The sequence below is a fragment of the Tessaracoccus rhinocerotis genome (assembly GCF_007197885.1).
Classification (GTDB): Bacteria; Actinomycetota; Actinomycetes; order Propionibacteriales; family Propionibacteriaceae; genus Arachnia; species Arachnia rhinocerotis.
In genome coordinates, this window is record NZ_VKKG01000002.1 from 170,832 (window position 1) to 228,502 (window position 57,671).

The following is a 57,671-nucleotide window of genomic DNA, read 5'->3' on the forward strand; positions in this document are numbered from 1 at the left end:
CTTCGGAGGCTTCAGCTTCCGGCACGCCCCGCCGGAGCCCGACTCCTGGTTCAGCTACGAGATGGCCGTGGACACCGGGGCCGAGCACAACCAGTTGTGCGTGCGCCTCTACGGCGACGGACAGGACGTCGGGCGCAATTGGGACGTGCTGTTGGACGGTGAGCAGTTCAAGCGTGAGCGGGTCACCGACCATGACGGTTTCTACGTCCAGTGCGACGAGATCCCCGCCGACGTGGTGGCCGCGGCCGTGCCGAAGCTTGACGCCGGGGGCAACCTGGTTCTCGACGACGAAGGCGAACCCGTGCGCGTGGTGGAGGTGCGCTTCCAGGGCACCGGATCCAGCTGGGTGGGTGGCATCTTCGGCATCTGGACCCGCCCGTCGGCCAGCTACGGCACCGACTCGGCCCTGACCTCGCTGACGGCCGACCCCGGAACCATCTCAGGGAGCGGCACCGAACTGACACTGACGGTCCCCGCCGGCACCACCACCGTCCTGCTCGAGCTGGCGCCGGCCGTCCCGAGCGGCCTCGTGAAGGTCGACGGCATCCTGGTCGACGACACGCTGCCCCGGGAGGTGGCGGTCGCCGACGGCACCGTCGTCACCGTGGAGTCCGTGGCCCAGGACCACACCACCGCCACCACCTACACGATCACGGTGGTCGAGGAGGACGAGCCGACGACCGACCCCTCCGAGGAGCCGACCCCCACGCCGACCGCCACCACGACGTCGTCCCCGTCGCCCACCGCCACCGCGACGGTGACCGCGCCGGCCCAGCCGGGGGACGTCTACTCCACTCCCGGGTTCCACAACGTGAACGGGCGCTGGTGGTACACGCAGTGCGAGCCGTACTCGCAGACCATCCGCTGCCTGACGGAGATCTGGGCCACCAACCACGGCCAGTCCGCGTGGACCTTCAACAACCTGACCTACCTGCCCCACATGAGCCGAGCGCAGTGGGGGAGGAACCCGCTGGCCAACCCCGGCGAGTTCACCAGTGACTCGCGCCGCTGGCGCACCGAGTGCGACACGCCCGCCACCGGCCGCAACGGCTGCCGCTCCTTCGTGTGGGGCGAGGGCGTCGGGTGGGTCTTCAACAACATCGTCCGTTTCAAGATCTGAAGTGACCAAGGAGAACCCGATGACGAAACCGATCAACCGAAAGCTGGTGGCGCTGGCCTCCGCGGTCGCGCTGGTGCCTGGCCTGCTCACCGTCGGCAGCCAGGCCCACGCGGAGCCAACCGACCCGTTGACCTCCTACCTGTTCGTGAACTTCACGGGGTTGGAGAGCAGCCCGGACATGGAGCAGATCTACTTCTCCACCAGCCAGGACGGCCACTTCTGGCAGGACCTCAACGACCGCGAACCGATCCTGACCTCAGAGGTGGGGGAGACCGGCGTGCGTGACCCCTACATCGTGCGAAAGCGCGACGACAGCGGGTTCTTCCTGATCGCGACGGACCTGAGCATCTACCACCGGGGTGGCTGGGGCAACACCGACGCCACCGCTGACGGCAGCCACAGCATCGTCGTGTGGGAGTCCGCGGACCTGGTGGACTGGGGCGAGCCGCGCCTGGTCGACATCGCCCCCGAGGGCGCCGGTATGGTCTGGGCGCCCGAGGCGATCTGGGACGAGGAAGCTGAGGCCTGGATGGTCTACTGGACCTCGAAGACCCCTGGCGGAACCGGCGACCACCTGAAGATCTACTACGCCCACACCACGGACTTCCAGACCTTCACCGAGGCCCAGCTCTACATCGACCGCGGGGCCGGCAGCACCATCATCGACACCGACATCATCAAGGTCGAGGACACCTACTTCCGCGCCTCCGGCGACGGGCAGCTCACGATCGAGAAGAGTGAGAACGGCCTGCACGGGGACTGGGAGCGGATCTCCGACCTGCAGGGCCTCGGCTTCGGCCTCACGGGCGGAGACGTCGAGGGCCCCCAGTTCTTCAAGTACAACGACGACGACGCACCGCTCGACGACCAGGGCAACCCGGTCGACCAGTGGGCGCTGCTGGTGGACCAGTACGGTTCGGGTGCCGGCTACTACCCGCTGGTGACCACCGACATCGGCGACACCCGGCCCATCACCGATCCCGACTCCAGCTGGTCGCGCATCCCCAGCACGGACTACGACTTCGGCATGAAGAAGCGCCACGGCTCCATCATCGCCATCACGGACGCCGAGTACGACGCCCTGATGGCGGCCTACGGGCCGCCGGAGCCGCCGGCCCCGCAGCAGGAACCCATCCTGCACTACGACCTGACCGCCTTCGAGGGTGAGCAGAGCGTCGTCGACGCCTCGGGCAACGGCAACGACGGCGAGTTCCACGGCACCTTCACCACCGAGGACGACGCCCTCACGTTCAGCGGCGATGACTGGATCAGCCTCCCCGACGCTCTGATGACGGACCTGGACGAGATCACCGTCGCCGCCCGCATCAAGACCCGCACCACCGGGAACCACTTCATCTGGGGACTCGGCTCGACCCGCACCTCGGACGGCATCGGCTGGGGCTACCTGTTCCAGAACTCCAACTACCGCAGCACCATCACCCCCACGAACTGGACGGAGGAGACCTCCGCCACCACGTCGGCGCTGCCGCAGGACACGTGGACCGACATCGCCCTGACAATCGAGCGGCAGGCCAACGGCACCTACGCCCTGACCACCTGGGCCGACGGCGTCGCCAGGGCCAGTGTGCGCACCGCGACGCTGCCGCGCGACATCGACACCCCTGCGGAGGGGGCGGTGGCAGCGAACTACATCGGCAAGTCCCTGTACAACGCGGACCAGCTGTTCAAGGGCGCGATCTCGGACTTCCGGATCTACAACCGTGCGCTGTCGGCCAGTGAGCTGGCGGCCCCCGGTTCCATCCTCGCCGTGGAGCTGGACTCCCTGAAGGTGCCTGCCATCATCGACGGCGCCGCCGGCACCGTCGTGCTCCCCGTGGAGCCGGGAACCGACCTCACCGGCCTGGACCCGACCTGGGTCACCGCAGCCGGCGACGTCGTCAGCCCGACCGGGGCGCAGGACTACACCGAGCCCGTGACGTTGACCATCACCGGCGAGGGCGGCACCGTCCGGGAGTGGACCGTGACCGCGGTGGAGATGGGCTCCCCGGTCCTGCCGGGCCTGTACGCCGACCCGAACGTCGCCGAGTTCGACGGCACCTACTACATCTACGCCACCAGCGACGGCTACCCCGGTTGGGGAGGGCAGGAGTTCTACGTCTGGAAGTCGGACAACCTGAGGGATTGGACGCGCTCCGAGCAGCCGTTCCTCACCCTCGACGGCGATCAGGGCGACGTGCCGTGGGCCACGGGGAACGCCTGGGCCCCGACCATCATCGAGCGGGACGGGAAGTACTACTTCTACTTCTCCGGCCACAACCCCTCGGTGGACCGCAAGACCATCGGCGTCGCCGTCGCGGACCACCCCGAGGGCCCGTTCACCGCGCAGCCCGAGGCGATGATCCTGAACAACGAGACCGTGACCTCCGGCCAGGCCATCGACCCCGCCGCCTTCCACGATCCGGAGACCGGCAAGTACTACCTCTACTGGGGCAACGGCCGCCCGGTCATGGCCGAACTGGCCGACGACATGGTCTCGCTCGAGCCGGGCACCATCCAGCAGATGAGCGGACTGCCGGACTACCGGGAGGGCACGTTCGTGGTGTACCGCGACGGCACCTACCACCTGACCTACTCGATCGACGACACCGGCTCGCCCGACTACCGCGTCGGCTACGCCACCGCACCTACCGCGGAGGGCCCGTGGACGAGCCACGGCGTCATCCTGGAGAAGGACCCCTCGATGGGAATCCTCGGCACCGGCCACAACTCGATCATCCAGGTGCCCGGGACCGACGAGTGGTACATCGTCTACCACCGCTTCGCCATCCCCGGCGGCAACGGCAACAACCGGGAGACCACCATCGACCACCTACGCTTCGGCGAGGACGGGCTGATCGAGAAGGTGGTTCCCACCCTGACCAGCATCGAGGCGCTGGAGCCCAGCACGGAGCCGAGCCCGGATCCCAGCCAAGATCCCAGCCAGGAGCCGCCGACTGCCGAACCCGCGCCGACGGTGACGGTCACCGTCACGTCGGACCCGAAGGTCACCTGGCCCCACGTCCCTGCGGGCCAGGACCTGTACTCCACGCCCGGCTTCCACGAGGTGAACGGCCGCCGCTGGCACACCACCTGTGAGCCCTACTCCCAGACCATCCGGTGCCGCACCGAGATCTGGTCCGGCGGCGGCTGGGTGTTCAACAACCTGACCTACCTGCCCACCATGAAGCGGGCGCAGTGGTCCGCCAACCCGCTGGGCGTGGCAGGGGAGTGGACGGCCACTGACGGTCGGCGGTGGCGCACCGAGTGCGACACCGCAGCCACCGGCCGCAACGGCTGCCGCTCGTTCACCTGGAGCCAGGGTGCGGGCTGGGTCTTCAACAACATCGTCCGATTCAAGATCTGAGGCAGGTAACAATGACCGGGAACCGCACGAGATCGGTGGTCGCCCTCGCCGGGGTGGCGGCACTCCTGGCATCGGGAACGGTGCTGGGGGCCGCCCCCGCGGGGGCGGAGGAGCCCACTGACGGGCTGCTCGCCTCCTACTCCTTCACCGCACGTCCGGGTGACGGTGCCACCGTGCCCAACGGCGCGGACGGCTCCTTCGGGCCGGCGGTGGTCCAGAACGCCGCCGACGAGCAGTGGGCGGACAGCGCCCTCACGTTCGTGGGCGGTGCGAAGACCAGCGCCGGCAACTGGGTGCGGCTTCCCGACGACCTGCTGGTGGGGGAGAACTCCGCCACCATCCAGATGGAGATGAAGGTGGATGCGAGCATGCTGGCCAACTGGCACTTCCTCTACAACATCGGGGCGGACAACAACACCCAGCAGTACCTGTTCGCCTCCGCCCGCCAGAATGTTCGCTCCGCCATCACCACCGGTTCCAACGGTGGCGAACGCAACGCTGCGGCGTCCCACCCGCTCGACGCCGACCGCTGGTACTCCCTGGCCACCGTCATCGACGGTGACGCCGGCACCATCTCGACCTGGCTCGACGGCGTCCTCGTCGGCCAGGGCGACACCGCCGGCCTCACGCCGGCGAGCATCGCGGACCAGTCGATGAACACCATCGGGCGCGCGCCCTGGCCGGACGGCCTGTTCAAGGGCGCCGTCGCCACGTTCCGCGTCTACGACCGGGCCCTCGGCGCCGACGAGCTGATGACCATCTCCGACGACGACGCTGCCCTCCACCCCGACTCGTTCACGGCTGCGGCCGCCGGCGTCCTCGAGGACCTCACGGCCATCACCGCCGACACGACACGGCTGGTGCTGCCCAGCCCGCAGGGCGAGGTCACTTGGAGCTCCGACCTGCCGCAGGTCCAGATCGCCGACGATGGCGTGACCGCCACCATCACCCAGCCGGCGGCAGGCGAGGCCGATCTCACCGGCACCCTCACCGCCACCGCCTCCGTGCGGGGCCAGCAGGCCACCCGGGAGATCCCGATCACCATCAGGGCACAGGCCGAGGCCGCCGACGACTACGGCTACCTGTTCGTGCACTTCGTCGAGGACGCTGACGGCTACGCCGAGCGCATCTACCTCGACGTGTCCAACGGCAACAACCCCATGTCCTGGACGCGCCTCAACGGCGGCGAGCCCATCCTCACCAACGACCTCGGCACCACCGGGGTGCGGGACCCGGTGCTGGTGCGCAACCCGCAGACCGGCACCTACTACGTCGTCGGCACGGACCTGCGCGTCTGGATCGAACCCGGCAGCGACTGCCCCGCGGGCGTGCCCGAGGGATACTGCCCCTGGTACCAGTACACCCACCACAGCCTGAACCTCGTCGTCTGGGAGTCGGCGGACCTCGTGACCTGGAGCGAGCCCCGACTCGTGGAGGTGGCCCCGCCCACCGCCGGGCGCGCGTGGGCGCCGGAGGCCACGTGGGACGAGGACCTCGGGGCGTTCGTGCTCTACTGGTCCTCCAACATCTTCGACGAGGCCGACCCACAGCACGCGGGGGAGTCATCGAGCGAGACCCTGCACGGCTTCACCACGGACTTCACCCAGGCGGACTGGGACCAGCGCAACCCGGACGGTGCCCGGCAGCTCTACGTCGGCGAACCCGGCACGGACACGATCGACATGACGGTCAAGCAGTTCCGCAACGCGGCCGGCGAGCTGGTCACCTACCGCGCCTTCAAGGAGAACGGCGGCCGCGGCATCGTGTTCCAGAGCACCACCGAGCCGCAGTGGTGGGACGTCGCCAACACCGGTTCGTGGACCACGCACCAGACGCAGATCGGCCAGGCCGAGTACGGCCAGGTGGAGGGGCCACTGCTGTTCCAGGAGAATGGCCGGGATCGCTGGTTCCTGTTCGTCGACCAGTACGGCGGCTCCGCGCAGGGCTACCGCCCTTTCACCACCACCGACATCGGGGTGGCGGACTGGACGGCGCTGCCACAGTCGCAGCTGCAGGGCATGCTGCCCGAGACCAAGCACGGCGGCGTGCTCAACCTCACCAAGGCCGAGTACGACGCGGTCCGCGCGGCCGACGTCGTCGCCGTCGACGAGGTCGCCGTCACCACCGCACCGGGCGTCCAGCCCGAACTGCCCGCCACTGTGGGGCTCCACACGTCCGACGGCGCCTCCCGCGAGGAGGCCGTCACCTGGGACGCCATCGATGCCGAAGACCTCGAGTCCCCCGGGGTGGTGGAGGTCGGCGGCGAGATCGCGGGTTCCACCCTCTCCGACAACACGGCGGAACCGGTGCGGGCAAGCGCCGTCGTCACGGTCGAGGGCACCGCCCTCGAGCAGGCCACGGCCGGCCTCTTCCTGCCCCGCTTCCTGTCCGCCGGCACGGAGCTGCCCACCAGCTTCGACGGCGCGGACGTGACCTGGCAGGGCCAACCCACACCGCCTGCCGCGGGGATCTCCGAGCCCGTCGAACTGACCGCGACCATCACACTGGACGGCCAGAGCGCCACCAAGTCGTTCACCGTGCGGGTGCTGGCCGAAGGCTCACCGCTGGCCAGCGGCTACACCCGCACGCCTGCGGGACCGGTCACCTCGGCGCTGCACCTGGCCCTCCGGGACGGGGACGCCACCGAGGTGCTCAACCTCGGTGAGGCGATCCTGTTCGCCCAGGCGGACTTCGACGTCGCAGACACCCTCCGGGGCGAGACCCGAACCCTGCTCCAGCCGCACCTGTTCCGGCTCGCCGACGCCGGCTTCGGCGTCCTGGCCGTGCCCGGTGACGCAGACGGCAACCGTCTCCCGGGGCGGGACCTGCTGTTCTTCGAGTCCCCGGACCTGATCACCTGGACGGAGCGGACGATCGCGGTGCCCACCTCGGGAAGCGTGAACGATCCCGCCGCCGCCCTGGATGCGGCGACGGGCGCCTACCGGGTCTGGTGGACCGACGCCGCAGGTGCGGACTTCCGCGCCGAGACGGCGGACCTCGTCTCACTCGGCCGGCCCGTGCCCGCAGACAGGGAGGCCGAACTCGGATCCGAGGAGACCCAGCTCGGCATCACTGCAGCCCTCCCGGGCAACTCGCTGCCCGTCACACAGGCGGAGGCCGACGTCCTGCGCGACAGGTTCACCCAGGTGGTGAACACCACCGTCGACGAGGGGCCGACGCTGGGCCTCGAACTGGGGGCCGACGTGCCCGACGCGACAGCACTGGGCGACGTCGTGGCGCACTACTCCGACGGGTCGAGCGCTACCAAGCGCGTGCAGTGGGACGCCGACGACCTCGCCGCCGTCGACACCTCCGTCGACGGGACCTACACGGTCGCGGGCACCCTCGAGGTCACCGACTTCGAGTTCCCGCTCGTGCCGGGCGCCTCGGCCGACCCGACGGTGTTCGTGCACGAGGGGTCCTACTACTGGATCGCCACCAACGAGTCCGGCGGCCAGCGCGGCCTGGACATCCGCAAGTCCGACACCATCGAGGGCCTGCGCGACGCGACTCCCGTCCGGATCGTCGAGGACGGCGGCAACCTGGCCTGGGCGCCCGAGGTGCACGAGGTCGGCGGCCAGCTGTACCTGTTCTACGCCCGCGGCCGCACCAGCACCTGGAACACTGTCCAGGCCGTCGTGAAGCCGCTCAGGCAGGGTGGCGAGCCCGCGAACGCGGCCGACTGGGAGGACCACCGACTGGTCACCCTCCCCAACGGCCAGCCGTTGGTGGACCCGGCCACCGGTGCCATCACGCTGGACATGACCTACATCCACGACGGTGACAACCACTACGTGATGTGGTCGGAGTCCACTCGCACCGCCCCCGCCGCGGGTGCCTACCTGAGCATCGCGAGCATCGACCCCTCCGACCCGTCGGTGCTGACCAGCGATCCAGTCCAGATCCGCCGACCCCTGTACGGCTGGGACCGGCAGACCACGCCCGTGGTGGAGGGGCCCTTCGCCCTCCACAAGGACGGCAGGATCATCGTCACCATCTCCGGCTCCGGGGTCGACAACACCTACGTCGTCGGCTCCCTCACCGCCGAAGCGGGGACGGACCTCCTGGACCCCGAATCGTGGACCGGCAGCAACGCACCGCTGCTGACCTCGGCGTCGGTGGCGGGCCAGTTCGGTCCCGGCCACAACTCCTACTTCACGTCCCTCGAGGGGGACCTGATGACAGCCATCCACGCCAAGCCGGACGGCGGGGCGCGGCAGTCGGGAGTCCGGCTGGTGCAGTGGCGTGCCGACGGCGTCACCCCGGTCCTCGACCTGGTGGCCGAGCGCGAGGTGCTGCCCGGCAACCGCTGGGTGAGCGCCACCATCGTGGTGGGTGATGGAGGGGAGCCCGTCGTCGACGTGGCAGACCTCGCCATCCCGGCCACCATCACCGGCGACCTGCCCACCACGGCCGGGTCCGAGGACGTCACGTGGACGGCCGCCCCGGAGGGCTGGATCGGCTCCGACGGTCGAGTCACGCTGCCCGAGGACGAGCCCGTCGAGGTGCACGTCACGGCCACGGTCGGGGATGCCAAGGTGAGTGCCGACGCGCGGATCCTGCCTGACGGGGGACAGTTGCTGAGCTACCCGCTCGCGGGCGGCAACGTGTTCCTCGGCGAGTCCCTCCTCGCCTCCCCGGACAGCCGCCGCTCCGACGCCCTGCACGTCGCGCTCGACGACGGTGCCTCCGGCTGGCTGCCGCTCAACAACGGCAAGGCCATCGGCTACGCCACCTGGGACGGGGACCAGAAGTCCCAGGCCGGGGCGGACTGGCAGCTGGGATCGCCGACGTTCTTCCGACACCACGACGGGAGCCTCGGGGTGGTGGCCTCGGCCAACAACAACCGCCACGTGGTCTACGTCTTCGACCTCGACCAGGACCTCCTGGTCACGGACGAGCGCAGGGTCCCCGTCACGACGGACACCTCCGCCCGCGTCGGGCACCCGAGGATCGTCGCGGACGCCGCCACCGGTGACTACAAGGTCTACTGGAGCGACGCCGGCGGCGAGGGCGATGCGCACGTCACCGTGCTCGACGACCTCAGCGGCGACGCGAGGCCGGTGGTCTCGCCGTCGAGCGCTGTGCGTCCCGCGTGGGACGGTGCCGTGCCCGAGGGCGCGCTGGCCGACGAGGCGTCGGTCACCACCATCACCCCCGACGAGCGCGCCGCCTTCTCCGCCGCCTACGGGTCCCTGGTCAACACCGGGGTGCGGGCGCCGGAGCTGGAGTTCGCGGGCTGGGACGACGTGGAACTGCCGGGCACGGTGACCCTCGACTACAGCGACGGCTCCACCAAGGACCTCGCCGTCGAGTGGTCGCGGGCCGACCTCGATGCCGCCCGCACCGCAGGCGCGGGGACCCACGAGATCAGCGGAACCGTCGTCCAGGACGACTACGCCTACCCCTTCATCGAGGAGCGTGCCGATCCGCACATCTTCCACAACCCGGACGACGGCCACTACTACGCGACCGGCTCCTACTACGCCGACGGTGGAGGGGCGCTGCTGGACGAGCGCACCAGCTACGGCGCGGTCGGACTGCGACGCGCCACCACCATCGAGGGCCTGGCCGAGGCCCCCGAGCACCTGCTGCGCACCTCAGAGGTGGGGGATCGCTGGGGCGGCTTCTTCTGGGCGCCCGAGGTGCACCGGATCAATGGCACCTGGTACATGGTGGTCGGTGCCCACGACTACGGCACAGCGGGTCGCCCCGCCGGCGCCGCCCACACCTGGACCAGCGCCACGATCCTGATCCCGTTCCTTGGCACCACCCAGGACATCGTGGACGGGAAGATGCTGGATCCGCAGTACTGGGGCGACGACGACGCCATCCGCCCGCTGGCGGGGGCGCCGTCGTTCGACGTCAACTATTTCCTCGACGAGTCCTCCGGGCAGGGCTACTGGATCATGCCCCGCTCGGCCGGGCTGGAGGTCGTGGAGGCGGTCACCGCGGAGGGCGAGTTCCCCGCCCTCGACGGCACGCCGTCGCGGATCAAGGATCTGCAGTGGCCCTTCGAGTACGGCGTCTGGGACGGCAGCATCACCCAGTCCAACCCGGAGGGCAACGACCAGGGCATCATCGAGGGGCCGTACACGTTCACCCACGGTGACTTCCACTACCTGATCTACTCGGGCGCCACGGTGGACAAGTACTACAACCTCGCTGTGATGCGCGCCGAGGTGGGCAGCGACATCCGGGACCGGGACAGCTGGACCGGGCAACCGTTCTCGGCGTTCAACGCCCACGACACCCACGAAGGCGAGATCGGCGGTGCCCCGCACGTCGGTGGTGGCCACAACTCCGTGGTGACCGACGAGCACGGGAACCTCGTGCTGGTCTACCACGCCAGGCCCCACCCCGACCCGCACGCCGGGCAGCCCGGTGCCGGGGGCCTGTTCGACCCGGACCGCCACACCTCGGTGAAGGCGATCAACGTGCGGGCAAACGGCCATCTCGCGCTGGACGTCACTGCGGCCCAGGAACTGGCCGACGAGTTCCGCACCGTGACCGCCGTCGTGACGGTGCGTGGCGGGACGGAGCCTTCCGAGGAGCCGTCGGAGGAACCGACCGCCGGACCCACCCCGCCCGCGCCGGCACCGACGGCAACGGTGACGGTGGATCCGCCCCGGGGCGACGTCTACACCATCCCCGGGTTCCACAGCGTGAACGGTCGTTGGTGGCACACCACCTGCGAGCCGTACTCGCAGACCATCCGGTGCCGCACCGAGATCTGGTCCAGCGCGAACGGCGTCTCGGGGTGGGTCTTCAACAACCTCACCTACCTGCCGTTCATGACCCGTGCGCAGTGGGCCTCGAACCCGCTCGGCGTGACGGGGGAGTGGACGGCGACCGACGGTCGGCGTTGGCGCACCGAGTGCGACACCGTCACGACCGGCCGCAACGGCTGCCGCTCCTACACGTGGACGGTCGGCAGCGGCTGGGTGTTCAACAACCTGGTGCGCTTCAGGAACTGAACCAACCGCAGTTGGTCTCGACACGCGGGCTCGTTCCTCGCGCCGCTACTCAACCAGCGGTCGGAGGCGCCTCGTTGGTCGAGTCAGTTCTGGGAGGCGATCTGGGCCTCCACCTCGGCGGCGTCGGGGTAGGAGGCCTGGGCGCCCTCGTGCTGGACCACGAGGGCGCCCACGACGTTGGCGTAGTCAGCGGCCTCGAACAGGTCCTCGCCCGCGACGAGGCGGGTGACGAGGGCGGCGACGAACGCGTCACCGGCGCCCGTGGTGTCCACCACCGGGACGGGGAAGCCGGTGACGTGGCGGAAACCGCCCCCGTTCACGCCGACGGCGGCGCCGTCGCCCCCGAGGGTCAGGACCACTGAGCGCGACCCCAGCTCCAGCAGTCCCCGGACCAGCGTCTCCGGCGTGTGGGACGGCGCCTCGGAAGTGGTGCCGAGCAGGAACTCGGCCTCGGACTCGTTGACCACCAGAGGGTCCGCCCGACCCACGAGGTCCGCGGGCAGTTCCTGCGCCGGTGCGGCGTTGAGCACGAATCGGGCGCCGTGCTGCTGCGCCAGTTCGCTCGCGTGCACCACCGTCGCCAGCGGGATCTCCAGCTGGCACACGACGGCCCCCACCGCCGGCTGCCCCGGCTGCCAGGCGGCGTCGACGTCGGCCGGGCTGACGTGCTGGTTGCTGGAGGGTGACACGATGATCGAGTTCTCGCCGTCGGGGGTGAGCAGGATCAGTGCAACGGAGGAGGGGGAGTCACCGGTGCGCAGGAGGGAGACGTCCGCGCCCGCGTCGAGGAGACCCTGCCGCAGTCTCTGGCCGTACTCGTCGTCGCCGACGCGCCCGACGAACCGCACGTCGGCCCCCAACCGTGCCGCGGCGGCCGCCTGGTTGGCACCCTTGCCGCCGGGAGAGGTCCAGATCGGGGAGCCCAGGATGGTCTCGCCGCCGACGGGGATGTGGTCCAGCCGGGTGTAGAGGTCCATGTTCGCCGAGCCCACCACCAGGACGCCCCCGCGGGCCGCGGCCTCGCTGGTGGCGCCTGTGTTGATGGTGGCCTGCTGGGTCTCGCTCACGGTTCCTCCTGGGACAAGGTGGTCTGTTGCGCTCACGATATCCGCCCGTGACCCCGCCGGGAATCTGGACTCGTCGGTAGCGCGCGCCTGACGGAGTAGGTTGTGGCACGACCCTGGAAGACGGAGGACACCGCATGACTGACCGACCCCTCGCCATCGTGACCGGCGCCACCGGTGCAATGGGACGCTGCACCGTGGAGAACCTCGTCGCGACGCACGACGTCGTCGCCCTGGGGCGGAACGAGGAGGTGCTGGCCGAACTCGCCGAGCTCGACGGTGTCACCACCCACGCGGTGGCGCTGTCGGACCACGCCGGACTGGCAGCGGTCGTCGAACCGCTGGAGCGCATCGACGTCCTCGTCCACGTGGCAGCGATCTCCGTCCGCTTCACAGTGGAGACGGCAACGGCCGACGACTGGCGCGAGCACTTCGAGACCAACGTGATCGCTCCCGCCGAACTGACGCGCCTGGCCCTGCCGAGGCTCCGCGAGTCGCAGGGCACCGTGATCTTCATCGGGTCGGGTGCCAGCCGCGTCCCGGCACCCGGACACGCCGTCTACACCGCCTCGAAGCACGCGCTGCTCGGGCTGGCCAACACGCTGCGCATCGACGAGGCCAACACCGGGGTGCGGGTCAGCACGATCGCGCCCGGGCCGACCAACAGCGGCATGATGCGCTCCATGCAGGCGCAGGCGGGTGACGACTACAACGAGGACCACTACCTGATGCCTGAGTCCATCGCGCAGGCCGTGCGCTACGTCGTGGACGCGCCGGCAGACGCCCAGATCACCGACGTCTCGGTGCGGCCCCGTATTGAGGTGCACCTGCGCAAGGACGGCGAGGCCAGCAAGCCCCGCCGCTCTGCCTGATTGCTCAGGGGAGGCTGATCGCGCGGTCCGCCGAGCCGAACTGGCGACGGTAGTAGGTCAGTCCGCCGTGCTCGGCGGACTCCGCGGTGGCGACCGTCGCCAGCAGTACGGTGTGGTCGCCGCCGGGTTCGAGCACGACGTGCTCGCAGCGCAGCCACGCCGCCGCGCCGGAGAGCCTCGGCAGGCCGTGGTCCTGCGTCCAGTCGACACCCTCGAACCGGTCCGGCAGCGCCGGGGTGGCGAACCGGATGGCGGTCTCGGCCTGGTCCTCGGCGAGGACGTTCACCAGCAGCCTGCCCGTCTGCCGGATCCGACCCACCAGCGAGCCGCGGTTGTCCAGCGCCAGCAGCACCATCGGCGGATGGACCGAGAGCGACGCGAACGCGGAGACGGTGGTGCCGTGGGGCACGCCGTCCTGCATGGTGGTGACGATGGTGACGGGGGCCGAGACGCGGCTCATCGCCTCCCGGAACGCGGCAGCCAGTTCATCCATGGCACCCAAGCTATCGGCCGGGACAAGGTTCACTGCCGTGGCTGCCCCTCGGGATCCTCCTCGCTGGTGTAGATGCCCGGGGCGTCGTAGAACATGTTGGCGCCGTCGGCGGCCTCACGCAGTTCGCGGGGCGCGATCGCGCGGGCCAGGTGGTACAGGGCGACCGTGACGATGGTGCCCAGGGCGATCCCGCCCAGGCTGAAGGTCTCGCCGATCGGGAGTTGCACGTCACCGACGCCGATGATGATGCCGGCCGCTGCGGGGACCAGGTTGAGGGGGTTGCCGAAGTCGACGTTGTTCTCCTTCCAGATCTTGGCGCCGAGCAGGCCGATCATGCCGTAGAGGACGACGGTGATGCCGCCCAGCACGGCCCCGGGGGTGGCCGAGATGATGGCGCCGAACTTGGGGGAGAAACCGAAGGCGATGGCGACGATCGCGGCCACGACGTAGGCCGCGGTCGAGTAGACGCGGGTGGCGGCCATGACGCCGATGTTCTCGGCGTAGGTGGTGGTGGGTCCGGCTCCCACGAAGGTGGCGATCATCGAGCCCGCGCCGTCGGCTGCGATGGCCCGTCCCATCACCGGGTCCAGGTCCTCGCCGGTCATCTCGGCGACGGCCTTGACGTGGCCGGTGTTCTCCGCGATCAGCGCGATCACCACTGGGAGGGCGACGACGATTGCGGCCAGGCTGAAGCTCGGCAGGTGCAGTCCGACGACGTTGGCCTCGCCGTTCCAGACCCAGTTCGCCAGGTCGGTCACCGGGGGCAGGCCGAACCAGTCGGCGGCGGCCACCCCGCTCCAGTCCACGCGCAGGGCCTCGGTGACCGTGCCGTCCTCGGCGACGGTGCTGCGCGGACCGAGCACCAGGTCGAAGACCCAGCCCAGGAGGTAGCCGATGACCAGGGACAGGAAGATCGCGATCCGGCCGAGGAAGCCGCGCAGCCCCACGCTGAGGGCGATCACCACGAGCATCACGATGAAGGCCAGCCACGGGTCCTGGGGCCAGTAGACCCCGGCCACCACGGGGGCGAGGTTGAAGCCGATCAGCATCACCACGGCGCCGGTGACCACGGGCGGCAGGGCGCGATGGATGACGCGGGCCCCGGCGAAGTGGATGATGAGACCCACCATGAACAGCGTCAGCCCCACCACGAACAGCGCACCGGTCAGGTCGGCGGGATTCCCGCCGATGCTGTAGACGGCGGTGGCGACGCCCACGAAGGAGGCGCTGGAGCCCAGGTAGCTGGGCACCTTGTTCTTGACGGCGAACAGGAACACCAGCGTGGCGATGCCGCTCATCATGACCGCCAGCTGCGGGTTCAGACCCATCAGCAGCGGGAACACGAACGTGGCGCCGAACATGGCCACGACGTGCTGCGCGCCGAGTCCGACGGTGCGTCCCCAACCGAGCCGCTCGCCGGGCATCACCACCGCCCCGGGCAGTAGGTCACCGTTGTTGTGCAGCTTCCATCCGAGCATCTCCCGGCCCCTTCCGTACGGCGGAATGTTAGCGGGTCTAGGCTGGTCGCATGGTGCACGACGTTGTGGTGATCGGTGCGAGTGTGGCTGGACTGACGGCGGCCCGACGCCTCGCGACCGACGGATTCGACGTCGTGGTGCTGGATCCGAACCCCGAGGGGGCCTCCGCGGCCATCGGGCACGGGGTGGCCGCGTGTGCGCACAGCAGCACGGTGACCACCATGTCGGCCGCCTACGGCACCGAGGCGGTCAACGAGCACGTGCGCCGCAACCTCGTCGGCATGGAGGAGATCCGCAGGGTGCTGGCCACCGGCGACGTGCCGCACCGGGTGCTGCCGCTGCACGACCACTCACTTGGCGTCGCGCTCGACCGCGAGCTGGTGCCGACGCTCGAACTGCTCGCCTCCGCCGGGGCCGAGGTCCGGCTGCTGGGCCGGGACGAGACCCGACGTCCGGGGGCGGGGATCGTGTCGGAGGCCATCCTCGTCGACCCGGCTCAGTACGCCGGCGCCCTGGCCGCGCAGGCCGCGCACGCCGGCGCCGACATCCGCTACGACATGACCGTCACCCACCTCGTGCGGCGCGACGGCGTGACCGCCGTCGCCGCCCGTCCCAACCTGGCCTGGGCCCGGGAGGTCCACTCCATGCTCGCGGTCGCCGTCGTCGACACCCTCGGCGTGAGCCCATGGGGACGGATGGCCGGCAACGGGGCGGCGCAGTACGTGCCGCGGGTCCGGTTCCGGGTGGCACAGGTCCCCGACGTGGTGACCCTCAGCGCCGGGCCACCGGTCTGGCTGGTCCGCCCGGACGGTGACGAGGCGGTGGCCTACGGCCCGAAGTACCCGGCGTCCGGGCGCGGCGACGGTGTGGCCGAGCTGGAGCGCTTCGTCACGGGCAGACTGGGCGGGACCGACCTGCGCAGCGGCACCATGGCCATCGACCCCAGCGACCACGGCCGCCCCGCAGTGGGTGCCTCGCCGATACCTGGCGGCTTCTACGCACGCGGCAACGGCCGCGGCGAGCTCATGAACGGCACGGCCAGCGGCACCTTCCTCGCGGCGCTGCTGCTGGGCCTGGAGTCCTCGCACCAGAACAACGCGCTGCCGATGTCCTCGCGCCTGCGTGCGTCGGCGCGGGGGCTGCGCCAGCGGCTCCTCGGCCACTGACGCGCCTCCGCGTCACCTCTTGGTCAGCGGCTGAACGAGACCTGGTTGTTGAACACCCAGTCCCAGCGCTCGTCGAACTGCCAGCCGGAGGGGGTGCTGGTCTGGTCCACCACCAGCGTCCAGATGTAGCTGCGGCAGCCACCCCTGCCGGTGTTGGCCGTGTCACACTCGGTGCGCCAGCGGCGGTCGTCGGAGGTGAACGTGCCGGGGACCCCGAGCGGGTTGTTCGCCCAGGCCTGGCGCTTCATCAGGGGCAGGTAGCTCAGGTTGTTGAAGTGCCAGCCCGTCTCCCGGACGAAGGTCTCGCCCACCGGGTGCTCGTCGGCCGTCACCTGGCCGAACACCGACGTCCCCAGCGCGCCGTTGCCGATGGGAAGCGACTCCTCCTGCCAGCCGTTCAGCGGGGCCGGGGCGCCGTAGGTCAGGACAAGGGGGTCCTGCTGTGTGGTTGGTTCGGCCGCTGCCGACTCAGTCAGTGACGGGACCACTGTCCCGGCCATTGTCAGCGCTGCCACAAGACCTGACAGCAGAGCGGTTCGGATTCGCACAGGAGATCACCCATCGTCGTCGACACGGTTCGGCGGCCAACCCTGGCCGGTCCGCCCATCGAACTCATGCGGCTTCGGGACTGTCAACCAGTTGGGCTACTCTGCGCGGTCCCAGTGATCAGATCCAGGTCCCGAACCACATCCGCGCCAGCCACTCCGGTCTGGTCATCAGGTCCGCGGTGAGCACCGGGTAGATGAAGGCGAAGTTGGCCACGACCAGCCCGACGGCGATCCCGACGTACATCGCGCGCGTCCTGCGCTGCGGTCCGTCCGCGGGGCCGAGGAACCTGCCCAGCACCATCGCGAGGGCCGTGGCGGAGAAGGGGATGATCATGATGGCGTAGAAGAAGAACAGGGGACGCTCGGCGTACTGGAACCACGGCAGCCAGACCGAGCCGATGGCGAGCAGCGGCACCGCGAAGCGCCAGTCGCGGCGGCCCAGCCAGAACCACAACGCGGCCACGAGGGCGATCGCAGCCATCCACCACAGCAGCGGCGTGCCCATGGCGGAGATGACGCGCAGGCAGGTGGTGCCGACGGCGTCGCAGCCCTGCTCTCCGGGCTCGATCCCGTTCTCGGCGTAGATGCCGATGGGGCGGGCCATCACCAGCCAGCCTGCGGGGTGGCCCTCGTAGGTGTGGGTGGCCTCCTTCATGCCGTCGCCGGTGTGGAAGTTGTAGGCGGCCACGTGGTACTGCCACAGCGATCCGAGCGCGGTGCCGAAGCGCTGCACCACCGGGTCGTCGGGGTTGTTGGCGCCCCAGTCCCGGTAGTAGCCGCCGGTGGTGCCCAGCCAGCGGTACCAGGAGGCGAGGTAGACCGGGACGGCGACGACGACGAGGTGCACGAACGCGGCGGGGGCGTCGGCGAGGATGGACAGGAAGTACTTTCGCGAGCCACCACCGCCGGCCAGGCGCCTGGCACCGAGGTCCCACACGACGGTGACGATGCCGAACACCGCAACCATGTAGATGGTGTTCCACTTCACGGCGCAGGAGGCGCCGAACATGATGCCGGCCACGATCCGCCAGGGCCGCCACAGCATGACCGGACCGAACTTCCCACCGAGGTCCGGGAGGTCACGTTTGCGCAGCCAGCGGGCGAGTCTGAACCTGAACCAGTCCCGGTCTGCCACCAGTGCGGCCACCCCCGCGACGGCCAACGTCGCCTGGAAGATGTCGAGCAGCGCGATCCGGCTCATCACGAAGGCCAGTCCGTCGAAGGTCACGAGGATGCCGGCGACTGCGCCGACCAGCGTGGAACGCGACAGGCGCCGCGCCATGCGGATGACCAGCAGCACCATGAGGGCCCCGAACACGGCGGCGCCGAAACGCCACCCGAACGCACCCCAGTGCAGGGGTTCGGCGAACCAGCCGATGAACAACTTTCCCAGCGGCGGGTGCACGACGAAGGACGGGTCGTCGAGGATGCCGCTGAAGTCGTTGTCGGCGAACTGCTGGTTGATCTCGTCGTTCGGCTCGGCCCAGTCGCGCTCGTAGCCGCCGTGCTGGATGGCAAGGGCGTCCTTGGCGTAGTAGGTCTCGTCGAACATGATCGTGCGGGGGAAGCCGAGGCCCACGAGCCGGAGCACGAAGGCCAGGGCTGTGATCCCCAGGGTGACGAGCCACGCCACCCGTCGATCCTTCATTCGCCCGTCCTCGAGCGCCTCCACCGTTGTCAGCACGTGAGCATTCTAGGGGTGCCCGGGACGAAGGGGTCCACGTCCGCATCTAGGCTGATCGCATGACCAACCCAACCGGCGGCGCCCTCGTCCTGGCCGCCACCCCCATCGGATCGCACCGCGACGCGAGCCAGAGCCTGAGGGACCTGCTCGCGTCGGCGGACCTCATCGCCGCGGAGGACACGCGCCGGTTCGCCACCCTCATGCGTCGCATCGGCGTGGAGGCCTCCGGGCGGGTCGTGTCCTACTTCGAGGGCAACGAGGCCACCCGCACCGGTGAGCTCGTCGCCGCGGTCGAGGCCGGGCAGCAGGTGGCTCTGGTGACCGACGCCGGGATGCCGTCGGTCAGCGACCCGGGGTTCCGCGCCGTCACGGCCTGCATCGAGCACGGCCTGCGGGTCACGGCCGTGCCCGGCCCCTCGGCCGCGCTGACCGCACTCGCCGTCTCCGGGCTGCCCACCGACCGGTTCTGCTTCGAGGGGTTCCTGCCGCGCAAGGAGGGCCAGCGCCGGAGCCGGCTGGACTCGCTGGCGACGGAGGAGCGCACCATGGTGTTCTTCGAGGCCCCGCACCGGCTGCAGGAGTTCCTCGCCAGCGCCGCCGCCGCGCTGGGCGGGGATCGGGCTGCGGTCGTCTGCCGAGAGCTCACCAAGCCGTACGAGGAGGTGGTGCGGGGGAACCTCGCCGAGCTGGGCCTCTGGGCCGCCGAGGGGGTCCGCGGCGAGGTGACAGTGGTGGTTGCAGGCGCGCCCGAGGTGGTCACGTCCGCCGACGACGCGCTGGGACTGGTGGCCGCCCGCGTGGCCGAAGGTGAGAAACTGTCGGCGGCGGTGCGCTCCGTGGCCGAGGCCACCGGCACCAACCGCAAGGAACTATACGAGGCCGCGTTGGCCGCGCGGCCGCCGAAGCCGGGGAAGGACACCAAGTGAGCGTGCTCGAGGAGCTGGGGCTGCCGCCACTGCCGGAGCCGCTGCCGCGGCCGGTGGTGGACAACCACACCCATGCCGACACCACCACCGAGTACTCCGGCCTGCAGGTCTCCGACTCCATCGCGCTGGCCGCCCGGGTGGGGGTCAACCGGATCGTCCAGGTGGGCTGCGACGTCGTCTCCTCGCGCTACGCCGTCGAGCTCGCCACCCACGAGCCCACCGTCGTCGCTGCCATCGCCCTGCACCCCAACGACGCCGCCCGCACCTTCACGTCCGGCGGCCGTGCAGCACTGGCAGCCGAGTTCGAGTCGATTCGGCAACTGGCGGCCAACAAGTACGTCCGCGCGATCGGCGAGACCGGCCTCGACCACTACCGCACCCGCGAGCCCGAGGGCCGCAGCGCCCAAGAGGAGTCCTTCCGCTGGCACATCGCGCTCGCGAAGGAGCGCGACCTGACCCTGGTGGTCCACGACCGTGACGCCCACGCTGACATCCTGCGAGTCCTCGACGACGTCGGCGCGCCGGGACGCGTGGTGATGCACTGCTTCTCCGGTGACGCCGCCTTCGCGGAGGAGTGCGTCTCCCGCGGGTTCTGGCTGAGCTACCCGGGAGTGGTCACGTTCGGCAGCGCCGGCAGCCTGCGGGAGGCCGCCCGGGCCACGCCGCTGAGCCGGGTGCTCGTGGAGACCGATGCCCCGTTCCTGACGCCCAAGCCCCAGCGCGGCAAGTACAACGCCCCCTACCTGCTCCCACACACCGTCAGGTTCCTGGCCGACCTGCTCGACGTGGAGCTCGATGCCTTCTGCAACACCGTCATGGCCAACACGTTCGCCGCCTTCGGTGGCCCCTGGGGAGAAGACGATGCCTGAGACCGGACTGCTCGACCCGAACTCGGTGCGGCGCATCGCGGCGGCACTCGACCTGCGCCCGACGAAACAGCGCGGCCAGAACTTCGTCATCGACCCCAACACGGTGCGGCGCATCGTCTCCCTGTCGGGGATCGGCGCGGAAGACGTGGTCCTCGAGATCGGCCCCGGACTGGGCTCCCTCACGCTCGGGCTGCTGGAGCAGGCCCGCGCGGTCACCGTCGTGGAGATCGAGGAGCGCCTCGCCGAACGGTTGCCGCAGACCGTGGCGGAGCGGCTCGGCGACGAGGCGGCCGCGCGCCTGCATGTCGTCACCTCGGACGCACTTCTCGTTGAGGAACTCCCCGGGGAGGCGCCCACCGCGGTGGTCGCGAACCTGCCGTACAACGTGTCCGTGCCGGTCATCCTGCACCTGCTGAAGCGCTTCGAGCAGTGGCGCACGGGCCTGGTGATGGTGCAGCTCGAGGTCGCTGACCGGCTCGTTGCGCCCCCCGGTTCCAAGACCTACGGCGTGCCCAGCGCCAAGCTCGCCTGGTATGCGTCGGCGAGCAGGGTGGGGACCGTGCCGCCCAAGGTCTTCTGGCCCGTGCCGAACGTCGAGTCCGGGCTGGTCCGGATCGAGCGACGCGACCCGCCGGAGACCACCGCCACGCGGGAACAGGTGTTCGCCGTCATCGATGCCGCCTTCGCGCAGCGCCGCAAGATGCTGCGGGCCGCTCTCGCTGCCAGGGTAGGCGGCGTCGCGACCGAGGCCATCGAGGCCGCCGGCATCGACCCGCAGGTGAGGGGAGAGGTCCTCGACGTCGAGCAGTTCGCCCGCATCGCGTCCGAGTTGGCGGCCCGTGACGCGTGGGTGCGGTAGGTTCCAAGCGTGACCACGGCTGTTCGGGTCCGCGTGCCCGCGAAGGTGAACCTCGCCCTCCGAGTCGGCGCCACCGACCCCGAGGGCTACCACGAGTTGGGGACCGTCTTCCAGGCGCTGTCCCTCTACGACGAGGTGACCGCCGAGCCCGAGGAACCGGGACGTTTCCGGCTCGCGTTCCGTGGTGAGGGGGCGGCCTTCCTGCCCACCGACGACACCAACCTGGCCATGCGCGCCGCCAAGCTGCTCGCCCGGACCCATGACGTGGCAGATGCCGGCGTCCAACTGCTGGTGCGCAAGCGCATCCCCGTGGCCGGGGGCATGGCCGGCGGATCGGCCGACGCGGCCGCGGTGCTGGTGGCCTGCAACGAGCTCTGGGGGCTGGGCGCCACCACCGCCGAACTCATGGAGCTGGGTTCGCAGCTGGGCGCCGACGTCCCCTTCATGTTGCTGGGCAACACCGCCCACGGGTGGGGCAGGGGGGACCGGCTGACGCCCTTGACCACCGCCGGGACCTATCACTGGACCCTGGCGCTGTCCCACGGTGGGCTGTCGACCCCCACCGTGTTCAAGGAGTTCGACAGGTTGAGCGAACCCCGGCCCACCGACATCCCCGCCGAGCTGATCGCGGCCCTGGCGGCCGGCGACGTAGCCGCCGTCGGTGCCGCCCTGGTCAACGACCTCGCGGAGCCCGCCGTAGCGCTCCTGCCCACCTTGTCCAGCACACTCGAGATCGGTCTCCAGGCCGGGGCGGTCGGGGCCGTGGTGAGCGGCTCCGGGCCGTCCTGCGCGTTCCTTTCCTCAACGCCAGAGTCCGCGGCGCTCGTGGCTGAGGCCCTCACAGTGTTCAGCGGCGTGCGCGCCGTCCGGAGCGCCACCGGGCCAGTGCCCGGTGCCGAGGTGGTGGACTGACGTGTCGGAGCAGGATTCCCGCCGGAGCGGCGTCGACGAGGTGGACGAGGTGGTCGCGGCCTGGCGCCGCGAACGTCCGGACCTCGCCGTGCACCCGATGGAGGTGTGGTCGCGGATTCACCGGCTCTCCGAGGTGCTGGCGCAGCACCGCAAGCGCTCGTTCGCCGGCCAGGGGCTGGAGAACTGGGAGTTCGACGTGCTCGCAGCCCTGCGGAAGGCGGGGAAGCCGTACCGCCTGTCGCCCGGCCAGCTCCTGAAGGAGACCCACGTCACCTCCGGCACGATGACGAACCGCATCGACAGGCTCCGGAGTCGGGGTCTGGTGACCAGGGAGCCGCACCCGAGCGACGGCCGCGGTGCCGTCGTCGCGCTGACTGACCAGGGCAGGGAATTGGTGGACTCCGCCCTCACCGAGCTGTTGGAGCTGGAGTCCTCACTGCTGCAGGGCTGGAACCGGGAGGAGTCCGACGCTCTGGCCTCAGCCCTGCGGAAGCTCCTCGGCGGAGCGGTCGGCTGAGAGCCGTTCGGCCTTGATCTCGGTGACCAGCTTCGGTTCGGGCTTCAGGTGGGCCATGCCGTTCCAGGCGAGGTTGATCAGGTGCCTGGCGACGACCAACCGGTCCGGTTCGCGGTGCTCGAGCCACTGCTGGCCCGTCTGCGCGACGAGTCCCACCAGCGCCTGGGCGTAGAGGCCTGCGAACTGCGGGTCGTGGCCGAGCCGCGCGAACTCCACCTCGAGCAGGTCCTCGACCTGGACCGCGATGTCGCTCAGGATGGACGCGAACGATCCGGTTGGGTTGCCGATCTGGGAGTCGCGGCTCAGGATGCGGAAGCCGTCGGGGCAGCGGTCGATGTATCCGAGCAGGGCCAGTGCGCCGAGTTCCAGGAGTTCGCGGGAACCGGCGTGCGGTGTGGCCAGTGCGGAGCGGATGGCTTCGTGCAGCGTTCGGACCTCGCGGTCGACGACGACGGCGTAGGCGCCTTCCTTGCCGCCGAAGTGCTCGTAGACCACGGGCTTGCTGACGCCGGCCCTCGCAGCGATCTCCTCGACGGAGGTGCCCTCGAAGCCGCGGCGGGCGAAGAGTTCGCGGGCGATCTCCAGCAGCTGCTCCCGTCGCTGCGCCGAGGTCATGCGGACGCGGGTCCGCCGGGCACGCGAGGGAGTTTGATTCGACACGCTCACCATTGTCTCATGCGTTGCCACGCCTCATTCTGGCCAGCGCACGAGGAGCGCCTCGTTCTGCAGGCGTGTGGGCTCGCGGTTCCAGAACCAGCCGGATGCGTGGAACAGCAGGAGGATGCTGCCGATGGTGTTGAGCACGGGGAACAGTGCGCTCCACTCGTCGAACGGATAGACGTCGCCGGTGAGGGTCCCCACGATTCCGAAGGCGAGGCAGGTGGCTCCCACCGTGTGCAGGTGCCCTGTGAGGGACTCCAGGGGTGTCTCCTCGAGGAGGAGCCGGCGCAGCAGGAACCACGGTGGGGCCTCGGACGCGGGATCAGCTGCCATGCCCAGGACCGTGCTGCGCAACCGGAGCGTCACCCACCCCTCCAGGGCCGTCCCCAGCACCAGCACGACGAGTCCGACGAGCAGCAGGACCGCCCCGGCCAGGATTGCGACGTCGATGAGACCCTCCGTCGTCTCGCCGAAGCTCCGCTCCTCGCAGTTGCGGCAGGGCTTCCTGACCAGGGTCAGGAGGGCTACGACCGCTGCGCACAGCCCCAGCACCACCGCAGCAGTGTTCATCACTGTGGCGGCGACCCCGTCGATCCGGTCCAGCCGAACCAGCTCCGGCGGGGCTGCCTCCAACCTGGCCTTGGCCCGGGCGGTCCTGGCCCGTTCGCGCTTGTTGAGCGTCTGCAGCCCACCGTCGGAGTACTTGCGGCCTGGCTCCAAGCGGTGGAGCTCGGGCCACGCTTCTCCCCACAGCGTTCTGGCGCTGCTGGTGGTCTTTCGCAGGGCGCTGCGGATCCCGAGGACGGACGCGGCAGTGATCACCAGGGCGACGCCCAAGGTGCCGAGGCTGAAGCCGAGGTCGCTGCCGTCGAACGTGAAGATGCCGGCGAGCAGCGCGATCGGGCCGAGCACGACTCCGAAGAAGGACAGGATCATGGTGCCGCGCAGCGAGTCGCCGATGGCCTCTCGCTGCCATCTGACCGGCGGCCATTCCTTGATTGCGATGCCGTCGTCGACGAGTGCGTCCAGTGTCGAGCGCTGCTCCCGCCGGTAGAGGTCGTGGGCGATCGCCGCGATGGCGAGGACGCCGAAGATCCCGCCCAGCCCGACGACGCCCATGAACATTCGCAGGAACGCGTCAAGGCCGCTGGCCACCTCGGGGGCAACGGGGAGGGCGTCCTCCTCCAGGGCCAGGCCGAGCACCAGCACCACGAGGAACAGCGCCCCACAGACGGCGGCGGTGCGGACCAGCAGTGTCGTGACGTAGCGCAGCACCATCACGTGCAGCGGCATCGGATAGGTCCTGGTGAGCTCAACCACCGCGACAGACTCTCACACCGGGTGGTCGGTCACCGCTGGCCGGTGACCAGCCAACAGCCGGCGAGGTGGTCGTCCACCGAGCCGATCGCCTGCAGCGTCGCGTACATGGTGACGGGTCCGACGAACCTGAATCCCAGCTTCTTGAGGTCCTTCGCCAGCGCCACCGACTCCGTGCTGCTGCTCGGCACCTCTGCGAAGGTGGCTGGCCGCTCCGCCCTGGGGGGCGGGGCGTGCGAGCCTATGACGTCGGCCAGCCGGCGGCCGTCGTCGTGGAGTGCGACGAGGGCGCGTGCGTTGTTGATCGTGGCCTGGATCTTGATCCGGTTCCGGATGATCGAGGCGTCCTGCAGCAGCCGCTCGACGTCGCCCTCGTCGAAGGTCGCGACCTCCGCGGGCGCGAAGTCCTTGAACGCCTCTCGGAACGCGTCCCGCTTTCGCAGCACCGTGATCCAGCTCAGGCCCGACTGGAAACCCTCGAGGGCCAGCCGCTCGAACAGTTCCCGCTCGTCGGGCGAGTCCTCGACCGGCCGCCCCCACTCCTCGTCGTGGTACTGCTCGTACAGCGGGTCCCCAGACCCGAAGCACCTGATCCTGTCCATGGTTCCTCCTCCGCATCCGTGCACCCACATGATGGTCGCGCGAGGGTGCGGTCCGCCACGCAACGCCCGAACCTGTGGACAAGTCGCCTCCAATGCCCTCGACGTGTATCCCGGCTAAGATTGTCGGAGGCCCCTGACGGGGCCGTTCCCCGGTTGGTCTTTCGGCAGGGCCCGCCTGACTTTGAATCAGGATTAGCGAAGTAGGTTCGACTCCTACCCGGGGAGCCGCTCTGACTTGGGATCTCGTTATTTCAGGGCCGATACGTGCAAAAAAACAGTGATCCGCCTCTGCGACCTCTGGCCGACGCGCCGATGAGCGGCAGTGCCCCCGAGACTGACTGGTACGCACGGCTCCGTCTCCGGTGCCAAGCGCTCCACTCACGGATCGGCCGCAACTAGGCCCTCCCGGGAAGAGGAGATCCTCGGGCTTCAGCCTTCCGCGGCTCTTGCGCCACGCCTTGAGCGACGCGACGGTTTGGGGGAGCAGCGAGAGCGTCCTGCGGGAGGCCTTCGACCTCCGTGGCGTGACTACAGGCCAGTCAACGGGACAGGGGTTGCGTGATCACCACGATCATGGTCGCGATCGGGCCCAGAAGAATGGAGAGCAGGAACCAGTTCAAGCCGCTCCGTCCCTTGCCCTGAGCGAGGCCGGCGTTGATGAACGCGAGCGTGAACCAGCCGAAACCGCCGGTGGCTGCAGTGGTGGGATCCATGCCATCAAGACTAACGAGTCACAGCAGCATGGGTAAGAACTGGCCGATCCAGGAGCACGTTTGGAGGCATTCTCCTACCTCCTGCTCAGGCTGGCCGGACCCGTAGTGCCGGCCGAATCTGCCGGGGAGTCCTGGTGCTGGGCCCGGGCGGACGCCCCAGTAGTTAGGATCGAGCCACCGCGCGACGAACACCGGGGTCATTGATGACCCGAACGCAAGGAGGCCATCGATGAACGACTCCCAGCTGACCGGCACCGGCGTGGTGCCCGGGATCGCCCACGCCCCGGCGGCCTGGCTGCGGCAACTCCAGCTGCCACCGATCGACGAGAGCACGCTGGACGAGGGCGACAGGGATGCGGAGAAGGAGCGCCTCATGGCGGCCGTGGCCGTCGTCGCGGACCGCTACGATGCCCGCGCCGCGGCCGCCACCGGCGCCGCGAACGAGGTGCTGACCGCCACGGCGGGACTCGCTCGTGATCGCGGTTGGACCAGGGCGGCCTCCAAGCTGGTGGCCACCGGTACGCGAGCCCCAAAGGCCGTCAGCGAGGCCATCGCCACGTTCGTCGCCCAGTTCGAACAGCTCGGCGGCGTCATGGCCGAGCGGACCACGGACCTCAAGGACATCCGGGACCGCGTGATGGCCGAGCTCCTCGGACTTCCCGAACCGGGCCTGCCGGACCCCGACGGTCAGTTCGTACTGATGGCGGCCGACCTCGCACCCGCCGACACGGCAGGCCTGGATCCTGAGCGGACGGTTGCCCTGGTGACCGAGCTCGGCGGGCCAACCAGTCACACCGCCATCATCGCCCGCCAGCTGGGCATTCCCTGCGTGGTCGCCGTCGCGGGGCTCGACGCCGCGGTGGCCGAGGGCACGTCGGTACTGGTCGACGGCACCACCGGCCAGGTGCGCTGGGGCGTGCCCGAGGAGGAGGCCGCCGAACTCGTCGCGAAGGACGCGGAGCGCAGGGAGGCGATCCGTTCCTGGACCGGTCCTGCCCAGCTCGCCTCGGGTGAGCGCGTGCAACTGCTGGCCAACGTCGCCGACGGCGCGGCCGCACGCAAGGCCGCGCCCACCGCCGCGGAGGGGGTGGGCCTGTTCCGCACGGAGTTGGGCTTCCTCTCGGCGCAGTCCGAGCCGACGGCCGAGGAGCAGGGTGCCCTCTACCGTGAGGTGCTCGACGCGTTCCCCGGCAAGAAGGTGGTCATCCGGACCCTCGACGCCGGCTCCGACAAACCCGTCCCGTTCGTCAAGCACGAGCACGAGGAGAACCCGGCCCTCGGCGTCCGGGGCGTCCGGCTCTCCTTCGCGCGCGACGGTCTGCTCGCGCGCCAACTCGACGGCATCGCCGCGGCCCGTGACTCCCAGGAGGGGGAGAAGTCCGAGGTGTGGGTCATGGCCCCCATGATCGCCACCATCGACGAGGCCCGACGGTTCGCGGAGGAGACCCGGGCGCGGGACCTGAAGGCCGGGATCATGGTGGAGGTGCCCTCCGTTGCTCTCCTCGCCGACGCGTTCCTGCGCGAGGTGGACTTCATGTCCATCGGGACCAACGACCTCACCCAGTACACGATGGCCGCCGACAGGCTCGCGGCCGACCTCGCACACCTGACCAACCCCTGGCAGCCGGCGGTGCTGCACCTGGTGGCCCGAACCGCCGAAGCCGGTGTCGCGGCTGGCAAACCCGTCGGGGTCTGCGGCGAGGCTGCCGCCGATCCGCTGCTGGCCTGCGTGCTGGTCGGGATGGGGATCACTTCGCTGTCAATGGCCGGCGGCGCAATCTCCGCGGTCGGCGCCCAACTCGGACAGGTGAAAAAGGCGCAGTGCGAGGACGCGGCAGTGGCGGCCCTGGCCGCCACCACGGCGGAGACGGCAAGACAGGTTGCGCTCGAAATGGTGACCACCTGAGACCATCCCACCGTCGCGGTCGCGGCGGCCCGGACCGAAAGAGAGAAGAAACATGGCAAGCAGGAACGTGGTCGTCGGCTCCGCCGTCGGCCTGCACGCCCGTCCCGCCGCGCTGATCGCGGCGGCGGCTGCGGAGTACGACGACGACATCACCATCCGACGGGCGGAGTCGGACCCCGGCAAGGGGGTTGATGCCGGCTCGAGCATGATGATCATGACCCTGGGTGCGAAGCAGGGCGCCGAAGTGGTGGTCGAGTCCGACAACGAGGCCGCCGTCAACGAGATCGCCGCCCTCATCGAGCAGGACCTGGACGCCTGAGACAAGTCCAGGATCAGGCGGCGCAGTCCTCGACCACCCGCCGGGTTCCCTCCCGCGGATGGACCTCGTACCGGTAGCCGAGCGGACTGGTCCAAACCAGTACCAGGGACTTCGGTTGCTCCACCTTCCAGATTCCCGCCGTCTTGGCCCGGTGTACTCGTCTGCTGATGGGGGCGAGGTTCCCGACCCGGGTCTGGCCCCGGGTCCGTGGGCGATAGGGCCGGGTGTGGTCCAGGTCCAGCCCGCGGGATGTTCGGTTGGAGTAGAGGAACAACTCGTGCTGGGCGGCAAGGCTGACCGCTTGTTTCATCGAGATCGACGGCACGTACTGGTCCTCGGGTGGAACATCCCCCAGATCGATCACCGGTTGGACCTTCACCTCAACGCCGCGCAACATCTCCGAGAGGCTGTCCAGCGTGAGGTGGCCCGCACCCTCGATCCTCGCGGCGCCCTCCAGGTCTCCGAGGGCGTCCACGTCGAGGTGGACCGCGATGCCCAGCTGTGGGCGCAGCTTGTGGAGCGGGGTGGTGATGGTGCCACACAGGTGTCCGCGGCAACCGTGCTGGTCCGGGCGCCGCAGGCCCGCCGCGGCGTCGGCATCGCTGGGTGCTGTGGCGTCTGCGTCGACGAGCGAGGGCTGCGCAGCCCTCTGGAGCAGCGCCAGCGCGTAGGCCGGGTTCGCGAGTGCTCCGAGTGCCTTGGCCCGGAGAGTCTCCTTGGTGAGCTCGGGCGCCTCTGACTCGAGGATGTCGGCGAGCCGATCCACAGCCGCGTCCAGGTACTTGGCATCGAGCGTCTCGAGCCGTCCCGTCAGGTTCATGGTGCCCTCGTACGGGCCCCAGACGTGCACGCCGAGTTGCTTGCGCTGGCGTCGTTCCTTCGCGGCCGCGCGGGCCGGGTCCGCGTCGATCACCAGCTTCTCGAGCCGGTTGAAGGCGGCGGTCCAGCCGAAGCGGTGCTGCACCCGCAGCCACTTGGCAGTCACCTCCTCAGCCACGTCGGCAGGGAGATCCTGGCATTTGTGTGCCGCGCGGCAGGCGCGGTCGGCCCCGATCTGCAACTCGATCATCGCCCGGTAGAGCGTCGGGTGCCGGTGCCTCAGGTTCACCGCGTCGGCGATCTTTCCCGCCGCGGCGCTGGGCGGGCAGCCCAGCAGTCCGGCGACCTCGAGGCAGAGGTACTCGGACACGCTCGGCGCGCCGTCACCCACGGGTACCTGCTTCTCCGCCAGCACCTCGACGACGTCGTCGAGTCCCAGGTGGTAGTTCGACGCCAACTCGGCCAGCGCCATCACCTTGCGTGCCTCACCCAGCCGGGCGAGCTGGTCCGCCTTGACCAGCTGATCGGCGAGCGTGCGGGCGATGTCCTCCATGCAGAACACGCTATCCGAGGGGTCTGACAGTTACCGACCACCAGTACGATTCCGCCTGGTGGTCCCGGAAGGCTCAGCGACTGCGAGCATGGGAGCGGGACCGGACGACATCGGCCAGGAACTGTCCCGCTACGGGCTGCACTTCGACGGCGGCGACTGAGGCCAGTCGGGTCAAGGCTTGGGGCTGGGGCACCTGGCCTCGGGACTGCTTCCGGCTGGTAGGCTCGCCGAGCATGCTCCTGCAAGAGTCTTGGAGAGTCGATGACAGATCACGCCGATGATTTGAGCCCGGTGTCCGCCGTGGTGGTTCTCGCCGCAGGCGGTGGCACCCGGATGAAGTCCAAGAAGGCCACACTCCTGCACGAGGTGTCCGGCAAGACGATGCTCAGCTACGCCGTCTCGGCTGCGGCAGCGCTGGACCCGGAACGCCTCGTCGTGGTGGTCGGACATCTCCGTGACCAGGTGGCCGAACACCTGGAGACCCTCTCCACCACAGTCAGCACCGCCATCCAGGACCAGCAGCTGGGCACCGGCCACGCCGTCGCCGCCGGGCTCGAGACGCTGGGCGAGCTCACCGGCGAGGTGGTCGTCACCTACGGCGACGTCCCGATGCTGACCGGCACCACCCTTCGCAAGCTCGTGGCCATCCACCGCGCCCACAACAACGGCGTCACACTGCTGACCGCCCACGTGGAGGAGCCCACCGGCTACGGCCGCATCATCCGCGAGGGCGACAAGGTGGTGGGCATCGTCGAGCAGGCCGACGCCACCGAGGAGCAGCGCGCGGTCAAGGAGATCAACTCCGGGATCTACGTGTTCGAGTCCGAGCTGCTGCGCGCCGGTCTCGAGCAGTTGGACACCGACAACGCCACCGGTGAGCACAACCTGACCGACGTCGTCCGCTTCGCCAACGAGCGCGGCGATCGGGTGGGCAGCTTCGTCACCGACGACGTGTGGCAGACCGAGGGCGTCAATGACCGCGTCCAACTGGCCCGCATCAACGCCGAGATGAACCGCCGGATCCTCGACGCGTGGATGCTGGCCGGAGTCACCATCGTGGACCCGAGTTCCACCTGGATCGACGTGGACGTGGACCTCGCGCCCGACGTCGTGCTGATGCCCGGCACCATCCTGCAGGGCGCCACCACCATCGGTGAGGACGCCGTGATCGGACCGGACACCACGCTCATGGACGTGGAGGTCGGCGCCGGCGCGGAGGTGGTGCGCTCCCACGGCTCCTTCGCCATCATCGGCGAGGGCGCCACCGTCGGCCCGTTCAGCTACCTGCGTCCGGGCACCCAGCTCGGCCGCCGCGGCAAGATCGGGGCCTTCGTCGAGACCAAGAACGCGGTCATCGGCGACGGCTCCAAGGTGCCGCACCTCTCCTACGCCGGGGACGCCGTGATCGGGGAGGGCGTCAACATCGGCGCGGGCACGGTCTTCGCCAATTACGACGGCGTCAACAAGTCCACAACCCACGTCGGCGACGCCGCTTTCGTGGGGTCCAACTCGGTGCTGGTAGCCCCGGTGGACATCGCGCCCGGGGGCTTCGTCGCCGCCGGGTCGACGGTCACCGAGGACGTACCGGCCGGAGGGCTCGCAGTCGCCCGCGGCCGCCAGCACCTCGCGGAGGGCTGGGTCGGCAAGCGTCGCCCGGGCTCGAAGGCCGACGAGGCCGCCAAGTCTCACGACGGGAAGATCCATCCCGCCGTTGCAGAATCCCGAGCGAAGCAGAAGGGCTGACCCGCACCCATGACCCACCAAGTCCACCACACCGCGAACAACAAGCACTTGATGTTGTTCTCCGGCCGTGCCTATCCCGAACTCGCCGAGGAAGTGGCGAGCCTCATGGGAGAGGAACTGGTGCCCACCCGGGCGCTCGCCTACGCCAACTCGGAAATCTACGTGCGCTTCGAGGAGTCCGTGCGAGGCTGCGACGCCTTCGTCCTCCAGTCCCACACCGCCCCGGTCAACGAGTGGATCATGGAGCAGCTGATCATGGTCGACGCGCTCAAGCGCGCGTCCGCCAAGCGGATCACCGTGGTGGCCCCGTTCTACCCGTACGCGCGCCAGGACAAGAAGCACCTGGGCCGCGAACCCATCTCGGCCCGCCTCATCGCGGACATGTTCAAGGCCGCCGGGGCCGACCGCATCATGTCCGTCGACCTCCACGCCGCACAGATCCAGGGCTTCTTCGACGGCCCCGTCGACCACCTCTGGGGCCTGCCCGTCCTAAGCGACTACGTCAAGGCCAACTACGACGCCAGCCAGATGTGCGTCGTCTCCCCCGACGCCGGTCGCGTCCGCCACGCCGACATGTGGTCCGACGTCCTCGGCGCACCCCTCGCGATCGTCCACAAGCGCCGCGACCCCAACAAGGCCAACACCGTCGAGGTGCACGAGGTCGTCGGCGACGTCCAGGGCAAGATCTGCCTGCTCGTCGACGACATGATCGACACCGCCGGAACCATCGCCCAGGCCGCGACCGCGCTGCAGGAGCGGGGCGCCTCCAAGGTCATCGTGGCCGCCACGCACCCAGTCCTGTCAGGACCGGCGTCGCAGCGACTGAACGACTCGGGCATCGCCGAGGTGATCGTCACCAACACGCTGCCGATCACCTGCGACCCGATCAACAACCTCACCGTCTTGTCCATCGCACCCCTGATCGCCAAGGCCATCAACGCGGTGTTCAACGACGGCTCCGTCACCTCGCTGTTCGGAGGCCAGGCCTGACATGAGGGTCCGCTCCCCGAAGGTGGCCGTAGTCGGTGCCGGTGCGGTGGGCTCCTCGCTCGCCTACGCGGCGCTGATCAAGGGCGTCGCCCGGCACGTAGTGCTGCACGACATCAACATCGGCAAGGTACGCGCCGAGGCACTGGACATGGCCCACGGCAGCCAGTTCTTCCCGCAGGCCACCGTCGAGGGCTCCGACGACGTCGAGATCACCCGTGACTCCGACGTCGTGGTGGTGACCGCCGGCGCCAAGCAGCGGCCGGGGGAGACCCGAATGGACCTGGCACAGTCCACGGTCAACCTCATGAGGAAGGTGATCCCGCCGCTGGTGGAGCGCTCGCCCAACGCCATCTTCATCCTGGTCACCAACCCCGTCGACGTCACCACCTACGCCGCGCTGAAGATCAGCGGCCTGCCGCCCAACCAGCTGTTCGGCTCCGGCACCGTGCTCGACTCCTCCCGGTTGCGCTTCCTCGTCGCCCAGCGGTGCGGCGTGGCGGTGCGCAACGTGCACGCCTACATCCTCGGCGAGCACGGCGACTCCCAGATCCCGATCTGGAGCAGTGCCACCATCGGCGGCGTCCCGCTGCTGGAGTGGGAGCGGCAGACGGGGATGCTCGGGGAGTCGGTCCGCGACGGGATCGCGGAGGAGGTGGTCAACGCCGCCTACGAGGTGATCGCGGGCAAGGGGGCCACCAACCACGCCATCGGGCTGGCCGGCACAGAGATCATCGAGGCCGTCCTCCGGGACGAGCACCGCGTGATGCCGGTCTCCGCCCTGCTGGACGACTGGTACGGCATCAAGGACGTCTGCATGGCGGTGCCCTCCGTCGTCGACAGGCGGGGTGTGGGCCGCAACCTGCGCCAGCCCCTGCAGGACGGGGAGCTGGGCGCCCTCCACGACTCGGCCCAGATCATCCGGGCCACGCTCACCGAGCTCGGCTTCTAGCGCCGGCTCGGGTCGGGGCCAGGGGCAGGCGACCCGGGGTCGTGTCAGGGGCCCCGGTCAGGGACGGGTCTGTCCCAGGTCTTAGCCCATGGCGGACTGTTGACAGCCGCAGGCCGATCCGTGGTGGAGACATCGTGACTAGGTTCGACGGTGTTCCTCCAGAAAGGCATCCGATGACAGTGACCAGCGCCCCGCCCGCAGCCTGCGGCACCCAGAACCTGACCAAGGTCTACGCCCCCGACAGCGACCGCCCCGTCGTCGCCGTCAACGACGTCTCCGTGGAGATCCGGCCGGGATCCTTCACCGCGATCATGGGTCCGTCCGGCTCGGGCAAGTCCACCCTGATGCACTGCATGGCGGGCCTCGACCGCGCCACCAGCGGCGACGCCTTCATCGGCAGCCACAACCTCTCGACCCTCCCGGAGAAGCAGGTGACCCGCGTCCGCCGCGACAAGGTCGGCTTCGTGTTCCAGTCGTTCAACCTGCTGCCCACGCTGACGGCCGCGCAGAACATCGTCCTGCCGCTGGAGTTGGCGGGCCGCAAGGTGGACCGGCAGCTCTTCCAGTCCATCACCGACTCCCTCGGCCTGGGCGAGCGGCTCTCGCACCGTCCCAGCCAGCTCTCCGGCGGCCAGCAGCAGCGCGTGGCCATCGCGCGAGCGCTGGTGACCCGCCCAGAGGTGGTCTTCGCCGACGAGCCCACCGGCGCCCTCGACTCGCGCACCGGCACCGCACTCCTCGAGTACCTGAGCCGCGCCTCCCGCGAGCAGGACCAGACCATCATCATGGTCACCCACGACCCGAAGGCCGCCGCCTACGCCGACCGGGCGCTCGTCCTGCTCGACGGCAGCATCGTCGACGACGTTGCCGAGCCCACCGCCGAGCGCATGCTGGGCATCCTCGGAAAGCTCGGGTGACGCGGATGCTCAGGGACGCGATCAATGAGATCAGGCTCCACCCGGGCAGATTCGTCGCGACGCTGCTCGCCATCGCGATCAGCGTCGGCTTCATCGCCGCCATCTCCACCGTCGTCAACACCGAGTCAGAGGCCATCGGCCGCTCCAACGCGCTGCCGCTGAGCCGCGCCGACGTGGTCGTGATCGGCCAGTACGACGACGCTGCGGGCACCATCGCCGCCATCGAGGGGGTCGACGGCGTGCGCGCGGCCGCCACGGGCATGACGAACATCGCCATGCTCAGTGCCGGGGACTCCTCGGTGCTGACCAACCTGCTGGAGGTGCCGCGGGAGGAGTTCCGTTGGGCTGAGCTGGCCGAGGGTCGCTGGCCGACGGGGGCGACGGAGGTGGCGCTGTCCACCGACGGTCTCGGCAAGCTGGGGGTCGCGGTCGGCGACACCGTCAACCTCGGCAGCACAGACGGGCCCGAGATCACCGTCGTCGGGAGCACCCACGACGCCAAGTCGCTGTTCTCCACCACCGCCTACGCAGACGTGACAGCGCTGATGGGCGACGGCGGGGCCAACATCTTCGTGGTCCGCACCGTCGACGGCGCCGACACCGCCGCGGTCATCGACGCGATCGACGAGGCACTCCCGGCCGCGCTCGGCGGCGAGACCCCCCAGGTGCTGACCGGGGCGGAGGCGCGGCAGCAGGCGGTCAACTCCATGACTGCCGACGTCGACATCTTCAAGTACCTGCTCTACGCCTTCGCCGCCGTCGCGCTGCTGGTGGGGATGATCATCATCTCGAACACCTTCACCATCCTGCTCACCCAACGCCGCCGCCAGATCGGCCTGCTCCGCGCCGTCGGCGCCTCCACCGGCCAGGTCCGGGGAAGGCTCGTGTGGGAGGCACTCCTGCTGGGCATCATCGGCTCCGTCATCGGCGTCGCCGTCGGACTCGGCGTCGCGGCGATCGCCGGCACCGTCACCGGCTCCATGTTCTGGGGCCTCGTGATCAGGCCGACCGAACTGGCCGTCGCTGCCGCCGTCGGCGTGGCCGCCACCATGGTCTCGGTCATCGGGCCGGCCCTGGCGAGCACCCGCGTCAGGCCCCTCGAGGCGCTCCAGACCGTGCCCACCGCAGCAGAGGCCAAGCGTGCAGGGGCGGTGCGGATCGTGCTTTGCTCGCTGCTGGCGGCAGCCGGCATCGGCCTCGTGGTCATGAGCCGCGTCGAGACGACCTGGTCGCTGGTGTGGGGGATGGGAGCCGGGTTCCTGATCTCCATCGCCGTCCTCGCCGCTGCGCCCCTCTACGTGGCCCCGATCCTGCGCGGACTCGGCCGGGTGTTCGGGTTCGCCGGCCCCACCGTGCGGCTGGCCGCGGAGAACGCCGCCCGCAACCCCAAGCGCGCCGCCGCCACAACCGTGGCCCTGATGCTGGCTGTCGGCCTGGTAGTCACGCTGCAGGTGGGCGTGGCCAGCGTCCGCACCTCCGGCACGGCGCTGATCAACGAGCGGTTCCCCGTCGACATCACGGCCGCGGCCAAGGTCGAGCTCTCCGAGGACTTCATCGACTCGGTGCGCAACACCGACGGCGCCCAGACGGTGGTCACGGTGCAGAGCAAGCCGGCCGAGATCGACTGGCCCGTGCGGGTCCGCAGCACCAATCCGGCCAGGTCGGAGCTCGGAGTGCCGCAGGACAAGGCCGTGGCAGACGACGAGATCCGCATGTACGTGGGAGCCACCGACGAGTCGGAGGTCACCCTGGAGGGGGTCGACGGCCCCATCACGCTCAAGGTCCGCAAGGTCGAGGGCGTCCCGGCCGAGGGCCCCGAGGTCTCACAGGCCACCTTCGAGCGGCTGACCGGCGATGCGATCACGTCGGAGATCTGGGTCAAGCTGACCGACCGGACCTCGGCCACCGCGCTCAACGAGGTCACCAAGGCCATCGAGGCCGGCGGCTACGACATGCTGACCGAGGGCGGTGCCGTCTTCGCAGGCATCCTCGAGCAGGTCCTCGACGTGGTGCTGCTCGTCCTGACCGCGCTGCTCGGCGTCGCCGTCCTGATCGCCCTGGTCGGGGTCTCCAACACCCTCGGCCTGTCGGTGATCGAGCGCCAGCGGGAGTCGGCGCTGCTCCGGGCGCTGGGCATGCAGCGTGCCAGCCTGCGGCTGATGCTGTTGACCGAGGCGCTGCTGCTGGCGGTACTGGGGACGGTCGTCGGCATCATCGCCGGGGTGTTCTTCGGCTGGCTCGGTGTCTCCTCGGCGTTCCTGATGATGGGCGACTCCGTGGACATCGACCTCCACCTGGGCATCGACGTACCGCTGACGCTGCTGCTGATCGCGGTGTGTGTCGCGGCCGCGGCGCTGGCCTCGGTCCTGCCGGGACGTCGCGCGGCCAACGCCACCCCGACGGAGGCGCTCGCCGCCGAATAGTGGAGACACCACGACCGGACACGCCGCACGGAATCGACGATGAGGGGACCCGCACCCCTTGCCCCGATTCGGTGCGGCGTGTCGGGTCCGGGGCGGGGGGGCCTCGCCGCGGAGGAGAACCGTCGATACAGTGGAGACGTGTCATCGCCGCGGATCACTGAAGCCTCCCTGAAGCAGTTCGTCCTGGACCTCGGGGACAAGCACCCGCCCATCACGCTCGGGTCGGCGGACCGCACCATCCACGACCCGGAGGCGGTCAAGGCCCGCTTCGCCGGCGTCATCGACTACCTCGCCCGGGTGGAGCTCGAGGTGGACCGCAACGTCCTGGAGCTGCTGACGATCCTGCCGAACGTGTCCGAGGTGGACAAGATCTTCTACCAGGACGTCTGGTACGACCAGGAGATGGCCCACGGCTACCTGCTCGACCAGCTCCAGGCGGACCTCGGCATGGAGACGGCAGAGCCGTTCATGACCATTCCCATCCGCATGAAGCTACTCGGCGCCCTCGCGCACTGGGAGCCGATCCATGACATCTCCCGGCTGCTGTACTACCTCACCGGTGCCTCCACCGAGCGCCAGGCGGTGCTGGCCTACAGCTCCCTCACGAAGGAATTGACGCGGATGGGGGAGACCGCGATCGCGGAGACCATCATCCAGCCCATCAAGAAGCAGGAGCCGGGACACTTCGCGTTCTACAAGATGAGCGCCGAGAAGATGATCCAGGACGAGGAGCTCAAGCCCTGGCAGATCTACGTCGCCAGACTGCTGCGGTCCAAGAGCTTCACCATGGTGGGCGTCGACTACGTGAAGCAGTACCAGCGCCACTTCGGTGGCGTGATGAAGGCCCTCTCCGTGGACCAGGAGATGGAGGTCTACGCCAAGGAGATCGGCCGGCTCGAGGCCCGGCTGCTGTGGGCCAACGAGAAGGGGATGGAGTTCCCGCCCTACTTCCTCAAGGCGCTGCGCGAGTCCGTGGAGCTCTACGAGGCGCAGGGCAGCTTCGACCGGCCGAACCCGAACAAGTTCGTGATCTGAGCAGGCCCTGCCTCACGCCCGACGGCGATCCCGGCTGAGGCGCCCCGCCACCGTGCGCAACCTCGGGTCCTCGGCGTCCGTCAGGGCGTCGATGGCCGTGACGGAAACGTCGCCGGGCGTCTGGCCCAGCGCCACCAGCGCCTCGTAGCGCACCAGCGAACTGGAGTCGGACAATGCCACCACCAGGGCCGACGCCGCACGCTCGTCCCCGATGAAGCCCAGCGCTTCGGCCGCACGGGCACGGACGGTCGCGTCGTCGTCCTCGATCGCCACGAGCAGGTGTGCGACCGCGTCTCGCCCGACGGCCCCGAGGGCCGAGACCACCGCATCCGGCGACGGTGCCCCGCCCAGCGTCCTCACCAGCGCTTCCGCCGCTTCGCTGCCGCCCAGGGCGCCCAGCGACTGCGCCGCCTTCGCCGCCACCCGCGGGTCCTTGTCCTCCAGCAGTCGTGCCAGCTCGGGCACGGCGGTCGGGTCGCCGAGCTTCCCCAGTACGTGGGCGAACTGGAACCGCACGTCGGGATCCGGGTCGGTGAGCTTGGCCACGACGACCTCGGTCGCGGCGCTTCCGTGGTGAGAGAGCGCCCACGTGAGACCCTCCCGGACCCCGTCGGCCGGGTCGGTGGCGAGGCGCTCGACTAGTTCGACCACCGGGGCCGCCGACGACGCCTCCAACGAGGCGCGGAACCGCACAGCGGCGTCGGGGTGGCGCAGCCGCTCGGAGAGCGCCGCGACCTCCAGCACCTCCTCCCAGCCGGCGTCTGCGGCGCTGCGGAGCCGGGTGAGGCGTCGTAGCAACTCCTGCTCGGCCGCGATGCGCTCCTCCACGGCCTCCATGTGGCGCTCCAGCGCCTCGGCCGCGTCGAAGTCCGGCGAGTCCAGGGCGGCGGCCACCTCGTCGAGGCTGAGCCCGAGGGACTTCAGGTGCTGGATCCGCAGCAGCCGCTCCAGGTCGCCGGCGGAGTAGAGCCGGTAGTCGCCCGGCGAGCGTCCGCTGGGCACCAACAGCCCGCGTTCGTCCCAGTGGTGCAGCGTCCGCACACTGAGTCCCGTGCGCCGTGCCACCTCACCCACACGGAGCCAAACCTCGTCGTCCATGCCGTCACGCTAGCCGTTGGGGGTGGTCAGGTCGACCAGCGGAAGAGGGAGGGCGGCTACTCGCTGCGCAGCGCCTCGACCGGGTCCTTCCGCGAGGCGGCCGACGAGGGGATCAGGCCAGCGAGGAACGTCAGCAGCATGCTGATTCCGACCAGCACGATCGCGGCCTGCCAGGGCAGGACGGCCACGTCGGCGACGTCGAAGTTGGCCAGCACGATGGCGTTGGCGGGCACGGTCAGCGCCAGTGTGATCAGGATGCCGAGCACGCCCGCGACGAAGCCGACGATGAGGGTCTCGGCGTTGAAGACCCGGCCGATGTCGCCCTTGCTGGCGCCGATCGAGCGCAGGATCCCGATCTCCTTTCGGCGCTCCAGCACCGAGATGTAGGTGATGACGCCGATCATGATGGACGAGACCACCAGGGAGATCGCCACGAACGCGATCAGCACGTAGCTGACCATGTTCACGATGTCGGTGACCGAGCTCATCAGGGTGCCGACGAGGTCGGTCCAGGTGATCACCTGCTCCTCGTGCCCGGCGGCGCGGTGCTCGTCGTTGTAGGCGTTGAGGATCTCGGTGATCTGGCCCTTGGACTCGAAGTCGACCGGGTAGATGTCGATCCGGGACGGCTCGTCGATGTCAGCGTGGCCGAGCCGACGAAGGTTGCCGTCGGCGGTGCTGGCCCGCGTCGTGGACATGGACACCAGCAGCTGGGTCAGCTCCTCGGGGTCCATGTTGAAGCTGAACGCCTCGGCGAACGCCTCCTGGTCGATGCTCATCGCCTCCGGCAGGACCGTGGCGAGCTGGCCCATCGCGTCCTCCATGGCGGAGGTGAGCTGGCTCTCGAGCGCGGTGGCGACCTGGCCGCCGATCTCGTCGGTGTAGACGGCCATCACCTGCTGCATGTAGTCGCCGAGCGCGGCCTGCAGCTGCTGTTCGACGGGGGCGAGGTCGACGAGTTCGGCCAGGTCATCCTCGGTGGGCGCCTGCGCTGCGAGCCGTTCCTGGAGGGGGACGAGGATCTCCTGGGCCGGCGGTGAGGCGAGGTAGATCGGCAGGTGGGTGCCGGCGTCGGCGGGGTCGATGCCCATCTGCTCGGCGTAGGTGAGGTAGCCGCCCACCAGCGCGGGCGCGGCCTCCAGCACCGGGTCGAGGTCCACCTGCGGCGTCTCAGGGACGCGGACGACCTCGGACAGGTCCAGCCCCGCGAGGGCCCGGTCCATGTCGAAGGGTGGCAGCAGCGTCGGGTCGACCTCGATCTCGGGCATGGTGATGTCCAGCCCGGAGAGGTCCAGCTGCAGCTTGGACTCGTCGACCGTGAACGCCTGCGCCACGGCTTCCTCGTCGATCGTGATCAGCGAGGCGAGGTCGAAGTCCGCCATCGGGTCACGGGCCTGGTCTGCGGCGAACGTGTTGCCGGTGAAGACGTTGACCGCCGGGTCGGCGAGCTGCTCCCGCACGATCGCACTGCCCGCGGCGCGCTCCGCGATCTCGCGGGTCAGCGCCGGGGTGTAGTAGATGCCGGGGGAGAGCGCGACCGTGGAGGAGTCCTCCTTCGGCGCGACGACGCCGACGACGTCCAGTTCCTCACCGGCCTCGACCAGGGAGAGCATGTGCGCGGCGTCGCCGGACTTGTCGGTCCACACGCCGTAGGTGTCGTCGTGCACGTAGTAGTCGGTGGCGTCGACGACCTTGAAGGACACGTCCATGAGCTCGTCGTAGTCGAACGTCAGCCGCTCGGAGGGGACGCTCACCTCCTCCTCGTTGACCATGTCCTCGACCATCTCGTCCAGCTCGGCCGGGTCCCGCAGGCCCATCGTGTAGAGGACGAAGTCGCTGATGCTGCCGCCGTTGCCGAGCACCACCACCGCCTCGTGCGCGTCGTCGGGCCAGGCGCCGGCCACGACGTCGTACTGCGAGTCCACCAGCGTGAGGTCGCCCATCAGCTGCGTGAACGCGTCGGTGCCGAACGACGACGTCAGCGCGTTCCCGCTGGCCGGGTCGGCGGCCAGTCCCATGGCGGAGAAGGTGGTGTCCGGGTTGAGCTGCCGGACGCCGTCGGAGGTGTCGGTGCTGAAGATCTGCGGCGTGACGTCGTAGGCGTACTCGACGGCGTTGGTGTAGCGGCTGATGCCGCCGCCGTCGTCGTCCAGGAACTCCTTGAGGGAGGCCAGGTCGTTGGTGCCGACGCTGTTGAACATCGTCCCGAGCAGCTTGCGCTCGCGGACCGGCTTGCCGCCGTTGCCCGCGGACCCGTCCGGCTCAGCCTCCGCCTCGTCCCCGCCGGAACCGCCCGCCAGGAACGAGGTCACGTCCAGGCCCTGCGACTGGATGGTCAGGGGGTACATCGAGAGCGTCTCCTCCTCGACGTTCTTGATGTAGGAGTTCACGCCGTTGGCGAGCGCGAGGATGGCTGCGATGCCGATGATCCCGATGCTGCCCGCGAAGGACGTCATCAGGGTGCGTCCCTTCTTGGTCATCAGGTTGTTGAACGAGAGCGCCAGGGCGGTGAGGAACGACATGCTCGTGCGCCTCGGGCGCGCGTGGGGCGCGACCGGTGCGGCGTCCGGGTCGAACGGGTCGCTGTCGGCGACGACGACGCCGTCGCTGAGCTGCACGATCCGGGTGGCGTACTCCTGCGCCAACTCCGGGTTGTGGGTCACCATCACGACGAGGCGGTCCTTGGCGATGGCCGTCAGCAGCGCCATGATCTGAACGCTGGTGGCCGTGTCCAACGCACCGGTGGGTTCGTCCGCGAGCAGGATCTCCGGGTCGTTGACGAGCGCGCGGGCGATCGCCACGCGCTGCATCTGCCCGCCCGAGAGCTGGTTCGGCCGCTTGTGGACGTGCTGCTCGAGGCCTACCTCGGTGAGAGCCGAGACGGCCCGACGGCGGCGTTCCGACGGCGACACACCCGCGAGCGTCAGCGCGAGCTCGACGTTGGACAGCACGCTCTGGTGGGGGATCAGGTTGTAGGACTGGAAGACGAACCCGACGCGGTCGTTGCGGTAGGCGTCCCAGTCCCGGTCCCGGTACTGCTTCGTGGAGACGCCGTCGATGACCAGGTCCCCGGAGTCGTAGTGGTCCAGCCCACCGATGATGTTGAGCATCGTCGTCTTGCCCGAGCCGGAGGTGCCGAGGACGGCGACGAACTCGTTGTCGCGCAGGGAGATGGACACGTCGTCCAACGCCACCTGGGTGAAGTCACCGGTGGTGTAGGACTTCCTGATGTCAGTGAGCTGGAGCAAGCGAGAACTTTCCGGAAATGAGCGCAGGTTCGCTCGATTCAGGGTACCTTCGCCCTCCAAGGCCTCCCGTCGGGGCCCCTTTGGATCAGGGCGCCGACTCCGGTAGGCTGTTGGGGCTGCCTGGCGAGGGACGTACTGAGTCCGTTATCGACTAGCCATCCTTGTCCGGCGTGCGCGAATTTCGCCCAGAGACGTCAGGAGACAAGAAGTGGCCAAGCCCAAGCTCACCCCGCTCACCGCAACCGCCCGTACCGAGTTCGGCAAGGGCGCTGCCCGCCGCATCCGTCGCGCCGGCGACGTGCCCGCCGTCCTCTACGGCCACGGCACCGACCCGCAGCACGTGACCCTGCCCGGCCAGGAGACCTTCCTCGCCCTGCGCCAGGCCAACGTCCTGCTGGAGATCAACTCCGAGGGCGCCAAGCCGATCATGGCCCTGCCCAAGCAGGTCCAGCGCAACGTCATCACCAACTTCGTCGAGCACGTCGACCTCCTGATCGTGCGCGCCGACGAGAAGGTCAGCGTCGAGGTTGCCCTCATCATCACCGGCGAGGCCGAGCGCGGCTCCCTCGTCAACCAGGACCTCCAGAGCCTCACGGTGCTGGCGCCCGCCGTCGCCATCCCCGAGGAGATCGAGGTCTCCATCGAGGGCCTCGTCATCGGCGACCACATCACGGTCGGCGACCTCAAGCTCCCCGCGGGCGTCGAGTCCCAGCAGGAGGGCGACATCCTCGTCGTCAACATCACCCAGCCCACCGTCGCCGACCTCGAGACCGAGGACGAAGAGGGTGCAGAGGGCGAGGGAGCCGAGGAGTCCGCAGAGGGTTCCGAGGAAGCCTGAGGCCTGTGACCTCAACTGGTGCGTACCTCGTGGTCGGGCTCGGGAATCCGGGCCCGACCTACGCGTTCACCCGGCACAACGTCGGGTTCTGGGCGGTCGACGACCTCGCCGACCGCCACGGCACCACCTTCTCCCTGAACAGCAAGCAGCGTGCCGAGGTGGCGCAGGTGACGCTGCCCGCGGCGCCCGGCGTCGACGCCGTCAAGCTCGTCCTCGCCAAGCCCACCACCTTCATGAACAACTCGGGCCAGGCCGTCGGCGCGATCTGCCAGTTCTACAAGATCCCACCGGAGCAGGTGATCGCCGTCCACGACGAGCTCGACCTGGACCCCGGCAGGCTTCGGGTGAAGTTCGGCGGCGGCGACAACGGCCACAACGGCCTCAAGTCAATGCGCTCCCACCTCGGCACCGGTGACTTCCACCGGATCAGGGTGGGAATCGGCCGCCCGCCCGGCCGCCAACCGGCCGCGGACTACGTGCTGAACAAGCTCTCGCCCAAGGCCTCCGACGAGATGCGCGTCGACGCGGCCGTGGCCGGGGACGCCGTCGAGTTCCTGGTGCGCAACGGGCTCACGGCCACCCAGAACCGCTTCAACAGCTGATTTCGGCGCTGGGGTAGGTTGGTCCGGTGAAGTTTGCCGGACTGGGCAGTGCCCTCGAATCAGATCCCGGAATCCGAGCCACCCTCACCGATGCCCGAGCGGCCGGTGTGAACACGCTCGACGTCACTGTCGTACCCGCATTCTTCCCCGTCGCAGCGGCCATGGTGGCCGCGGAGTCCGGCCGCACCGTCCTGCTGGTCACCTCCACCTACCGCGAGGCCGAGAACCTCACGGCCGAGGTGGGCAGCCTGTTGGGCGAGGACGCCGTCGCCTACTACCCGGCCTGGGAGACCCTGCCGCACGAGCGCCTCTCGCCGCGCGCCGACACCGTCGGACGGCGCCTCGCAGTGCTCCGCCGCCTCGCGGGCCGCGACCCCGAGCTGCCCGTGCCGAGCGTGGTCGTCGCCCCTGTCCGCTCACTGCTGCAGCCGCAGGTGCGGGGACTGGCCGACATGGCGCCGGTGGCCGTGAGGGTGGGGCAGGAGTACGACCTCACCCAGCTCATCACAGACCTGGTGGCAGCCGCCTACAACCGCGTGGACATGGTGGAGAGGCGCGGCGAGTTCGCGGTCCGCGGCGGCATCGTCGACGTCTTCCCACCCACCGAGGAGCACCCGGTCCGCATCGACTTCTTCGGCGACGAGGTGGAGGAGATCCGGTACTTCACGGTCGCCGACCAGCGCTCCACCGGCGACGTCGTGCAGGCCATCACCGCGTCGCCCTGCCGCGAGCTGCTCCTGACCGACGCCGTGAAGCTGCGCGCGAAGAAGCTCATGCAGCAGCACCCCGAGCTGTCCGACATGCTCGAGCGCATCAGCCAGGGCCACGCCGTCGAGGGCATGGAGGCGCTCACACCCGTGCTGGTCGACGGCCTCGAGATGCTCGTCGACGTGCTGCCCGAGCACTCCATCGTGCTCGCCACCTCCCCGGAGCTCGTCCGGGCCCGCGCCTCGGAACTCGTCACCACCAGCGAGGAGTTCCTCGAGGCCAGCTGGGCGGCCGCGGCGGGCGGCGGTCGGTCTCCCATCGACCTGCGCGGCTCCTCGTACTGGAGCCTCGGCGACGTCCGCCAGCACACCCTCGAGGTGGGCCACAAGTGGTGGTCCCTGACCCCGTTCGCGACGGAAGACTCCGACGACTCTGCAAGCGACTACGACGCCGGATCCGTGCACTCGCGCACCCTCGACATCTCCCAGCCCGACGGGTTCCGAGGGGACACCGAGGCGGCCGTGAACCACATCAGGGCCGCCGTCGCCGACGGTTGGCGCATGCTGATCTGCGTCGAGGGCAAGGGCCTGGCCTCGCGGATGGTGGAGCTCCTCGGCGAGCAGGGGCTCACGGCCGAGGTCACCGACCTCGAGGAGGAGCCGCGCAAGGGCGTGGTGGGGATCGTGCTGGCCTCGCTGCGGGTGGGTTGGCGTGCCGAGACCAGCCGGATCGAGCTCATCACCGCCGCCGACCTCTCCGGCCAGGTCGCCGATGCGCAGGCCCGCCGGAAGCTCCCCGCCCGCCGCAAGAACACCATCCAACCGCTCGAGCTCAAGGCCGGCGACCCGGTCGTCCACGAGGTGCACGGCGTCGGGCGGTTCGTTGACATGGTGAAGCGCGAGGTGCAGGGCGCCACCCGCGACTACCTCGTCATCGAGTACGCCCCCTCGAAGCGCGGCCACCCGGGCGACCGGGTCTTCGTGCCCATGGACCAGCTGGACCAGCTGACCCGCTACGTCGGCTCCGACGCCCCGGCGCTGGACAAGATGGGCGGCGCGGACTGGGGCAAGCGCAAGTCCCGCGCCCGCAAGGCCGTCCGCGAGATCTCCGCCGAGCTGATCAAGCTCTACGCCGCCAGGCAGGCCACCAAGGGCCACGCGTTCGGGCCGGACACTCCCTGGCAGCGGGAGTTGGAGGACGCGTTCGCCTACATCGAGACCCCCGACCAGCTGGAGGCGATCACCGAGGTCAAGCGCGACATGGAGAAGGTGGTCCCGATGGACCGCCTGATCTGCGGCGACGTCGGTTTCGGCAAGACCGAGATCGCGGTCAGGGCCGCATTCAAGGCCGTCGAGGACGGCAAGCAGGTGGCCGTGCTGGTCCCGACGACGCTGCTCGTGACCCAGCACTACCAGACCTTCGCGGGCCGGTTCGCGGGGTTCCCGGTCAGGATGGCCCAGCTCTCGCGCTTCCAGACCGACGCCGAGGTGCGCAAGATCCAGGAGGAGATCGCCAGCGGCCGCCTCGACGTGGTGGTGGGCACGCACCGGCTCCTGTCCAAGGAGACACACTTCAAGAACCTCGGCCTGGTGATCATCGACGAGGAGCAGCGCTTCGGGGTCGAGCACAAGGAGCGACTCAAGGAGTTGCGGGTGAACGTGGACGTGCTCTCCATGAGCGCCACGCCGATCCCACGCACCCTCGAGATCGCCATCACCGGCATCCGCGAGATGAGCGTCATCGCCACCCCGCCCGAGGAGCGCCACCCCGTCCTCACCTTCGCCGGACCCTACGACACCGCCCAGGTGCGCGCGGCCATCCGGCGCGAACTGGCTCGAGAGGGGCAGGTGTTCTTCGTCCACAACCGCGTGCAGACGATCGAGAAGACCGCAGCCCAGCTGCGCGAGCTGGTGCCCGAGGCCCGGGTCGTCACCGCCCACGGGCAGATGAACGAACACCGGCTGGAGCAGGTGATGCTCGACTTCGGCGAGCGTCGCGCCGACGTCCTGGTCTGCACCACCATCGTCGAGGCCGGCCTGGACATCTCGACGGCGAACACGCTGATCGTGGAGCGCTCCGACACGCTCGGCCTCTCCCAGCTGCACCAGCTCCGCGGCCGCGTCGGCCGCTCCACCGAGCGGGGGTACGCGTACTTCCTGTACCCGGCGGACAAGCCGCTCAGCGAGGCGTCGCACGAGCGACTGACCACCATGGCTTCCCACACCGACCTCGGCTCCGGCATGGCGATCGCGATGAAGGACCTCGAGTTGCGCGGCGCCGGCAACCTGCTCGGCGGCGAACAGTCCGGCCACATCGCCGACGTCGGCTTCGACATGTACCTGCGGCTCGTGGGCGAGGCCGTGGCCACCTTCCGGGGGGAGGACACCGAACCCGAGGTGCCGATGCGCATCGAGATCCCGGTGGAGGCACACATCCCGGAGGACTACATCTCCTCGGAGCGGCTGCGCCTGGAGATGTACAAGCAGATCGCCGAGATCCGTTCGGGCGAGGACATCGAGACGGTGCGCGCCGAGCTCACCGACCGCTACGGCGAGCCGCCCGCCTCCGTCGAGGGCCTCCTGGCCGTCTCCCGGCTGCGCAACCTCGCCCGCGAGCACGGCATCGAGGAGATCGTCGGCCAGGGCAAGTACATCCGGTTCTCACCGGCCAGCCTGCCCGAGTCCCGCCAGTTGCGACTCAACCGGCTCTACCCGGGCAGCGTCGTCAAGCAGGGGTCCGGCCAACTGCTGGTGCCCAAGCCCGCCGACGACGCCCTGGGCTGGGCCACGCACCTGGTGGAGGCGATCTTCAGCGCGTAGGGCGCCTTCAACCGGCCGTGACGGCGGGGGGCGAGGACGGGTTCTGTTCCAGGTGCTTGCGCTGCTTGTACTCGTCCCACCAGCTCGGGTGGCGCACCGTGACGGTTCCCGAGGTGGTGCCGCTGACCAGGATCCGCGGGTGGCCGCCCGTCGGGCGGGTGCGGACCTTCGACGTGGAGTAGGACTGGCCCGAGACGCGCAGGTCCTGGGTCGAGACGCCCCAGCCCTCGGGGACCACGATCAGCACCGTGGCGACGTTGCTGCCGCCGACCACTACCAGGTCGATGACCGGGGAGACGGTGATGGCGCGGGTGAAGTCCAGCCGGACCGTGGCCATGGCGGAGGCGTGCACCTCGAGGAACGGCGGCACCCGCCACTGGCCGAGCTGGGTCCGCGTCTGCTTCTCCTCGCCCAGCACCAGTGGGTTGTCCCAGCTGAAGCCCGGCCCCTCGCCGAGGACGGTCTCGTCGGTGATCACCGCGTCGAGGCGGTCCGGCTCCACCAGGTCCTCCAGCACGTCGACGATGTCGCCGCGCGTTCGGGCACCCATCGCCGTGTTCACGCGCCCGTCGAACTCGTCGAACCCGAGCCGGCCGTCGGCCACCGCCTCCCGCAACGTCGCGACCGCGTTGTCCCGTTGCTGGTTGGTCACGCGGAGTCGGTTCAGCTGTTCGTCGCGGGGCATGGCAGGCATTCTAGACGCCGTTGTCGGCCGTGTAGGATCGGCGTGGTTCCGCCCAGGAAGAAGGAAACCCGATGAAGTTTGCTCGTCTTGCAATGATGGTCCCCGCCGTCGCGGTCCTCGGGCTCGCCGCCTGCAGCCCCGCGCCGACGACCGCCGCCCAGGTGGGTGGTGAGACCATCACCGAGGCAACCCTGTCCTCGACCGTCGAGGGCTGCGCCGAACTCGGTGCCACCGCGACGCGTGCCGCGATGCTGACGCCGCTGGTGATCGGCGAGGCGGCCCGCCAGTTGGCGGACGAGGAGCGAGTCGACCTCGGCGGCCTCGACGAGGTCATGGCCGGCGACCCCCAGATCGCGCCCTACCTGGCGAACGAGGGCTGCGCCCGCGTGGGCGAGGCGCAGGCACTGCTCGGTCTGCTCTACACCGAACTGGGCCAGGACGTCGTGGTCGACGCGATCCTCGGCACCGACGTCACGGTCAACCCGCGCTACGGCGACTGGGACACCACCAACGGCGTGGTCGCCGGATCCGGCTCGATCTCCGTCCCGGCCGACTCCCAGGGCTGAGGCCCTCGGTGACCTCCCAGCTGGAGCGGCTCCGCGACGTGATGTCGCGGCTGCGGACGGACTGCCCCTGGGATGCCTCACAGACCCACGAGTCACTGCTGAACCACCTCATCGAGGAGACCTGCGAGGTGGTCGACGCCGTCGAGGCCGGCTCCGACGACGACCTCCGCGAGGAGCTCGGCGACGTCCTGCTGCAGGTCTACTTCCACGCCCAGATCGCCACCGACGAGGGCCGCTTCACCATCGACGACGTCGCCGCCGGCATCTCGGACAAGCTGGTCCGCCGCCACCCGCACGTCTTCGCCTCCGACGACGCCCCCGAGGACATCCACGGCTCCTGGGAGCAGGCAAAGCAACGCGAGAAGGGCCGCAGGTCCGCCCTCGAGGGCATCGCCCAGTCGATGAGCTCCGTCGCCCGCGCCCACAAGGTGATCTCCCGCAGCCGGGCCCACAAGGTGCCCGTCGAACTGCCCTCCGACCCCGTCACCGCCGACGAGGTGGGCGCCCAGGTACTCGACCTCGTCGCCCGCGCCCAGGCCAGCGGGATCGACGCCGACGCGGCCATCCGCAGTGCGCTGCGGGAGCTCGAGACACGGATCGAAACGGCCGAACGGACAACCTGAACCCCCCGGTCACACCCGGCAGCCATTTGGATAGGCTGGGCAACGCAGAACCTGACTCTTTGGAAAGGGAGCACATGGCATCCATCGAATTCATCGAAGCCCGCGAGATCCTCGACTCGCGTGGCAACCCCACCGTCGAGGTCGAGGTCCAGCTCGACTCCGGCGCGGGCGGCCGTGCGGCTGTCCCGTCCGGCGCCTCCACCGGTGCCTTCGAGGCCGTCGAGCTGCGTGACGGCGACAAGTCCCGCTACGGCGGCAAGGGCGTCCTGACCGCGGTCAAGAACGTCGTCGACGTGATCGGTGAAGAGATCCTCGGCTTCGACGCGAGCGAGCAGCGCCTCATCGACCTCGCCATGATCGAGCTCGACGGCACCCCCAACAAGGCCAAGCTCGGAGCGAACGCCATCCTCGGCGTCTCCCTCGCCGTGGCACACGCCGCCGCTGAGGAGGCCGAGTTGCCGCTGTACCGCTACGTCGGTGGCCCCAACGCGCACATCCTGCCCGTCCCGATGATGAACATCCTCAACGGTGGGTCGCACGCCGACTCCAACGTCGACATCCAGGAGTTCATGATCGCCCCGATCGGCGCGGAGACCTTCGCCGAGGCGGTCGAGATGGGTGCCGGTGTCTACCACGCACTCAAGAAGGTCCTCAAGGACCGTGGCCTGTCCACCGGCCTCGGTGACGAGGGTGGCTTCGCCCCCAACCTCGAGAGCAACCGCGCTGCCCTCGACCTGATCCTCGAGGCCATCAAGAACGCCGGCTACGAGGCCGGCTCGCAGGTGGCCCTCGCCCTCGACGTCGCCGCGTCGGAGTTCTTCTCCAACGGCGTCTACAAGTTCGAGGGTGCGGACAAGTCGTCGGAGGAGATGATCGAGTACTACGCCGGCCTCGTCGCCGACTACCCGCTCGTCTCCATCGAGGACCCGCTGAACGAGGAGGACTGGGACGGCTGGAAGGCCATGACCGACCGTCTCGGTGACAAGGTCCAGATCGTCGGCGACGACCTGTTCGTCACCAACGTCGAGCGCCTCCAGCGTGGCATCGACACGAGCACCGCCAATGCGCTGCTCGTGAAGGTCAACCAGATCGGTTCCCTCTCGGACACCATCGACGCCGTGGAACTCGCGCACCGCAACGGCTTCAAGACGATGATGAGCCACCGCTCCGGCGAGACCGAGGACACCACCATCGCGGACCTCGCCGTCGCCCTCGGCTGCGGCCAGATCAAGTCCGGCGCCCCCGCACGCACGGACCGCGTCGCGAAGTACAACCAGCTGCTGCGCATCGAGCAGGACCTCGACGACGCCGCAACCTACGCCGGACGTTCCGCCTTCCCGCGTTTCCAGGGCTGAACTTCAACCATGATGGGGGACACTGGTCCTGATGGCCAGAGTCTCTCGTAACAAACCGACGAGCACCGGTCCGGGAAGCGGTTCACCCCGCTCCCGGACCGCTGCGCGTCCTGGTGAGCGCGCCGCCAGCCAGCGCACGCGCACCCGCCCCGTCGACCCCCGCGGCACAGAGTCCGGGTCCACGCCGGGCTCGCCCAGCACGCCACCGCGCCCGTCGGCCAGCCGCGCCCTGAGCGTCACGTGGCGGCTCCTGCTGCTCGGCGTGGTGGTGGCCGTCATCGCCGTGACCCTGGCCCAGAGCCTGCGCGTCTACTTCGTCCAGGCCGAGCAGATCGCCGAGCTGCGCGCCGAGATCGAGGCCACCCGAGCCGAGATCGACGACCTCGAGGACCAGCTGGCCCGTTGGGAGGACCCCGCCTATGTCGAGGCCCAGGCGCGCGAACGGCTCGGCTGGGTGTTCCCTGGCGAGGTGGGCTACCGCGTCATCGGACCCGACGGCGAACCCATCGGCGGCGACTCGGACGTGCTCGCCACCGAGGAGGAGCCCGCTCCTGGGCTCTGGTGGGAGAAGATGTGGGGCACCGTCGCGATGGCGGACCAGCCCGTCGCCGAACCGGAGGCCAGCCCGACACCGTCGGACGACGTCACGATCGGGGTCTCGCCCGAGCCGAGCCCCAGCAACTCGGAGGAGTGATCCACCAGTGAACGAACCGACCAGCGCAGACCTCGACAGCATCGAGGCCCAGCTCGGCCGTCCCCCGCGCGGCGTCGCCGAGGTGGCCTGGCGCTGCCCCTGCGGCAAGCCCGGCGTCGTCAAGACGATGCCGCGCCTGCCCGGCGGCACGCCGTTCCCCACCACCTACTACCTGACCTGCCCCCGCGCCACCGCGGCGGTCTCCACGCTCGAGGCCTCCGGCCTGATGGCCGAGATGACGCAGCGCCTCGGCGAGGACGAGGAACTGGCGCAGGCCTACCGCGCCGCCCACGAGTCCTACCTGACCGACCGTGCGGAACTGGGCGCGGTGCCCGAGATCGACGGCATCTCCGCCGGCGGGATGCCCACGCGGGTGAAGTGCCTGCACGTCCTGGTCGGCCACGCGCTGGCGAAGGGCCCCGGCGTGAACCCGCTGGGTGACGAGGCCGTCGAAGCCATCGGGGAGTTCTGGCAGCGCCCCTGTCTGGAGGACGAATGAGCACCACCGTCGCAGCAATAGACTGCGGTACCAACTCCGTGCGCCTGCTGGTCGTGAGGCGCGACGACGACGGCACCACCACCGAGCTCGCCCGCGTGGTGCGCCTCGCGCAGCTGGGTCAGGGTGTGGACGCCACGGGTGAGTTCCACCCGGAGGCGCTGGAGCGCACGTTCATCGTCTGCGACGAGTTCGCCCAGCTGATCGCCGACCACGGCGTCGGGCGCACCCGGTTCGTGGCCACCTCGGCGGCCCGCGACGCCCACAACCGCCAGATCTTCTTCGACGGCGTCCGTGAGCGCCTGGGTGTCGAGGTCGAGGTGATCTCGGGCGACGAGGAGGCAGCGCTGTCCACAGCCGGCGTGCTGAGCGGCGTCGGTGCCGCGACGCCCGCGCTGGTCTTCGACATCGGCGGCGGCTCCACTGAGCTGATCGTCGTCGAGGAGGGTCGCGTGCTCTCCACGGCCACCAGCCTGGACATCGGCGCGGTCCGGATCACCGAGCGGTTCCTGCACTCGGACCCGCGCACCGCCGACGACGAGGCCGCGGCCCGCGCGCACATCTCGTCGGTCCTGGACGCCTCGGGGGTGGACTTCTCCCGGATCGAGACGGCCATCGGGGTGGCCGGCACCACCACCAGCGTCGCCGCCCACGTGCTCGGCCTGGTGGAGTACGCCCGGGAGGCGGTCCACCGGGCACGCCTCCAGCGCGACGACATCGTCAGCACCACCAGGCGCTGGCTCGCGATGCCGGTCGAGGAGATCGCGCACGAGCCGTTCATGCACCCGTTGCGCGCGAAGGTGATCGGCGGGGGAGTGCTCATCCTCGACGAGATCTCGGCCCGGGTGCCGGGCGGCAGCGTGCTGGTGAGCGAGACCGACATCCTGGACGGCATCGTGCTGGGGATGCTGGCAGAGTAGTTGTCGGCCCCCGTGGCCCAACTGGCAGAGGCAAGCGGCTTAAACCCGCTCCAGGTGCGGGTTCGATTCCCGTCGGGGGTACCAGCGGTGAGTCAACCCGTTCCATCTTGCCGCCGGGGGGTGCGTCTGCCACGCGGACTTCCGGCTCATGCGCAGGTGGAGGCGCTAGAGTCCCTCGGTATTGGTGCAATCTGCACGTTTTGAATATCGATCACGAAGAGGTGTCCCGATGTCCGACCCGAACCAGCCGAACATGTCCCCGGAGAACGCCCCGCCGCCCGGCAACTTCCAGCAGCCCGGGCCGCCCTATGGCCAGCAGCCGGGCCAGCCCTACGGCCAGCAGCCCGGGCAGCCCTACGGCCAGCCGAGCAGCAGGGTCGGGCAGCCGGGCGAGCTCCTCGACCGGTTCCTCGCCCGCCTGATCGACTTCGCCGTCCTCGTCGTCGCCGGCTCCATCATCGTCGGATTCCTCGTGGTCAGCCTCCTGATGGGCGGCTCGTTCGGGGTCTTCGGCATGGGTGGCGGCAACTTCCTGAGCAGCCTGGTCAGCTCGGTGCTGATGGCGGCCCTGTACCTGGGCTACTTCGCCTACTTCGAGTCGAGCCGTGGGCAGACCCTCGGCAAGATGGTGATAAAGCTCGAGACGCGCGGACCCGACGGTGGGCGTCCCACCATGGAGCAGGCCGTCAAGCGCAACATCTGGGTGGCCATGGGCATCCTCGGCGTCATCCCGATCCTCGGCGGGCTCCTCGCGGGCGTCGGCCAGCTGGTCGCGATGATCCTGATCGCGGTCGGCATCAACGGCGACGTCGCGGGCCGTCGCGGATGGCACGACAAGTTCGCCGACGGGACGCAGGTCGTCAAGATCGGCTGACGCCGACCGCCTCGGAAAGTGGAAGAAGGACGATGCAGCGGACGATTCGCAGGGAGCGCGAACCCATCGACGCCCCGGAGTTCGCGGACGGGGACACCCCGTTCCGCACGGACCTGGAGCGGATAAGGTTCTCGCCCTACTTCGCCCGGCTGTCGGCCGTCACACAGGTCATCGGGCAGACCTCGGCCGGGCCGCTGGTGCACAACCGCCTGACGCACTCGCTCAAGGTGACGGCCGTGGCACGCTCCGTGGCGGTGGAGCTTGCCGCCAAGCTCGCGGAGGCCGAGAACCTCCCGCCCGAGTTCGTCTGCGACCCGGTGGTGGCGCAGGCTGCGGCCAGCGCCCACGACCTGGGGCACCCGCCATTCGGCCACCTCGGGGAGTCGGTCCTCGACCGGCTCGCCCGGGAGACCCTCGGCCTGGCCGACGGCTTCGAGGGCAACGCCCAGACCTACCGGATCATCTCCACCCTCGACGTCTGCCACGGCCCCTCCAGGGGACTGAACCTGACCGCGGCCAGCCGCTCCGCCGTCGCGAAGTACCCGTGGACCCCGGCGGTCGACGTCTCCGGGTTGGAGGGCGGGCCACTGCCGCCGGGACTGCGGATGGCCGCCGACGGCCTGAGCGTGCGCAAGTACTCCGCCTACTTCCTCGACGCCGACGACCTCGCGCACGCCCGCGAGCACGCCCACGGCCTGCTCCCGCTGCAGCAGTCGCTCGAGGGGTCTGTGATGGACATCTCCGACGACATCGCCTACTCCATCCACGACGTCGACGACTTCCACCGCGCCGGACTGCTCAGCCAGGGCGCCGTGTCCCGCGAGTTCCGCGAGTGGGTCGACAATGCCACGGAACTGCGCGACCTCGACGACGGGCAGTTGCTGCTCCAGCACGCCCGCCCGGGCAGCGCCCTGGAGCTGCTGCGCCGCAAGCTGCACCGCGACGACCCCTGGATCGCCGACGACGACGCCTTCGTCGCCGCGGTGAGGGAGGTCTCCGAGGATCTTGTCGACGGGCTGCTCGCCGGTGACTTCGACGGCTCCATCGCAGCTGAGCGGGCGCTGTCGTCGTTCACGAACAGATGGATCCACCACCTGCAGGACTCAGTCGTCCTCGCGCCCCGCGACAATCCCCGCACCGGCCTGGTCACCCTCAACCGGCAGGCGTGGCACGACGTGGAGGTGATGAAGTTCGTCCACCGCCAGTTCGGCCTGAACCGCTCCGACATCGCCCTCTACCAGCGGGGACTGAGTCGTGTGCTGCTGCGCGTGGTGAAGGGGTTGACCGCGTGGCTGGCCGACACCCCTGACCGGCTGCGGGTGCCGCCGCGGTTGCAGGAACTGGTGGAGATCGCCACCGAGGGGTACGACCGGCTGGCCCGGGAACGCCCGGAGGGGATCCCGCTGGTCGAGCCGGGCGAGGTCCGTCGCCTCGGCCGGGGCCGGGGCGTGCTCGACTACGTCGCGTCCCTGTCCGACGGACAGGCGATCGCGGTCTCCGAGGCGATCGACGGCCGCCCGGACAAGCTCTGGGACATCGGCCAGAGCCTGTAGCCGCGGGCCGATAACCTTGCGCCATGACTGACATCATCGACGCACTGACGGGCATCGCCACCGGCGACGTGCTCGACGTGGCCCGCTCCCGGCGACCCGAAGCGAAGCGGCACGCCCAGGGCAGCTTCGAGGCGCTGTTCCAGCCGCTCGACGCCTCGCACGTCACCCTGCCCGAGCGGGCGGCGGTTGCACTGTTCGTCGCACGCCTGCACGGCCAGTGGGCCGCCGTGCAGTTCTACGGCACGCTGCTGCGCGAGACCGGGGGAGGGGACGTGCTCGAGCCCGTCATCGTGGCGGAGGCGGACCGCGCCTCGGGCGCGGGGCCCTACGGCGCCTTCCGCGCCGAGAACGCGCCGGAGAGCGTTCCCGGGCTCGAGTACGCGGTGGACTCGGTGGAGGCCAGCTACGCGGTGCCCGACCGGCTCGCGGCCGCCCTCGAGCACGCGCACTTCCTCGTGTTCCACCCCCGGGACGCCGCCCGCGAACGGCTCCAGCGCCTCCTCGACGACGGCTGGAGCACCACGGGTGTGGTGACACTGTCCCAGCTGGTGTCATTCCTCACCTTCCAGCTCCGGGTGATCCACGGACTCACGGTGCTCCGGGAAGCCGACGGCGGGGCCTCCGCGGCACCGGCTGCCGGATCCCTCGCCGCGCTGGCGTCCGAGGTCGCAGCCGCAGCTGAGCGACGCCTCGGCGACGCGGCGGGGAAGCCCGCGGACGATGCGGCCGAACAGCTCCCACCTGCCCCGAAGGTGGACGAGCCCGCACGGTTCACCCAGGACAGCCTCGGCTGGAAGCCGTGGCTCACGCCGCTGGCGGCCTCGGACTTCACCGAGGCCCACTACGAGGCCCTCGTCGAGCGCGACCGCGTCCACATGCCCTACTTCCGCCTGCTGGCCCGTGACCCGGAGGCGCTGCGCGAGCGCACCCTCACGGACATGGACATCTTCTACAACACCGACGGCGGTCTGCCGCGCGCGGACCGGGAACTGGCCGCTGCGGCGGCCTCCAGGTTCAACGGCTGCGTGTTCTGCGCCTCCGTGCACTCCCGCTTCGCGACCGAGCAGGGAGCCGACCGCGACGACGTCCAGCGACTCCTCGACGAAGGTGTCGCCGCTCGCATCGCTCCGCGCTGGGACGCGCTCGTGGACGCAACGGTGGCACTCACGGCCACGCCACCGCGTTTCGGGACCGACGAGCTGGCCGGGCTGCGGAACGCGGGGCTGGACGAGCTCGAGCTGCTGGACATGGTCCAGGCCGGGGCCTTCTTCAACTGGGCCAACCGGCTGATGCTCGCCCTCGGCGAGCCCACCCGGTAGTGGCTGCGGGCAGTCGATGACGGACCGGGCGCGCACCGTCACGACGCTGCCGTGGTGGCTGGGCGGACTGCTCGGGATCGCGTGCGTGGTGCTGGGCTGCCTGCTGGCACTGAGGCCGTTTCGTTCCCTGGGCGTGCTCGTGGTGCTGCTGGCCGTCGGGCTGGTGCTGGTGGGGGTGGCCCTGCTCGTGGAGCGCTCGGGCAGGGGAGCGGCGTCGAACGCGGCGGGCGGCGCGGCGGTGCTCGCAGCCATTGCGGTCCTGGCGGTGCCGGGACTGACCATCCGCGTGCTCACGTTCGTCGTGGCGGGGGTCCTCGTCCTCACCGGCCTGGTGAGGATCCTCACGGCCCGGCGGCGCGAACCGGGACAGCGGCTCAGCACGGTCCTGCTCGGCTCGGCCAGCGTCCTGCTCGGGGTGGTGGCGCTGGCCTGGCCGGACGTCACCGTGCTGGTGATCGCCGCTGTGTTCGGGGTGCAGCTGGTGCTGTTCGGGGGCGGTCAGGTGGCCGAGGCCTGGCGCCGCCGACCGGGCGCTCCGGAGCCCGCAGGGCGGGATCGGGGTCCGCGTCGGCCCTGGCGCACGGCTGGGTGCGGCGGCCGCGCTGCTGGCGGCGGCGGGGCTGCTCCTGCTGAGCATCCGCCTCACGGGGCATCCGCAGCCGGACGACTTCTACGTCGCCCCCGCCGACCTCGGTTCGCAGCCGGGCGAACTGCTGCGCGCCGAGGCCTTCACCACCGACGTGCCCGAGGGCGCCAACGGCTGGCGCATCCTCTACACCACCACGCTGGACGACGACACCCCCGCGGTCGCCTCGGCCCTGGTCATCGCCCCCGACGACGGGGCGGAGCACCCCGTGGTGGCCTGGGCGCACGGCACCACGGGCCAGGCCACCGGCTGCGCGCCGTCGCTCCTGGAACACCCGTTCGAGGCCGGGGCGATGCCCGACCTGCCCGCCACGCTCACGCAGGGCTGGGCCGTCGTCGCCCCCGACTACCCGGGCCTGGGCACCGCCGGCTCGCACCCCTACCTGTTGGGGGAGCCCACCGCCCGCTCGGTGCTCGACGCCATCCGGGCCGCGCAGGGTCTCGAGGAGGCAGGGCTCGCGGGGCGCACCGTCGTCTGGGGTCACTCGCAGGGCGGGCACGCAGCGCTGTGGACCGGGGGGCTGGCCGCTGCCTACGCGCCCGAGCTGGACCTCCTCGGCGTCGTCGCCATGGCGCCCGCGGCGAACCTGCCCAGGCTGCTCGAGGACCTGACGACGTCCCCGATCGGTCCCGTGTTCGGCGCCTACGTGATGGCTGCCTGGGCCGACGCCGACCCGTCGGTCCGGCTCGTCGACTACGTCCGCCCCGCCGGACGCATCGGGATGGAGGAGATGGCCGGCCGCTGCCTCAGTGACCCGTCGGTGATCGTCTCCGTGGCCACGGCGATCCTCGGCCGCGACCCGGTCTGGCACGGCGACCCGGCGCGCGGCCCG

44 protein-coding genes, 2 tRNA genes and 1 pseudogene (2 of these 47 cut by a window edge) are annotated in these 57,671 nt (G+C 69.9%); 34 read left to right on the plus strand and 13 right to left on the minus strand.

Annotated elements, in window-relative coordinates; translation table 11 throughout:
- The 3 genes in view from FOJ82_RS05905 to FOJ82_RS05915 are tightly spaced (at most 19 nt apart) and all read left to right on the plus strand, a layout consistent with a single transcriptional unit that may run on beyond the window.
- Positions 1–1,120 carry the final stretch of a beta-L-arabinofuranosidase domain-containing protein gene (locus FOJ82_RS05905; RefSeq protein WP_143937548.1) on the plus strand. It extends 3,158 nt beyond the left edge of the window, so the window shows 1,120 of its 4,278 coding nt (coding positions 3,159–4,278); its start codon lies beyond the left edge, outside the window; it ends in the stop codon at positions 1,118–1,120.
- 19 nt (positions 1,121–1,139) lie between these two features.
- A complete protein-coding gene (locus FOJ82_RS05910; protein WP_143937549.1) occupies positions 1,140–4,484 on the plus strand; it encodes a family 43 glycosylhydrolase in 3,345 nt (1,114 codons plus the stop codon).
- Positions 4,485–4,495: 11 nt separating this feature from the next.
- Entirely contained in the window at positions 4,496–11,461 is a 6,966-nt protein-coding gene (locus tag FOJ82_RS05915) for a family 43 glycosylhydrolase (RefSeq protein ID WP_143937550.1), read from the plus strand.
- Between the two features lie 83 nt (positions 11,462–11,544).
- On the opposite strand, the gene FOJ82_RS05920 is transcribed toward FOJ82_RS05915, so the two are convergent.
- Positions 11,545–12,528, minus strand: a complete 984-nt coding sequence (locus FOJ82_RS05920; protein ID WP_221933049.1) for a ribokinase — start codon at positions 12,526–12,528, stop codon at positions 11,545–11,547.
- Positions 12,529–12,662: 134 nt separating this feature from the next.
- Between FOJ82_RS05920 and FOJ82_RS05925 the strand changes: the two genes are divergently transcribed.
- On the plus strand, positions 12,663–13,397 hold the full coding sequence (locus FOJ82_RS05925) for an SDR family oxidoreductase (protein ID WP_143937551.1): 735 nt from the start codon (positions 12,663–12,665) through the stop codon (positions 13,395–13,397).
- A gap of 4 nt (positions 13,398–13,401) precedes the next feature.
- Here FOJ82_RS05925 and FOJ82_RS05930 read toward each other — a convergent pair whose 3' ends face one another.
- Entirely contained in the window at positions 13,402–13,890 is a 489-nt protein-coding gene (locus FOJ82_RS05930) for a flavin reductase family protein (RefSeq protein ID WP_143937552.1), read from the minus strand.
- Between the two features lie 29 nt (positions 13,891–13,919).
- Positions 13,920–15,368, minus strand: coding sequence for a uracil-xanthine permease family protein (locus FOJ82_RS05935; RefSeq protein WP_143937553.1), 1,449 nt, complete (start codon positions 15,366–15,368; stop codon positions 13,920–13,922).
- Positions 15,369–15,418: 50 nt separating this feature from the next.
- On the opposite strand from FOJ82_RS05935, the gene FOJ82_RS05940 reads away from it, so the two are divergent.
- Positions 15,419–16,534 carry an FAD-dependent oxidoreductase gene (locus FOJ82_RS05940; RefSeq protein WP_143937554.1) on the plus strand — a complete coding sequence of 372 codons (1,116 nt, stop codon included), beginning with the start codon at positions 15,419–15,421 and terminating at the stop codon, positions 16,532–16,534.
- Positions 16,535–16,557: 23 nt separating this feature from the next.
- On the opposite strand, the gene FOJ82_RS05945 is transcribed toward FOJ82_RS05940, so the two are convergent.
- A complete protein-coding gene (locus tag FOJ82_RS05945) occupies positions 16,558–17,034 on the minus strand; it encodes a glycoside hydrolase family 95 protein (RefSeq protein WP_221933050.1) in 477 nt (158 codons plus the stop codon).
- A gap of 166 nt (positions 17,035–17,200) precedes the next feature.
- A complete protein-coding gene (locus FOJ82_RS05950; RefSeq protein WP_143937977.1) occupies positions 17,201–18,763 on the minus strand; it encodes a dolichyl-phosphate-mannose--protein mannosyltransferase in 1,563 nt (520 codons plus the stop codon).
- 62 nt (positions 18,764–18,825) lie between these two features.
- On the opposite strand from FOJ82_RS05950, the gene rsmI reads away from it, so the two are divergent.
- Genes rsmI through FOJ82_RS05975 form a run of 5 tightly spaced genes read left to right on the plus strand, consistent with a single transcriptional unit; the run spans position 18,826 to position 22,849 of the window.
- On the plus strand, positions 18,826–19,692 hold the full coding sequence (rsmI, locus tag FOJ82_RS05955; protein WP_143937556.1) for a 16S rRNA (cytidine(1402)-2'-O)-methyltransferase: 867 nt from the start codon (positions 18,826–18,828) through the stop codon (positions 19,690–19,692).
- On the plus strand, positions 19,689–20,561 hold the full coding sequence (locus FOJ82_RS05960) for a TatD family hydrolase (RefSeq protein WP_246099776.1): 873 nt from the start codon (positions 19,689–19,691) through the stop codon (positions 20,559–20,561). Before rsmI ends, FOJ82_RS05960 begins: the two co-directional genes overlap by 4 nt.
- Positions 20,554–21,420, plus strand: coding sequence for a 16S rRNA (adenine(1518)-N(6)/adenine(1519)-N(6))-dimethyltransferase RsmA (rsmA, locus tag FOJ82_RS05965; RefSeq protein ID WP_143937557.1), 867 nt, complete (start codon positions 20,554–20,556; stop codon positions 21,418–21,420). Before FOJ82_RS05960 ends, rsmA begins: the two co-directional genes overlap by 8 nt.
- Before the next feature lie 9 nt (positions 21,421–21,429).
- On the plus strand, positions 21,430–22,332 hold the full coding sequence (locus FOJ82_RS05970; protein WP_143937558.1) for a 4-(cytidine 5'-diphospho)-2-C-methyl-D-erythritol kinase: 903 nt from the start codon (positions 21,430–21,432) through the stop codon (positions 22,330–22,332).
- A 1-nt stretch (position 22,333) separates the two neighbouring features.
- A complete protein-coding gene (locus tag FOJ82_RS05975) occupies positions 22,334–22,849 on the plus strand; it encodes a MarR family winged helix-turn-helix transcriptional regulator (RefSeq protein ID WP_246099777.1) in 516 nt (171 codons plus the stop codon).
- Here the strand turns inward: FOJ82_RS05975 and FOJ82_RS05980 are convergent.
- The 3 genes from FOJ82_RS05980 to FOJ82_RS05990 all read right to left on the minus strand — a co-directional run bounded on the left by FOJ82_RS05980 (position 22,811) and on the right by FOJ82_RS05990 (position 25,428).
- Positions 22,811–23,464: a TetR/AcrR family transcriptional regulator gene (locus FOJ82_RS05980; RefSeq protein WP_221933066.1), complete on the minus strand. Its 654-nt coding sequence runs from the start codon at positions 23,462–23,464 to the stop codon at positions 22,811–22,813. The two genes, FOJ82_RS05975 and FOJ82_RS05980, sit on opposite strands and share 39 nt — an antisense overlap.
- A 75-nt stretch (positions 23,465–23,539) precedes the next feature.
- Positions 23,540–24,829, minus strand: a complete 1,290-nt coding sequence (locus tag FOJ82_RS05985; RefSeq protein ID WP_143937559.1) for a hypothetical protein — start codon at positions 24,827–24,829, stop codon at positions 23,540–23,542.
- Between the two features lie 29 nt (positions 24,830–24,858).
- Positions 24,859–25,428: a DNA-3-methyladenine glycosylase I gene (locus FOJ82_RS05990; protein ID WP_143937560.1), complete on the minus strand. Its 570-nt coding sequence runs from the start codon at positions 25,426–25,428 to the stop codon at positions 24,859–24,861.
- Positions 25,429–25,574: 146 nt separating this feature from the next.
- Between FOJ82_RS05990 and FOJ82_RS16145 the strand changes: the two genes are divergently transcribed.
- Positions 25,575–25,653, plus strand: a tRNA-Gln gene (locus FOJ82_RS16145).
- Between the two features lie 314 nt (positions 25,654–25,967).
- Here the strand turns inward: FOJ82_RS16145 and FOJ82_RS16150 are convergent.
- Positions 25,968–26,141, minus strand: coding sequence for a hypothetical protein (locus FOJ82_RS16150; RefSeq protein WP_185975649.1), 174 nt, complete (start codon positions 26,139–26,141; stop codon positions 25,968–25,970).
- Between the two features lie 229 nt (positions 26,142–26,370).
- Between FOJ82_RS16150 and ptsP the strand changes: the two genes are divergently transcribed.
- Together ptsP and FOJ82_RS06000 are read left to right on the plus strand one after the other, a co-directional pair.
- Positions 26,371–28,047, plus strand: coding sequence for a phosphoenolpyruvate--protein phosphotransferase (ptsP, locus tag FOJ82_RS05995; RefSeq protein ID WP_143937561.1), 1,677 nt, complete (start codon positions 26,371–26,373; stop codon positions 28,045–28,047).
- A 52-nt stretch (positions 28,048–28,099) separates the two neighbouring features.
- Entirely contained in the window at positions 28,100–28,366 is a 267-nt protein-coding gene (locus FOJ82_RS06000) for an HPr family phosphocarrier protein (protein WP_143937562.1), read from the plus strand.
- A 13-nt stretch (positions 28,367–28,379) separates the two neighbouring features.
- Here the strand turns inward: FOJ82_RS06000 and FOJ82_RS06005 are convergent, their stop codons facing one another.
- Positions 28,380–29,738 carry a 13E12 repeat family protein gene (locus tag FOJ82_RS06005; protein ID WP_143937563.1) on the minus strand — a complete coding sequence of 453 codons (1,359 nt, stop codon included), beginning with the start codon at positions 29,736–29,738 and terminating at the stop codon, positions 28,380–28,382.
- A 261-nt stretch (positions 29,739–29,999) separates the two neighbouring features.
- Here FOJ82_RS06005 and glmU point away from each other — a divergent pair, with 261 nt between their 5' ends.
- From glmU to FOJ82_RS06035, 6 genes are all read left to right on the plus strand, one after another.
- Complete coding sequence (gene glmU / locus FOJ82_RS06010; RefSeq protein ID WP_143937564.1) at positions 30,000–31,481, plus strand: bifunctional UDP-N-acetylglucosamine diphosphorylase/glucosamine-1-phosphate N-acetyltransferase GlmU; 1,482 nt, start codon at positions 30,000–30,002, stop codon at positions 31,479–31,481.
- Positions 31,482–31,490: 9 nt separating this feature from the next.
- Positions 31,491–32,471: a ribose-phosphate diphosphokinase gene (locus tag FOJ82_RS06015; protein WP_143937565.1), complete on the plus strand. Its 981-nt coding sequence runs from the start codon at positions 31,491–31,493 to the stop codon at positions 32,469–32,471.
- Position 32,472: 1 nt separating this feature from the next.
- Entirely contained in the window at positions 32,473–33,420 is a 948-nt protein-coding gene (locus FOJ82_RS06020) for an L-lactate dehydrogenase (protein WP_143937566.1), read from the plus strand.
- A 41-nt stretch (positions 33,421–33,461) separates the two neighbouring features.
- On the plus strand, positions 33,462–34,337 hold the full coding sequence (locus tag FOJ82_RS06025) for an ABC transporter ATP-binding protein (protein ID WP_425472482.1): 876 nt from the start codon (positions 33,462–33,464) through the stop codon (positions 34,335–34,337).
- Between the two features lie 5 nt (positions 34,338–34,342).
- The gene (locus tag FOJ82_RS06030) at positions 34,343–36,760 is read left to right on the plus strand and encodes an ABC transporter permease (RefSeq protein ID WP_143937568.1); all 2,418 of its coding nucleotides are present in this window, start codon (positions 34,343–34,345) and stop codon (positions 36,758–36,760) included.
- Between the two features lie 138 nt (positions 36,761–36,898).
- Complete coding sequence (locus FOJ82_RS06035) at positions 36,899–37,795, plus strand: GTP-binding protein LepA (RefSeq protein WP_143937569.1); 897 nt, start codon at positions 36,899–36,901, stop codon at positions 37,793–37,795.
- Between the two features lie 12 nt (positions 37,796–37,807).
- Here the strand turns inward: FOJ82_RS06035 and FOJ82_RS06040 are convergent, their stop codons facing one another.
- Together FOJ82_RS06040 and FOJ82_RS06045 are read right to left on the minus strand one after the other, a co-directional pair.
- Entirely contained in the window at positions 37,808–38,893 is a 1,086-nt protein-coding gene (locus tag FOJ82_RS06040; protein WP_143937570.1) for a HEAT repeat domain-containing protein, read from the minus strand.
- A gap of 56 nt (positions 38,894–38,949) precedes the next feature.
- The gene (locus FOJ82_RS06045) at positions 38,950–42,141 is read right to left on the minus strand and encodes an ABC transporter ATP-binding protein/permease (RefSeq protein WP_143937571.1); all 3,192 of its coding nucleotides are present in this window, start codon (positions 42,139–42,141) and stop codon (positions 38,950–38,952) included.
- A gap of 208 nt (positions 42,142–42,349) precedes the next feature.
- On the opposite strand from FOJ82_RS06045, the gene FOJ82_RS06050 reads away from it, so the two are divergent.
- Genes FOJ82_RS06050 through mfd form a run of 3 tightly spaced genes read left to right on the plus strand, consistent with a single transcriptional unit; the run spans position 42,350 to position 47,108 of the window.
- Positions 42,350–42,979: a 50S ribosomal protein L25/general stress protein Ctc gene (locus FOJ82_RS06050; RefSeq protein WP_143937572.1), complete on the plus strand. Its 630-nt coding sequence runs from the start codon at positions 42,350–42,352 to the stop codon at positions 42,977–42,979.
- Between the two features lie 5 nt (positions 42,980–42,984).
- Positions 42,985–43,581: an aminoacyl-tRNA hydrolase gene (gene pth / locus FOJ82_RS06055; RefSeq protein WP_143937573.1), complete on the plus strand. Its 597-nt coding sequence runs from the start codon at positions 42,985–42,987 to the stop codon at positions 43,579–43,581.
- A gap of 26 nt (positions 43,582–43,607) precedes the next feature.
- Positions 43,608–47,108, plus strand: coding sequence for a transcription-repair coupling factor (mfd, locus tag FOJ82_RS06060; RefSeq protein WP_143937574.1), 3,501 nt, complete (start codon positions 43,608–43,610; stop codon positions 47,106–47,108).
- Between the two features lie 7 nt (positions 47,109–47,115).
- Here mfd and FOJ82_RS06065 read toward each other — a convergent pair whose 3' ends face one another.
- Complete coding sequence (locus FOJ82_RS06065; RefSeq protein WP_185975650.1) at positions 47,116–47,793, minus strand: DUF1707 SHOCT-like domain-containing protein; 678 nt, start codon at positions 47,791–47,793, stop codon at positions 47,116–47,118.
- Between the two features lie 71 nt (positions 47,794–47,864).
- On the opposite strand from FOJ82_RS06065, the gene FOJ82_RS06070 reads away from it, so the two are divergent.
- From FOJ82_RS06070 to FOJ82_RS06125, 12 genes and pseudogenes are all read left to right on the plus strand, one after another.
- Positions 47,865–48,359, plus strand: coding sequence for a hypothetical protein (locus FOJ82_RS06070; protein ID WP_143937576.1), 495 nt, complete (start codon positions 47,865–47,867; stop codon positions 48,357–48,359).
- A gap of 41 nt (positions 48,360–48,400) precedes the next feature.
- On the plus strand, positions 48,401–48,982 hold the full coding sequence (locus FOJ82_RS06075) for a nucleoside triphosphate pyrophosphohydrolase (protein ID WP_143937981.1): 582 nt from the start codon (positions 48,401–48,403) through the stop codon (positions 48,980–48,982).
- Between the two features lie 74 nt (positions 48,983–49,056).
- Positions 49,057–50,337, plus strand: coding sequence for a phosphopyruvate hydratase (eno, locus tag FOJ82_RS06080; RefSeq protein WP_143937577.1), 1,281 nt, complete (start codon positions 49,057–49,059; stop codon positions 50,335–50,337).
- A gap of 31 nt (positions 50,338–50,368) precedes the next feature.
- Positions 50,369–51,031 (plus strand): FtsB family cell division protein, encoded by a 663-nt coding sequence (locus FOJ82_RS16645; protein ID WP_143937578.1) that lies wholly within the window; start codon positions 50,369–50,371, stop codon positions 51,029–51,031.
- 7 nt (positions 51,032–51,038) lie between these two features.
- Positions 51,039–51,530: a DUF501 domain-containing protein gene (locus FOJ82_RS16650; protein WP_246099778.1), complete on the plus strand. Its 492-nt coding sequence runs from the start codon at positions 51,039–51,041 to the stop codon at positions 51,528–51,530.
- A complete protein-coding gene (locus FOJ82_RS06095; protein ID WP_185975681.1) occupies positions 51,512–52,447 on the plus strand; it encodes a Ppx/GppA phosphatase family protein in 936 nt (311 codons plus the stop codon). The genes FOJ82_RS16650 and FOJ82_RS06095 overlap by 19 nt, the downstream gene beginning before the upstream one ends.
- A 6-nt stretch (positions 52,448–52,453) precedes the next feature.
- Positions 52,454–52,531 (plus strand) — tRNA-Leu (locus tag FOJ82_RS06100).
- Between the two features lie 145 nt (positions 52,532–52,676).
- A complete protein-coding gene (locus FOJ82_RS06105) occupies positions 52,677–53,321 on the plus strand; it encodes an RDD family protein (RefSeq protein ID WP_221933051.1) in 645 nt (214 codons plus the stop codon).
- Positions 53,322–53,353: 32 nt separating this feature from the next.
- Entirely contained in the window at positions 53,354–54,874 is a 1,521-nt protein-coding gene (locus tag FOJ82_RS06110; RefSeq protein WP_143937581.1) for a deoxyguanosinetriphosphate triphosphohydrolase family protein, read from the plus strand.
- Between the two features lie 23 nt (positions 54,875–54,897).
- Positions 54,898–56,193 (plus strand): alkylhydroperoxidase domain protein, encoded by a 1,296-nt coding sequence (locus tag FOJ82_RS06115; protein ID WP_143937582.1) that lies wholly within the window; start codon positions 54,898–54,900, stop codon positions 56,191–56,193.
- Positions 56,194–56,209: 16 nt separating this feature from the next.
- Positions 56,210–56,710 (plus strand): annotated as a pseudogene (locus tag FOJ82_RS17020) (DUF308 domain-containing protein); the annotation flags it as partial.
- Positions 56,711–56,933: 223 nt separating this feature from the next.
- Positions 56,934–57,671 carry the 5' portion of an alpha/beta fold hydrolase gene (locus FOJ82_RS06125; protein WP_185975651.1) on the plus strand. It continues 270 nt past the right edge of the window, so only the first 738 of its 1,008 coding nucleotides appear in the window; it begins with the start codon at positions 56,934–56,936; the stop codon falls past the right edge of the window.

What these genes read in the sequence shown, in the direction of transcription:
- FOJ82_RS06005 (WP_143937563.1), bottom strand. Translation starts at nt 29,738, where the DNA reads ATGGAGGACATCGCCCGCACGCTCGCCGATCAGCTGGTCAAGGCGGAC.
- FOJ82_RS16150 (WP_185975649.1), bottom strand. Translation starts at nt 26,141, where the DNA reads ATGGATCCCACCACTGCAGCCACCGGCGGTTTCGGCTGGTTCACGCTC.
- FOJ82_RS06000 (WP_143937562.1), top strand. Translation starts at nt 28,100, where the DNA reads ATGGCAAGCAGGAACGTGGTCGTCGGCTCCGCCGTCGGCCTGCACGCC.
- FOJ82_RS06020 (WP_143937566.1), top strand. Translation starts at nt 32,473, where the DNA reads ATGAGGGTCCGCTCCCCGAAGGTGGCCGTAGTCGGTGCCGGTGCGGTG.
- FOJ82_RS06065 (WP_185975650.1), bottom strand. Translation starts at nt 47,793, where the DNA reads ATGCCCCGCGACGAACAGCTGAACCGACTCCGCGTGACCAACCAGCAA.
- FOJ82_RS06040 (WP_143937570.1), bottom strand. Translation starts at nt 38,893, where the DNA reads ATGGACGACGAGGTTTGGCTCCGTGTGGGTGAGGTGGCACGGCGCACG.
- FOJ82_RS06070 (WP_143937576.1), top strand. Translation starts at nt 47,865, where the DNA reads ATGAAGTTTGCTCGTCTTGCAATGATGGTCCCCGCCGTCGCGGTCCTC.
- FOJ82_RS06075 (WP_143937981.1), top strand. Translation starts at nt 48,401, where the DNA reads ATGTCGCGGCTGCGGACGGACTGCCCCTGGGATGCCTCACAGACCCAC.
- FOJ82_RS05930 (WP_143937552.1), bottom strand. Translation starts at nt 13,890, where the DNA reads ATGGATGAACTGGCTGCCGCGTTCCGGGAGGCGATGAGCCGCGTCTCG.
- FOJ82_RS05980 (WP_221933066.1), bottom strand. Translation starts at nt 23,464, where the DNA reads ATGACCTCGGCGCAGCGACGGGAGCAGCTGCTGGAGATCGCCCGCGAA.
- FOJ82_RS06030 (WP_143937568.1), top strand. Translation starts at nt 34,343, where the DNA reads ATGCTCAGGGACGCGATCAATGAGATCAGGCTCCACCCGGGCAGATTC.
- FOJ82_RS06015 (WP_143937565.1), top strand. Translation starts at nt 31,491, where the DNA reads ATGACCCACCAAGTCCACCACACCGCGAACAACAAGCACTTGATGTTG.
- rsmI (WP_143937556.1), top strand. Translation starts at nt 18,826, where the DNA reads ATGACCAACCCAACCGGCGGCGCCCTCGTCCTGGCCGCCACCCCCATC.
- eno (WP_143937577.1), top strand. Translation starts at nt 49,057, where the DNA reads ATGGCATCCATCGAATTCATCGAAGCCCGCGAGATCCTCGACTCGCGT.
- FOJ82_RS06105 (WP_221933051.1), top strand. Translation starts at nt 52,677, where the DNA reads ATGTCCGACCCGAACCAGCCGAACATGTCCCCGGAGAACGCCCCGCCG.
- FOJ82_RS06115 (WP_143937582.1), top strand. Translation starts at nt 54,898, where the DNA reads ATGACTGACATCATCGACGCACTGACGGGCATCGCCACCGGCGACGTG.
- rsmA (WP_143937557.1), top strand. Translation starts at nt 20,554, where the DNA reads ATGCCTGAGACCGGACTGCTCGACCCGAACTCGGTGCGGCGCATCGCG.
- FOJ82_RS16645 (WP_143937578.1), top strand. Translation starts at nt 50,369, where the DNA reads ATGGCCAGAGTCTCTCGTAACAAACCGACGAGCACCGGTCCGGGAAGC.
- FOJ82_RS05990 (WP_143937560.1), bottom strand. Translation starts at nt 25,428, where the DNA reads ATGGACAGGATCAGGTGCTTCGGGTCTGGGGACCCGCTGTACGAGCAG.
- FOJ82_RS06110 (WP_143937581.1), top strand. Translation starts at nt 53,354, where the DNA reads ATGCAGCGGACGATTCGCAGGGAGCGCGAACCCATCGACGCCCCGGAG.
- FOJ82_RS05935 (WP_143937553.1), bottom strand. Translation starts at nt 15,368, where the DNA reads ATGCTCGGATGGAAGCTGCACAACAACGGTGACCTACTGCCCGGGGCG.
- glmU (WP_143937564.1), top strand. Translation starts at nt 30,000, where the DNA reads ATGACAGATCACGCCGATGATTTGAGCCCGGTGTCCGCCGTGGTGGTT.
- FOJ82_RS05940 (WP_143937554.1), top strand. Translation starts at nt 15,419, where the DNA reads ATGGTGCACGACGTTGTGGTGATCGGTGCGAGTGTGGCTGGACTGACG.
- FOJ82_RS05915 (WP_143937550.1), top strand. Translation starts at nt 4,496, where the DNA reads ATGACCGGGAACCGCACGAGATCGGTGGTCGCCCTCGCCGGGGTGGCG.
- FOJ82_RS05910 (WP_143937549.1), top strand. Translation starts at nt 1,140, where the DNA reads ATGACGAAACCGATCAACCGAAAGCTGGTGGCGCTGGCCTCCGCGGTC.
- FOJ82_RS05945 (WP_221933050.1), bottom strand. Translation starts at nt 17,034, where the DNA reads ATGGCCGGGACAGTGGTCCCGTCACTGACTGAGTCGGCAGCGGCCGAA.
- FOJ82_RS05925 (WP_143937551.1), top strand. Translation starts at nt 12,663, where the DNA reads ATGACTGACCGACCCCTCGCCATCGTGACCGGCGCCACCGGTGCAATG.
- ptsP (WP_143937561.1), top strand. Translation starts at nt 26,371, where the DNA reads ATGAACGACTCCCAGCTGACCGGCACCGGCGTGGTGCCCGGGATCGCC.